The sequence below is a fragment of the Chryseobacterium indologenes genome, assembly GCF_001295265.1.
In the GTDB taxonomy this organism is placed as follows: domain Bacteria; phylum Bacteroidota; class Bacteroidia; order Flavobacteriales; family Weeksellaceae; genus Chryseobacterium; species Chryseobacterium indologenes_A.
Genome location: NZ_LJOD01000001.1, coordinates 1 through 57,671 on the forward strand (window position 1 = coordinate 1; position 57,671 = coordinate 57,671).

Below are 57,671 nucleotides of genomic sequence, written 5' to 3' on the forward strand. Positions count from 1 at the left end.
GGGAACCGGACTCGAACCGATGACCTTCGGGTTATGAGCCCGACGAGCTACCTACTGCTCCATCCCGCGGTGTATTTTTTAGAGTGTTTACCGAAAACACTGTCTTAGTAGCGGGAACCGGACTCGAACCGATGACCTTCGGGTTATGAGCCCGACGAGCTACCTACTGCTCCATCCCGCGATATTGGATTGCAAATGTACGACTTTTTCTTTAAAATCCTAATTTTTCTTTTAAATAAAGGACTTTTATAAAAACTATTTTATTATTTGTATCTTTGTTCTATGGCAAAAATATTGAAAATCTATCCAGACAATCCACAGGAAAATCTTGTGAATGAGGTTATTAAAACACTTAATAATGGAGGGCTGATCATCTATCCATCCGATACGGTGTATGCTTTGGGCTGTAATATTTTTGACATTAAAGCCATGGAAAAACTGGCCCAGATGAAAAAAATCAAGCTGGAAAAAGCAAAATTCTCTATTATCTGTAATGATCTCAGCCATCTTTCAGATTTTACAAGACCTGTAGAAACATCGGTTTTCAGATTTCTTAAAAGTCATCTTCCGGGACCTTTTACGTTCATTCTTGAAGCCAATAAAAGTCTCCCTCTGGCTTATAAAAACCATAAAACAATAGGTATCCGTGTACCCGACCACCCCATTCCACAGCTTATCGTGGAAAAACTGGGGCATCCTATTGCTTCCACTTCCATTAAAGATGATGACGAAATTATTGAATATTCTACCGATCCTGAACTTATTGCAGAAAAATACGGGCATCTTGTAGATATTGTTATTGATTCCGGATATGGGGATAATGTTGCTTCTACAATTGTGGATCTTACTTCCGGAGAACCGGAAATTATCCGTCAGGGAAAAGGGATTATTTAGTTCAGAACGTAAGGTTCAAAGTTTAAGATTTAAAGTTCGGAGTTAACAGCTATGGGGCTTAATGGAAAATATTCCGTAGGAATTCTGCTTACTTTTGTGCTTCTGGCTGCAGTGATGCTTTATATTTTCCCTGCTATCAGCATGGTAACAGGTGCAAAAAGTGTTACCGCAACTGTTTTTGTCATCAGCAGGATCGCGATATGGATCACCTTAGGAGTTGTATTTCTTTACGGTCTTTTTATAGAGAAAGGGCCTTTTCTTCTTTGGAAAGAAAAAAAATATTCCGTTTCATTTTATGCCAAAGCCATCATCAGTTTATACTTTATCTGTGCTTTCGGCGGTGCTTTTCTGAATGCAATAGTCCGGCTTTTAATGAATGAGGAAATCAGCGGTAAGCTTCGCCAGCTTTCTGTGGTTTTTAAAGATGATTATTGGTTAATTGTTTTTACATGCTTTACGGCCGGAGCGGTTGAGGAATTTCTTATGCGCGGATATTTACAGCCCAGAATTGAGAAAATTTATAACAGTCCTGTTTCAGGAGTTATTGTTTCTTCTGTCTTATTCGGAATCCTTCACAGCACTTACGGAACAATAAGCCAGGTGGTTGTACCTTTCTTTATTGGAGTCGTTTTTGCTTTGTTTTATAAAAAATATTCAAATATTAAAATTCTGATCATCTGCCATTTTATGATTGATTTTATTTCCCTGATGCTCATGAATTTTATTGATTTTAAACACTTATCTGTATTTTAACATTATGAAAATTATAACTTCGCCGGCGAAACTGATGAACGTTGAAAATTCAACGAATCTTTTGAGATATACTACCCCTAAATTCATTGAAGATGCGGCATTTATACAATCCTATTTAAAAGAAAAATCACCGAAATATCTTTCCGAGCTGATGGAAATATCGCCCAAGCTGGCAGATGAAAACTGGGAAAGAAATCAAAGATGGAAAGCTAAACCAACAGCTAAAGAATCTGCTCCCGCCATGTTTGCATTCACCGGGGAGGTGTACAGAGGGCTTGATGCCAAAACGCTGGATCAGAAAGCAGTGGACTATCTTCAGAAAAATTACAGAATGCTTTCAGGCCTGTACGGACTACTGAAGCCATCAGACAAAGTAATGCTTTACAGGCTGGAAATGGGCCGTCCTTTTCAGTTTGATCAGTATAAAAACCTGTACGAATTCTGGAGAGAGAAGATCACAGAGCAGCTGAATTCTGAAATGAAGAAAGGAGAAATCCTCCTTCAGCTGGCCAGCAATGAATACGGTAAGGTAATCGACAGAAAAAAATTAAATCATAAAATCATTGATTTTGATTTCTACGAGCTGAAAGATGGAAAACTAAAAACAATTGTTGTTTATACCAAACATGCCAGAGGACTTGTGGTAAGATTCTGTGCAGAAACCAATGCCCAGACCCTTGATGATGTAAAAGCATTCAATTATGAAGGCTACCTGATTGATGAAGAAAAGTCTACGGATACTAAACTGGTTTTTACAAGGTAAATGACAATATCAGCATTTAAAAAATATTTCAGCAATGAGCTTTCCGAATGGTATACTGATTCGGAAAGTACTTTTCTGGCCGCCATTTTTATTCAGAAAACCGTTGGTTTTGATTCGTTTCATCAAAGAAGATTTTCTGATCAGGAGCTTCTTAAGGCTGATGAGGAACGGCTTATAAACGTTATACAGGAGCTAAAAACCGGAAAGCCTTATCAGCAGATCCTTGGCGAAACGGAATTTTACGGAATGACTTTTTTTGTGGATGAAAATGTACTGATCCCGCGTCCTGAAACGGAAGAGCTGCTTGAAATAGCCATCCGTAACATCCAACATTTAAAGCTTCAGAAGGTAAAAATCCTGGATATAGGAACCGGAAGCGGTATTATTCCTCTGGTTTTAAAAAAGCATTTTCCGGAGGCAGAGATCTCTTCAGTTGATTTCTCGGAAAAAGCCCTGCAGACCGCCAGGAGAAATGCTGAACATCATCTGCTGAAAATTAATTTTATTCATGCTGACTATCTCAATTTTGAGCTTGAAGAAAGCTACGATATTATTATTTCCAACCCTCCGTATATCGGAATGGAAGAAGAAATTGAAATTGCCGCTTCTGTTAAGGAATTTGAGCCCAAAATGGCCCTCTTCTCCCCTGTTCCGGATGCTTTGATTTTTTACAGGAAAATTGCGGAGGATTCTAAAAAATATTTAAAAGACCGCGGACTTTTATTTTTGGAAATCAATCAGAAATTAGGTCCTGAAACTTTAGAACTGTATCAATATTTCTCTGAAGCTCAACTCATCAAAGACCTGTCAGACAATGACCGTTTTATTTTCGGAATAAAATAAAAATACTGCATCATGAAAATCATTGACCATTCAATCCGTTCTGTAAAAATTGCAGAAATAATTGCAGATGAAATGATCATCAGCTCGGCTGAAGACGGTCTGGATCTTCTCGGAGACCTCTATTATCAGGGTTTTGACAAGGTTATTATCTATGAAAAGAATATCGCTCCTGACTTTTTTGATCTTAAAACCGGAATTGCGGGCGAAATCCTTCAAAAGTTCTCCAACTATCGCATGGGACTTGCCATTGTAGGAGATTTCAGCCCATATGAAAGTAAAAGTATCAGGGATTTCATTTTTGAAAGCAACAAAACCAAGCATATTAACTTTGCGGAAACCCTTGAAGATGCCCTGAAAAAACTATCAGAATAACAGAAAATCCTGATCCGGAAAATAATTTGTTCAGCCTTCCGTTATAGGGAAAACTAAACCATCTGTAATGCTGAAAAAAATAAGTTTATTATCCGGAATCCTTCTCTGTTCCTTTTTCTCCGCACAGGAATTTACCCAATATAAAAACGGTCTGATCTACAGTGAAGAGGCGATGGCCAAGCTTGAAAAAGTTGTCGATTCGCTCAATTTAAAGTATAAAACCTGTGATCTGAGTAAGGTTTTTTATTCCCAGATGCAAACTGTTGGTTATTCTGTAAAAATGAAGACAGGAAATGTATCGGAAGCAAAAAAAGATATGGATCGAAATACCCCTATTGAAGATTTCATCAGAAAATATCCGGAGGCGATCATTAAAACAGATCTCCTGATCATAAAATCAAAAGAAAAAGATCATGACCGGAAAGATATTATTGAGATTAGGGAAATTCCTGTTAATGATGATGATGCAATGAGTATAAGGCTCGATTATACAAAAGAACTATATAGCAAACCATCAAAAAATAAATGGGCATATAACTACAGAGATAAAAAATCATATTCAGGTGAAGAGATTTATGGCTTTTTCTTTCCAGAAAACTTCAAAAGTATTCCTCTGGGCCCTAAATACTCCCGGCAGATCATCTATTCCGAATGTCTGATTGACACTTCTATTTCCAAATTCAAAGAGGATGCAAAAAGCGAAAGATTCGGATTGGCTCTGCCTGAAGGAGATTGGAGGAAGCTTTCAAAACAGGAAAAGGAAAAACTGCTGGATGAGCTGAGATCAGTAGAAATAATTGGCGGATGCAGCCAGGATAACTCACCCAGGATACAGGAAATATACATGGCTCTTTTATCAGCAGAAACCGCTAATTGGGAAATGTTTCTTAGGTCTCATCTTGATATTGTGAATGACCGTTTTGAAAGGGTCGCTGATTCCGGATATGCCAGAGCAAGAAGGGGAACTTATATAAAAGAGCTGGAAACCCTTAATATCAACGTTCCTGATCTTCTGTTCGGAACAGCATTCAGGATAGAAAATCCTGTAAACAATCATTATTTTGGAAATGTTTCAAGATTAGGGAAAGCCGTTGCAGAATCAAAAGATGTGGAACTGTTTCTCTCACAGCTGCTGTCTATGATTGGTGATAAAAATCTCGATGATTACAATAGAGTTGCTTCCTATTTTTTCTATTTAAACTGTAATTATCACATCAAAAGTAAAAGAGAAAGAAAGATCAATTCGATGAAACTGCTAGAAGCTATAAAAAGGCTTCCAAAATATATAACAGATCAGATTAAAATTGAAAATATACAGTTTTAATAGAAAAGCTTAAACAGGAGCGTGCTTAAATTTCATTCAAAAACTTTTTCATATCTGATTATCAATAATTTAAAACTGTTAACAAAACTCAATAAAAGATATTGTATTTAGTGACTGATGAAACTAAAGCTTTATCGAGGCAACTCCATTGATTCCGGACTGAGGTTATTATTGTTTTTAAATTAGTCTGTATTAAAGTTTTATCAGAGCAGCATATTAATCAAAATTATTATCAGGCCGCTCCTACGGAGCTCACCTTAGATCATGCATTACATTCTATGAACAGAGTACTCTTAAGGGGCACTAAAAAAAACTCCACTAGCATCCTATATTTTTTACAACAATTTATAAATTGATCATCAATTATTAAGACTTAATAAAAAACTAAATTAGAAATTTAAACGGGCTCTAAATGATCTGATAATAAATTTCTGTTCAATCATTTATTTTTCTTTTCAAAGAAACATACCGCATCCTCTACTGCCTGATCTACAGTCTGATAACGAACCCCCAATTCTTCAGCAGATTTTCTGTTGGAGTAGAAATTATTAATCCTCAATGCTTTCATATTGGGCGAGCTGAGACTGGTTTTAATCTTCAGTTTTCGGAGGCCATCTCCCAGATACCCCAGAAATGCGAGGCCTATGTCCGGAATAGGAATCATTACCGGGCTGCGGTTGGTAACCTGATTGACTTTTTTGAAAAAGTCTCTATAGCTTAAATTTTCGCCGGCGAGCAGGTATTTTTCGCCGTTTCTTCCATTTTCAAGGGCTTTAATAATCCCGTTGGCAGCATCTTCAGCGTGTACAAAATTTTTACCTCCTTTCGGATAGAAAACCATTTTCTTATTCAGAGCCCAGAATATAATTCTTCCGGAACTGGGTTTATGATCATAAGCTCCGATCATAAAAGTAGGATTCACAATAATAACCTTCGTTTCCCTGTTTTGCTGAAGAAGATAATTTTCTGTCTCCAGCTTACTTTTAGCATAGAATGAATGGGTAAAGGGATAGCGCTGCGGTGCTTCTTCATTGCCCAACCCTTCTGTGCTGCCATAGCCTAAGGTATTGGCGGTGCTTACAAACAAAAACTTCGCTACACCGGCAGCATCCGCCTGAGAAAACAGATGAGCCGATGCTTCATAATTCACTTTTCTGTACTCTTCATAATACAGCAGATCCTGAGCGGTTTCCGCGGCTATATGAATTACAGCATCAACGTCCTGCAAATCACTCGAAATATCTGAAAACAGATCCCCCTCTATAAGCCTGAGGTTTTTATTTTCTTCACCCAGCCAGCTGCTTTTCTTGCGCACCAGAGCAATAACAAAATAACCATATTCTAATAATTTTATAACGGTATGGGTCCCCAGAAGCCCTGTGGCTCCGGTTACAAAAACTTTTTTCATGCTTCAATTTCTTTTTTGATGGCACTGGTCATCAGGGGAAGTTTGATCCAGATCGGAAGGATCTTCATCATCAGCCAGCTGACAGGATTAACCATAATGACGGAATCTTTTTTAAATAACTGTCGGATACAATAAGCAGCCACCTTATCAGGATCCAGCAAGGTAAGTCTGCCTAAAAACCCTTGTTTTTCAATTCTCCGGCATACGTCGGTATTGGTTTTCATTGCTCCTGGATTCACAACACTTACACAGACATTGGTATCTTTAAGTTCTTCATGCAGCCCTCTGGAAAAGGAATGGATGAAGGTTTTTGAGGCCGGATATACGGTTTTAAAGCCAATCGGAGAGAAAGCCGCCATACTGGATACATTTAAAATGTAAGCTTTGGGCTGTTTTAAAAGATTAGGAAGCAGCTGATGCGTAATCAGGGAAGTTGCAGCAACGTTAACCTGAAGAATGGTATTGATATAATCCGGTGTTGCCTCAACAAATTTCTTGGTTCCTCCCAGTCCCGCGTTATTGATCAGGATATGGATCTCGAAAGAGGCATTCAGCCAGTCTGTCAGCTTCATGACATTTTCATTCACAGAAAGATCTGTTTCATAATAATGAGTCTTTATCCGGTAAGTTTCTTCCAGTTCTTCGGATAGGTCTTTTAAATGCTGCCCGGGCAGACTTACCAGAATAATATTGATCTTATTCTTTGCCAGATTTTCAGCAAATGCTTTTCCCAGCCCCTGGCTTGCTCCAGTAACCACTGCATATGATTCTTTGGTATCCATAACACAAAATTTATGGTACAAAGCTATCCCGGAATCTATGCTGAAATGTTCAGGATTATCTGAATGAACCTATTTTAAAGCACAAAATACAACAAATTCAAACACATGAAAATCAATACATTAAACAAACAAGAACGTAAAACTTTATAAATCCGAACCATTTTTATATTCGGAAGGTGTCTGATGGGTCAGCTTTTTAAAGGTGGTATTAAAGGAAGTTTTGGAATTGAAACCTGATTCGTAAGCGATGCCTAAAATCGACAGTTTGCTGTCTGTTTCTTTCAGAAGTTTTTTAGCATACTCAATACGGTATTCGTTCACGTACTGAAAAAAGTTTTTTCCAAATCCGGTATTGATTACATAGGAAAGATGATGAGTGGATACGGAGAGGAGTTCGGAAAGCTTAATCAGGTTCAGTTCACTGTCCAGATAAGGTTTCTGCTTATTCATCAGCTCTTCAAGCAGTTCTTTAATCTTCATCAGTTCTTCATCGGGAATCAGTTTCCGTTTAACCTCCTCAGCATCAGAATCACTGCTTATCGATATAAATTCTTCACGCTGTTTTTCTTCCACGGGATAAATCTCTTTCTGCTTCAGGGAGTAATAGCCTACAAAATAAATAACCAACAAAAAGACTCCGTTAATAAAGAAATTCAGAGAATTGGAATTGTAAGACAGATTATACACCACATAAATAATATTGATCAGGAAAATGACCAGTATGATATATTCCAGCCAGTTCAGGTTAATGCCTTCTGTATTTGCAGAGAACTGCTGTATTCTTTTCTGGTGCTTTCTGATGGTAACATAGGACAGACCGGTATAAAATAATGCCTGAAAGAGGATCAGTCCAATAAAAACAAAACGGAAAAAAGAGCTGTTATCAACGCCTAATCTTGGCAAAAGAAGATTAATAAGAAAAATAACAGGCAGAATAAAATATTTAAGATCTGTTATTTTAAATTTAAAAGAAGGATTGGTAAAAAACAGGACGCTGAAGTAAAACATAATCGGTGTCAGAAACTGTATGATCTGAACCGCAAATATGGAGTGAATTTCCACCGGAGCGCCTTTCACTAAAGTCAGCACTTCATCAAGCCAGAAACTTGACCACAGAAAAAGAAATAATCCGAACCAGAAATTGGCTTTACGGTTTACTTTTAACGGGTTGGATAGCTTCAGCAGAGACAGCAAAACCAATGAGCCATAGATTAAGACAACGATAAAACTGTTTAATTCTGATGTGCTCATTGGTTTTGATATTTTAAATCAAAGATAGCTTTTTATCTTATTTTTTTCCTTACAAAAATCTGATAAGCCAGATAAATCAACGGAAGCGACATGGCTCCCAGATAAAGGATATTTTTCTCAGCCTGCTGCGGATGTATTGCCACGGCGTATACAAGTCCAAAAAATGCTCCTCCGAGGTGGGCGGCATGGCCCAGATTGTCCCATTGCTTAGGATTCAGCATCATGTAAACGGAATATCCGAAATACAGAGTCCCGAATATCCAACCCGGAAGGAAGTTTACCTCAATGACCTTCGGGGCCATTGCTATTGCGGCAAAAATAATTCCGGAAACAGCTCCGGACGCTCCGATAGCTGAATACCAAGGCTGATTTTTATAGATCAACAGGCTGAACAAATTTCCCAGGATCATAGAACCGAAATAAATGATCAGAAAGCCTATATCTCCAAAAAAAAGCGTTACGGCACCCTGAAAGAAATACAGGGAAAGCATATTGAAGAACAGGTGCATAAAATCTGCATGCAGAAATGCTGAACTGATCAGTCTTATATATTCTTTACGGCTTTCAATTGCAGCTACATTGAATTTATATTTTTCAAATAAAGCAACATCATTAAAGCCCCTGTAGCTGAACAGACAGGTTGCGGCAATAATGACCATAACTGGTATACTCATAATTTTTTAATTCTTAATTTTCAGATTCACCGTCGTGGAATAAGTCTCCAATAACGCCTCCGTCTTCATCCACAATCCCGTCTCCGGTTTCAGGCTCTTCGTACACTTCAGGTTCTTCTTCAGGAGGTTCAGGAATGGTAATATTAATGGCTTTTACTTTAAATTTCGTAAACTGGTTGCCTATGGCTTTTATTCCTTTTACTGCAATAAACTCATCAATATTAATGGTCTCGGGATCACGCTCTTTACCTTTGTCTTTGGCAAAAATAATCTCTGCTGAAGCTCCGTCTGCTACAATTACATTCTCAATAAACGATTTGGAGTGTTCAGACGGCATAAAGGTCTGCACATTGGTTGTATTTTCCAGCAGGAACCTCTTGATAAAATAAATATCCTTTTCACCATCATAATAGATGCAGGTTACCGGCTGCTGCGGTCTCCATTTTTCTAAAACCAGGTATTCATCATCAAAACGGTTTCCTAAATCAAAAGAGACCAGTTTTACTTCGCCGTTTGTATTGATGGTAAGAATTCTGTCATCCCCTTTGAAGCTTCCCAATAGGGTACCTCTTCCATCAGCATTCAGTCTTCTCACGGTATCATCAAACCAGATTCTACGCGGAGCCAGTGTAGAAACCCCTTCTTCTTTCATATCAACCTTCTTCACAGAGTATTTCGTCACCAGGTTTCCTTTAGAATCTCTTCCTTTGATAGCAAGATCAGAGAAATCAATTTCCATTTTATTTTTTCGGATTCTCGGGTTGGGCTTCAGCAATACAGTCACTGTTTCTGCTTCACCGTTAGGATTTGCTGAGAAATACAGCACTTCCGAACCTTTTTTATCAGAGGCCAGCGGATAATCCGTATTTCGTGTTACCGCAGTAACGAAGAAACGTTTCATATAATACGGGCCTTCTTTTCCTTCGCGGTAAATCATGTTGTACACTGTACGTTTATCATTTTTCTTCCATACGGCAACATGCAGAATATCTTTTCCGATAAAGGTTTTGGCTTCCACTTTTACCACCTTCATGCTTCCGTCCTTTCTGAAAGTAATGATATCATCAATATCTGAACAATCGAACAGGTATTGGTCTTTTCGAAGAGATGTGCCGATAAAGCCTTCTTCAAAGTTGGCATAGAATTTCTCATTGGCTACGGCTACTTTTGTCGCATCAATGGTATCAAAGATTCTGAGTTCGGTTTTTCTTTGCCTGTCTTTTCCGTATTTCTTCTGAATATTCAGATAATAGTCAATGGCATAGGCTGTCAGATTACCAAGATTGAATTTCACCTGTTCTATTTTACCTTCCAGAGCCGCTATATTCTCTTTGAATTTATCTAAATCGAATCTTGAAATCCTCTTGATCCTGATTTCAGTTAATTTTACAATATCTTCTTCTGTTACTGCCCTCAACAGGTGCCTGGTATGAGGTTTCAACCCTTCATCAATGGTTTTCAGTACTTCTTCCCAGCTTTTTACTTCTTCAATATCGTGGTAAATTCTGTTTTCTATGAAAATTCTTTCCAGGGAAGAGAAATGCCAGCTTTCCTGAAGCTCATGAAGTTCTATTTCCAGCTCTTTTTTAAGAAGTGAAACGGTGTGGTCCGTGTTCATTTTCAGGATCTCTGAAACATTCAGGAACATAGGCTTATCCCCAACAATCACGCAGGCATTCGGAGAAATCGTTACCTGGCAGTCTGTAAATGCATACAGTGCATCAATTGTTTTATCCGGTGAAACATCGTTATGAAGATGAATAAGAATCTCAACTGTATCTGAGGTATTGTCTTCGATCTTTTTGATCTTGATTTTTCCTTTTTCATTGGCTTTCAGGATAGAATCAATCAGGTCGCTTGTCGTTTTGGAAAACGGCAGCTCGGAAATAACGAGGGTATGCTTATCTGTCTGGGTAATTCTGGCTCTGGCTCTTACCTTTCCGCCTCTGTGACCATCATTATATTCTGAAACATCCAGGTATCCCGCTGTAAGAAAGTCAGGAAACAGTTCAAATTTCTTTCCTTTCAGGTACGCTACGGATGCTGTAATCAGCTCATTGAAATTATGCGGAAGAATCTTTGTGGAAAGCCCTACTCCAATTCCTTCTACTCCCTGTGCCAGAAGCAGCGGGAACTTTACAGGAAGATCGATTGGTTCGTTATTTCTTCCGTCATAAGATTTTGCCCATTCGGTTGTTTTAGGGTTAAAGACCACTTCCAGAGCGAAGGGGGTTAATCTTGCTTCAATATACCTGGCTGCTGCTGCAGAATCTCCGGTATAGATATTCCCCCAGTTTCCCTGGGTATCAATCAGGAGTTCTTTCTGCCCGATCTGCACCATGGCATCAGTAATGGAGGCATCACCGTGAGGGTGATATTTCATGGTATTTCCTACAATATTGGCCACTTTATTGTAGCGTCCGTCTTCCAGTTCCCGCATAGAGTGCATGATCCTTCTCTGTACGGGCTTCAGACCGTCATATACTGAAGGGATGGCTCTATCCAGGATTACATAGGAAGCATAATCCAGAAACCAGTCTTTATAAAGTCCCGAGACTTTCTTTAAGCTCTCGCCCTCATGGGAGAATTCTTCTGTCGTCATCTGTTATTTTAATCGTTTTTCTCTTTATTCGTTTTTACTACTTTATTCAGAGAGAGTTTTAAATCGTTTACTTCTTTTCTGGTTAAATATGAAATATCATACTTAAGCATGGTAGAACCGCTGTTTTTACTGGTGATCTTTACATATAACCTTCTAAGGAAGAAGATACTTACGATCTCATATTCTATCAGTTTATATTTTGGAAACTCATCATGAAGAGGCTTATCCAAAAAAGGAACGATATTTCTGTTTTTAAAGTTCAGTGCTTCGCCGTCGCTGTCATATTCAAAAATCTGCCTTCCGTTAAGATAAAATATTATCAGGATTACAATGGGAACGATCAGCAGAAGATAGCTTACCTTTCCTACAGCCTGAAATCTGTATTCATTCAATAAAAATGCAGTGATTCCAAATACGACCATCATCAGCAGCAATGTGTTTACAAAATTATAAACAGATGCTTTGTTGCGGTTGCTTAGTCTCATTTTATATATTTTGGTGTTTGGTGTCTTAGGTTGTCAGCGTTAGCTGATGGCTGCTTCGTCTAAAATTTCTTTTTTATCAATGTCAGGATCTTCTACAACCAGATTTTCAAGGATAAATACCTGTCTGTCCGGTGTATTTTTTCCCATATAGAATTCCAGCAGCTGCTCTATAGTCTGATCTTTACCAACCACTACAGGTTCCAGACGGATATCTTTTCCTATAAAATGTTTAAATTCATCCGGCGAGATTTCACCAAGCCCTTTGAATCGGGTAATTTCAGGGTTTCTGCCTAATTCGTTCAACGCTTTTATTCTTTCCGTTTCTGAGTAGCAGTATCTTGTTTCTTTTTTGTTTCTTACCCTGAAAAGCGGGGTCTGCAGAATATAAAGGTGCCCGTTTTTGATCAGATCCGGGAAGAACTGAAGGAAGAAGGTAATCATCAGAAGGCGGATGTGCATCCCGTCTACATCGGCATCGGTTGCAATAATCACCTGATTGTATCTTAGGTCTTCCAGGCTTTCTTCAATATTTAAAGCTGCCTGAAGCAGGTTAAACTCTTCATTTTCATAGACCACTTTTTTGGTCAGGCCATAGCAGTTCAGAGGCTTTCCTTTCAGGGAGAACACGGCCTGTGTTTCTACATCCCGGGATTTTGTGATGGATCCGGATGCAGAATCTCCCTCGGTAATAAAGATCTGGGTATCTCCTTTTCTTTCAGCCTTCTGATCGTTATAATGCTGTCTGCAGTCTCTCAGCTTTTTGTTATGAAGGGATACTTTTTTGGCTCTTTCTCTTGCCAGCTTCTGAATTCCGGAAAGTTCTTTTCTCTCTCTTTCGGAGATCAGGATCTTTCTCTGGATGGCTTCAGCTATTTCAGGGTTTTTATGAAGGAAGTTATCCAGTTTGCTCTTCAGGAAATCAATGATAAACGTTCTTACGGTAGGTCCGTTCGGTCCCATATCGTTAGATCCCAGCTTTGTTTTGGTCTGCGATTCAAATACGGGTTCCTCTACATTAATGGAGATCGCTGCAATAATGGATTTTCTGATATCTGAAGCATCAAAACTTTTATTGAAAAACTCACGGATTGTTTTTACATAGGCTTCACGGAAGGCATTAAGATGTGTACCTCCCTGTGTGGTATTCTGTCCGTTGACGAAGGAAAAATAGGTTTCTGTCTGGGATTTATCAGAATGGGTGATAGCCACTTCTATATCATTATCTTTCAGATGAATGATAGGATAGAGAATTTCGCTTTCCAGTTCTTCTTCAAGCAGGTCTTTAAGTCCGTTCTCTGAGTAATAGGTTTCTCCGTTGAAAAGAATTTTCAGCCCGGGGTTCAGATACGCATAATTGCGCAGCATTCTCTCGATATATTCTTTTCTGTATTTGAAATGAAGGAAAATATCTCCGTCGGGAATGAAAGAAATTTCGGTTCCGTTTCGGTCCGAAGTATCTTTTTCATCATAGTTTTCTTTGATGAGACCTCTGGAAAATTCAGCCATTTTCATTTTTCCGTCACGGAAAGATCGTACCCGGAAATAGTCCGAAAGTGCATTTACGGCTTTGGTACCTACCCCGTTCAGACCTACAGATTTTTTGAAGGCTTTACTGTCGTATTTCCCTCCCGTATTCATTTTAGAAACGGCATCTACTACCTTTCCCAACGGAATTCCACGGCCAAAGTCTCGGATGGTAACTTTTCCGTCATCCAGTTTTATTTCAATTCTTTTCCCTGCTTTCATTCTGAACTCATCAATAGAGTTGTCCAGAATTTCTTTCAGGAGGATATAAATACCGTCATCGGCGGAGGAGCCGTCGCCCAGTTTCCCGATATACATTCCGGGACGCAGACGGATATGTTCCTGCCAATCGAGGGTTCTGATATTATCTTCTGAGTAGGTTGGATTTATTTCTTGTGACATATATGATTTCAGCAAACATACAAAAGTACGAAATTGTCTAAAATTATCCGAATTTTTTCAAGTTGATTTTTTGAATATTCAACCCCAAATCTTGTGCTTATTAACTCATCAAATTATATATTTACATTATTATTCAACATCACGTGATAAAAAGATTTATTTTCTGCATTTTTTTTATTTTTCCGGCAGTCCTGATTTTACTTTCAGCACAGATTCCGGGGATGGTAAACTATACTGAACAGGATGGTTTAGAATGTTCGTATACCTATCATTTAAGGCAGGATAAAGATGGTTTTATCTGGATTGGGAGTGATAACGGATTATTCAGATTTGACGGCAAAGAGTTCAAACAATACGGAAAAAAAGAGGGATTAAAAAATCTTGACATCATTTCCTGTGAGCCCCTTCCCAACGGTGAGGTTTTCATCCTCCCTTTTCTGAATGACTTTGCTTATTTAAAAGACGGAAAGGTATTCGATCTGAATATCAATGATTACGTGAAAAATCAATTTTTAAACTCCATGCCGAAAATCACCCGTAACGGAAACGTACTTTACTTATATGAATATGGTGATCCTCAGAATATTTTTATTTATGAAAACGGAAAAGTAAAAAGAATGCCCGTTCCTTTAGACTATTCTCAAAGGACGTTAGGAACTGTAAAGTTTGATTTTCAAACCCGGAACCTCTATTTATATGATGCACTAAAAGCTGAAATTCAGGTGTACAATCTCAACAGCAGAAAAAAAAGGATTATAAAAACAGACGGCGGAAATCTGGTTTGTGAGAAAGATAATTTTCTGGTTTTTAATGATAAGGGAAAAATCAGTATTTACCAACAGCCCGATCCGTTTCATATCAGGAAAATATTTTCTTATGATACAAAAGAACAGATCTTCTATGGTGTTATTGATAAGAATAACAAGCTTTGGCTCAATCTACAAAACGGTGGGGTTCTTTACTTTAACCAATCTTTGCTTGAACATAAAAAAAACCTGCCCCCTCCTGTAAAAATCTTAGACAATTATGTTATCAATAATGTTCTGGTAGATAAGGATGATAATGTATGGTTCAATTCCAGAAACAACGGTGTTTTTTTTATCACAAAATCTCTTTTTACCAATCATGTCAATTTATCAGTAAAAAATAATTCCGAATATATTAAAGCTATCGCAAAAGATAACAATAGAATTATCCTGGGATATAACAGCTCTCACGGCGCTGTTATTGACAGGAACGGCAAAATACATGATATTATGCTGGACAGGAATAATAAGGATGAGAACAGATCAGTTTACATCAACCATAATACCGCCATTTTTGGAATTTCAAATAAAGTTATCATTCATAATCTTTCTAAAAAAACCAATAAACAGCTGATCTATACTGTAAAAAATATTGTTCCTTATACTCCGGATTCTGTATTTTTCTGTACGTCGTCTCACCTGATGGTCTATAATTTAAAGAATGAAACCCTTACCACCTATCTCAATGAGCGCACCTACACGGTTCTTCCTTACGATCAAGACAGCTTATTTGTGGGCAACTTCAGCGACCTGTATAAATTCAATATTAAAACGAAAAAAAAGACCTTATTTTTAAAAGGGTATTACTTTTCGGATCTCAAAAAATTAAAAAGGAATACTTACCTGGGGGCTACCAACCTCAACGGGATTATTATTTTCAATGATAAAGGGATTATCAGAAAAATTGAGAAAAGTAACGGGCTGATTAACGACCAGGTCAAGAGAATAGAGGTAGAAAATGAAAATACATTCTGGGCAAGCACCAATTCCGGGATCTCCAGAATTGAATTAACAAAGAACAATCTCCGGATTAATAACTTTACCCAAACTGACGGCCTTCCATCTAATGCTGTTGCCGGTTCTGTCACAAAAAACGATACCATCTTTATCGGAACGTCCAAAGGATTGGGAATATTCCCGATAAAAAAATTACTGGCCCAGGAGAAATTCATTCATAAAAAAGTCATTATCAATTCTGTAACCATTGAAAATAATGAATATCACAATTTACAGGAAACCCTGACTGCCCATACCAATAATACGGTTATTTTTAATCTCAGTTTTCTTGATTATGCTTCCCAGGGAAAGATAAGCTATAAATATAAGATTGAAGGACTCAATGACACCTGGCAGGTAAGTAATTCCCCAAAACTGATATTCAGCTCCATTCCTCCGGGAGAATATGTATTGCGGGTTTTCGGGTTAGGCTATAATGGAAAGCAGTCTTATACTTCTACAGATCTGCCCTTTAAAATCAAGCCCGAGTTCTGGCAGACCTGGTGGTTTAAATTATTACTGGCAGCCATCATCCTGATTCTCCTATCTGCTCTGATTAATTCCTACCTGCAGAAAAAGCGCAATAAAAAGCTGGAAAAATTTTATCATGAGAAGAAAATAGCTGAGCTTGAACTACAGGCTATTAAAGCACAGATCAATCCGCACTTTATTTACAACTGCCTGAATTCCATTAAGTATCTGCTGTTTAAAGAAGATTATGAAGAAACTGAAAACTATCTGGACATATTTTCTCAGCTGATCAGGAAAACCCTTCATTATTCTGAAAAAACCTTCATGCCTATATGGGAAGAGGTGGAATATCTTTCTTTATATATGGATATGGAAAAGCTACGTCAAAATAAGCTTTTTGATTATGAAATTCATATATCTGAAAGCGTAAACAAAAACTGGGCAATCCCTTCACTGCTGATTCAGCCATTTGCAGAAAATGCCATAAAACACGGAGTTTCCGGCTTAAGATCTCAAAAAGGCTTTATCAGAATATCTTTTGACCATACAGATTCTACCCTCTGCATAACGATTGAGGATAATGGCAGGGGAATTCAGTCTAAAAACGAATCTTCCGCCGGCGAAAACTCATTCGGATTAAAATTATCAAAAAAAAGGATCCAGACTTTTAAACAGCTTTTTGAAACTAATATCATCCTGGAGGTCATTAATCTTTCCGAAAAATACGGAAAACAAGGCACCCAGATAAAACTTTACATTACACCTTATGAAAACACAAGTTTGCATCATTGACGACGAACAGCATGGCAGAGATTATGTCTCCCTGCTGTTAAAAAAAGAATTCCCTGAAATCCAGATCAGCTTCGAGGCTTCCAGTGTGGAAGAGGCTTACATATACCTTACCAAAAATTCACCGGATATTTTATTTCTGGACATCCGGCTGAGTGACGGTACTGCTTTTGACCTGTTATCTAAATTTAAAGAAATTTCATCTCAGATTATTTTCATTACGGCTTTTGAAGACTTTGCCATTCAGGCTATTAAAAACGGAGCCACGGATTATCTTCTGAAACCTATTAAAAAAATTGATTTTATTATTGCTGTGAATAAAGCTCTGGACAATATCAGAAAAATGCAGCCTGTCCAAAATACGGTGCTTCAGGATCATAAAATCATTCTCTCTACCCTACAAGGCTTTAAAATAGTGTATATTGCCGATATTGTTCACTGTGAGGCTGATTCAAGCTACACAACTTTTCACCTCGTCAATAAAATTAAAATCATGGTATCTAAGACCCTGCATGAATTTGAGGCGGTACTTCTGAATCATAATTTTTTCAGAATTCATCACAAACATCTTATTAATATCGACCATCTGCAGGAATATATTAAAGGCCGGGGCGGACAGGTTGTAATGAGCGACTGTTCCGTACTGGATGTTTCATTCCGGAGAAAAAATGATTTCCTTTACAAAATAGGAAAAACGGACTAATCTTATTTTCCGACGCACTTACTTGCTCATCCGTCGCACTTATTAGTTGTACATATTTTTCCATCGGAGTCTTTTCTATTTTAGTCATACTAATCAACAAAAATGTAATTATGAAAAAAATGACAGAAAAGACTCTGAAAAAAAGCCTGATGAATTCTATTACAAGCTATAGTCGCATTATTCCCCCCGGTAATTCTGGATATACTCCATCAGTTACTCCGGTTGTAACACCGGCATATCCTATCAACAGTACATATTACACTCCACCTAACAATGGTCTTCCCAATAATGGATGGGAGATTCCGAAGTAAAAAACAGATCTCATTCCCCGGTTTGAGGTCTGTTTTTTTAACACAACATACTGTATTAACTACTTAAAAATTAAAATATGAAAACAAAACTTATTCTTTTTAATAAGAGTATTGCCCTGGTTCTATTCATCTTTTTGGGTAATACTCTATCGGCTCAGGAAGCTCTGCTTAATCCTACCGCAACAGTTTATGACGGATTAAGTGATCATATAAGCACTTTTGAATGTCCTCCTTTCAGTATAGCGGAAGCTTATGAGGAATATAATCAGCAGGAATCGGGAGCTGAACTTTTTGCCAAAAGATTTGATACTGATATCACAACATTGAATTCAGGGAAGTGGGAAAAACTAAATGACCTGCATGTATGGCGGTACAGAATCACCTCAAAAGATGCCTATTCTATGATGCTTATATTTAAAAATATGCGTCTTCCGGAGGAGAGCAGTCTTTTCCTTTATAATGAGGATATGAGCTATGTTGTAGGTCCTGTAACTCATACGTATAACACAGAAAGTGGTATATATCCCACTGAACTAATCCCTGGCAGCAGTATTATTGTAGAATTGGTCATTAAAGGAAGCAGCTATCAGGAAAACAATTCTTATTTTACCATTGGTAATGTATCCCATGATTTCTTAGATGTATTTGAGCTGGCAAGCGGAACCGCAACCCCCGGAAAAATTCTGAAATGTCATAATGATATTAATTGCAGCGCTGGCAATGAATGGCAAACGCATAAAAGAGCTGTTGCTTTGGTTACTATAGGAGGGCAAGGGCTTTGTTCAGGTTCTCTGATTAATAATACAGCCTTTAACGGACGATCTCTTTTCCTTTCTGCTACGCATTGCTACGGATTATTTAACAGCCCGGAGAATAGTGTCTTTTATTTCAATCATGAAAAAGAAGAATGTAATGGCAGTAACCGGGATTACAGAAAGAATGATGATGTCATCAAAATATCAGGAGCCAGTCTGTTAAGCTCCAATAATTACGCCGATATGCTTCTTCTGCAGCTAAATGACAGAATGCCCTCTTCTTACAGACCTTACTTCCCTGGATGGGACAGATCTGGAGATAACCCCCAAAAAGGTGCTGTTATTCATCACCCTAAAGGAAATCCTAAAAAAATAACACTAGACAATGATATTATAGCACCTAACACTAATCCCGTAACTATTAATCTATCCCAAAACATTTTTAGAACATTTGAAGTTGGCACAATGTGGGAATCATGGCCTGATAGTGGTACTATAGAAGGAGGTTCATCAGGGTCTCCATTGTTTAATCAGAATGGAAGAATCGTAGGCCATACAACAGCAACCAAAATTAACGGATATACCAATGGTATTTTTTCCGAACCGAAACCCATATATGTCTGCCCTCCCCATAACATTTCTCATTTCGGCCGTTTATCTGTATCCTGGGACTATGGAGGGGCTTCTCAAAGACTTAGAGATCATTTAGACCCCAGCAATACCAATCAAATGTCTATACAAGGACTTATTCCTGCCGGCTGGAGACATCATAAATTCCCGACCAATCTAAACAGCAGAAAAATGCAAAGCGGCGACTACGATGGTGTACACGTAGGATTAGGCAACCAGATATTCTACAGAGCTCTTAGCGGTCAGGTTCAGATGTATTACTGGACTTCTAACGGCTGGCAGCATGGTACTATTCAGCCTAATAATTCATATTCAAACCTGGTAGGCGGTGATATTGCCGTAGGTTTGGGGAACCAGGTCTTTTACCGCGGTATGAATGGTAATGTACAAACAATGTACTGGGCGAATAATTCGTGGCAGCATGGTGTAGTAGGAGGTTCTGTTCATTCTGCTCCGCACAGTCTGGCTCTGGACGAAAACAATAGCGTATATTACCGGGGAACTGATGATAAATTGTATATTTTATATTGGAGTAATAATGCATGGCATTCTGGTGACATTTCAGGATCTGTCAATAACAATACTAAAATTGCAGGAGATGTGGTTGTGGGCAACGGTGCCCAGATATTTTACAGAGGCGGGGACGGAAAGCTGCAAATGTATTACTGGGGTAATAACGCATGGGTACATACCTATGTAGACCCAGCCGGAAGCAATGCTTCACCTCTTTATAATATACAAAATGCAGCAGGAGCAATAAGTATTGATAAAGACAATAATAATACAATTTATTACCGTGGAACAGATAATAATATGCACAGATATTACTGGAACAATACATCCTGGCAGCACCAATGGTTAGGGAGTAACAATGATGCTAAAGTATATGGGGACATTACTGCCGGAGAAGGAAACCAGATTTTCTACCGTGGTATTGATGCAAAAATGCACCTGTATTATCTGGGCAGTAATAATACATGGGTACATGACTGGATTGAAACGAGCCTGCAGACTCCCAATGCCCATAATGTAGCAGGTTCAATAGGCAAAGGTCCTGGAAACATTTTATTCTACAGAGGAAATAACGGATTCATGCAACATTATTTCTGGAATGGTGCACAGATGTTGAAGAACAGTAAAGAAAATGACTATTTCGGTATGGATAAAACCCCTCCAAGTCCTACCATACCTAAAGAGATTCCTGCCGGTATTTTTTCAACAATGACGCCTAATCCCGCAAAAGATTATATTGCATTAACAGCTGACTGCAAATCTCAAACCACAATTGCCATTACCATTACAGATATGCTTGGAAAAACAGCCATGAATTCCTCCCATAAAGCAGACGCAGGAAAAAACACTATTACTCTGGATATTAATAAACTGAATACAGGTGTTTATTTTGTGAAAATACAAGACATGCAGGGTGAATCCGCTGTTCACAAACTGATTAAAGAATAATGAATGAAATGTAGGAATTTAAATAATTCCGGTGCCTTCAAATAAACGATACGGAACTTAAACCCTGTAAAAAAGCACAAGACATCATAAAGTTCCAATATGAAGCAGTAGAGATCTCAGGATTTCTACTGTTTTTTTATTGGGCAGCATATCAAGGTTCAGAGTTCTGGGATCAGAATATTTTTCAACTTCACGCAAGGTCCGAATACCATATTTTAATTTGAAATCAGCTTCATTGATTTTTCTGAACCTAGTATACATCAATATTCACTGTACATTCCCTTAACTTTTGAAATGGATTTGATATTATTTCAGATCAAATATTGCAATATTATCACGTAAAGTCTATATTTATAAAATTATTCGAAACAATGTGAAATATAAATTATATTCTTCTCTATTTTTGTTAATAATTATTATGCCTCTTTCTTTTGAGGCTCAAATTCCCGGGCTTATTCATTATTGCCCTAGCATCAAAAGAATATCTTCCGGTTGTCTTTAATTTTCAGCTGGCCAATACCAGCATAAATACTATTGAAAACTATAATTTTGCGGTCTCACAATCTCTGACAGATAATCCTGATAAACAATATGGAAGTGTATGTCACTTTTTAGTTTCTATCAATGAAAACGTTAAAAATGGAGAGATTTTCTGTGATGAAGGCTGCAATGAAGAAAATAAAGAAACAGGTAATACTTCTGTATTTGAGGAGAATATTAAGTTTTCGCCCAATCCTGTATCTGATATGGCAAATGTAGATTTCACGTTAAAAGCAGAAGCGAAAATAACAGCTAAAGTCGTTGATTACTATGGCAGACCAATAAAAACTCTTATGACGAATTCCAAATTGGTAAAAGGAGCTAATAAACTTAGATTCTCAACATCCAATCTCATCAATGGAATTTATATCCTAACGATAAATGCGGGTTCAGAAAGCAGATCATTGCAATTTATTGTAAAGCATTAAATAAATTAAACTGCTCTATTTTTTCGTAAAACAAGATCTTATATCAGACTACCCATTTACGGGTAGTCTTTTTTATGTACTTATGATTATTCTTTGCAAAAAATAATTAAATTCGGGAACATAAAAACAACAACGTCAATGATACAACTTCCCATATCAAAGCTTTCCAATGTAGGAACTACTATTTTCAGCCAGATGACTCAATTGGCCAATGAAAATGAAGCCATTAATCTTTCCCAGGGATTTCCGGATTTTATGCCGGATTCTGAACTGCTGGATCATGTTGATTATTTTGTTAAAAAGGGCTTTAATCAGTATGCTCCTCTGGGAGGAATGCCGGTATTGAAGGAAGAAATTGCAAGGAAAATTGAGAACAGCCATCGTGCAGTTTATCATCCGGATTCCGAGATAACCGTTACCGCAGGCGGTACGCAGGCTATTTTTACAGCGATTGCTGCTTTTGTAAAAAAAGAAGATGAGGTGATCATTTTTGAACCCGCTTACGATTGTTATGAACCAACAGTAGAGCTTTTTGGAGGTATTGTCAGACGCTTTGAAATGAAAGCTCCTGATTATGAAATCGACTGGACAATGGTAAAAGGACTGGTGAGCGAAAAGACTAAAATGATTATCCTGAATAACCCGAATAATCCTTCGGGAAAGATTTTAAAGGAAAAAGATCTGCAGGAACTTATTGAACTGGTAAAGGGAACATCCATTCTGATTTTAAGTGATGAAGTATATGAAAATATTGTTTTTGACGGACAACAGCATTTAAGCATCTGCCAATATCCTGAGCTTAAAGAAAGGAGTCTTTTGGTAGCTTCATTCGGAAAGCTTTTCCATGTTACAGGATGGAAGACCGGCTATTGTGCAGCTCCCAAAAACCTGACGGATGAATTCAGAAAAGTTCATCAGTTCAATGTTTTCTGTGTCAATACTCCTATTCAGCTGGCTCTGGCAGAATACATGAAAAATGATGAACATTATCTTCATCTGAATGCATTTTTCCAGGAGAAAAGAGATTTCCTGCGAAAAGGGTTAGCCGGGACTTCTTTTAAGCTTCTGGATTGTGAAGGCACGTATTTTCAGGCTGTAAAATATGATGCCATTTCAGATCAGAATGATTTTGATTTTGCCAGCGAGCTCACCATCCGTCATAAAGTGGCCAGCGTTCCTTTTTCATCATTCTACCGGAATAAGAGAAATGATCATGTCATCAGGCTATGTTTTGCCAAAAAGCAGGAAACTCTGGAAAAAGCGATTGAACATCTTTCAAAAGTACAACCCTTTATATAAGCGGGGAAAGCAGTCTTGCCATATGTTCAAAAAAGACTTTATATTTAGGTCTTTTCCGCCATGCATCAAGAAAAATTTCTTCACAGTCATTCATATCTTCGAGAAAAATGCTGTGAAGCTTTTCATTGATTTTATGATCAAACACCAGTGCATTGACTTCAAAATTCAATTCCTGGCTTCGGGCATCCATATTAGCCGTTCCGATGCTTGAAAAATTGTCATCTATCAGCATGGTTTTGGCGTGAATAAAGCCTTTTTTATAAAGGAAAATACGGACATTATTCTCTAAAAGCTCCTCATAATAGGAATAAGCCGCTGCATTCACAATTACTGAATCTCCCGATTTCGGAACCATCAGCCTTACATCCAGACCGGAAAGACCAGCCTGCTTAATGGCATTCAGCACTGTTTCTACAGGAATGAAATAAGGAGTAACCATATAAATTCTTTTTTTGGCTGCGAGAATGGCTGAATGGGTGCTCAGCATAATGGAAGGCCTGGTGTCCGGACCGCTAGCAGCCGTCTGTACCAATGAACTGCCTCCGCCAATATTTTTGTAATCAAAATAATCCTGCGAAATTTCCGGAAGCTTTTCCGCGGCAAAGGTCCAGCTGCTTAAAAACAGAAACTGAAAGTAAAAAGCAGCCTCTCCTTTGATGTAAAGGTGTATATCCCGCCAGTACTGTCCGGGATTAGGATTGATGTATTTATCTGAAACGTTGATTCCCCCCGTAAAAACTTCAGATCCGTCCACAATAATAATTTTTCTGTGATCCCTGTAGTTTACTCTGTTGGCTAGAAGCCTGAAGGTAATTTTATTGACAGGGGATACTTCCACTCCACCTTCTTTCAGTCTTTTTAAAAGTTTCTTCCCTATCTTTCCGCTTCCCATATCGTCATAAAGGAAACGTACTTTTATACCTTCTTCTGCTTTTTTTATCAGGAGATCAGCAAGTCTGTTTCCTATTTCATCATTATCATAAATGTAATATTCAAGATGGATATGATGCCGGGCCCTTTCAAGCACCTCAAACACTTTCGTAAATTTTCCTTCCCCGTTTACCAGAATTTCAGTATGATTTCCCTGTGATAAGGGAGAGCGGGCAGCGTGATACAGAAAATTAACCGTTGTGATGAAGTTCCATACTTCTTCTTTATGTTCTCCCAACGCTTTTTCATGAGTTTTACGAATATATTGGGCCACGGTACGGTATACCTGTTCATTCCGTTCTATTTTAAAGGTGTAAAATTTATTTTTCCTGTAATTGACCCCGAAGACAAAGTATATAATAATTCCTGCTACAGGAAGAAATATAATGAGCATAAGATATGCAAGCGTTTTGCTGGTCGTTCGTGTATCCATAATGATCTTACCGGCAAGAAAAACCGTTCCCAGGAGATATAAGACTTCCAGCCCAAGCAGGATATAAGGAAACTGATCAAAGAATTCTTTAAACATCTGGGTGCTGTTAAGATTATGATATTAAAGATAGGGAAAAAAGAAAAGGTAAATTAGCGTATACTTATAAAAAAAGAACCAATTGGATGGAATTGGTTCTTTTGCTTTTATTTTTCTGCCTTGTCTGAAATATTCTATAAAAACATTCCCCCGGAAGCTTCAATTCTCTGCCCGTTGATCCAGCCGGCGTCTTCTGTACACAGAAAAGCCACTATTCCACCAATGTCATCCGGGAGGCCTGCCCTGCCTAATGCCGTTATACTGGAAATCATTGAATTGACATTATGATCATCCCTGGTTCTTCCGCCGCCAAAATCAGTTTCTATAGCGCCTGGTGCGAGAACATTGGCTTTAATTCTTCTTGGCCCCAATTCCTTAGCCATATATTTCGTCAGCATTTCTACGCCTGCTTTCATAGAGCCATAAACGGATGATCCGGGTAAGGCAAATCTTGCCAGTCCTGAAGAAATATTGATGATTCCCCCACCGTCATTCATAAACGGAAGCATTTTCTGAGTCAGGAAAAACACGCCTTTAAAATGGATATCAACAACATCGTCCAGCTGCTCTTCGGTTACTTCCATGATCGGGGCATATAGAGCTGTTCCTGCATTGTTAACGAGGAAGTCTATTTTCGGGGTTCCTGTTTCCTGTTCAAGATGTTCTGTTACTTCTTTTACGAATGTCCCGAAACCTTTCACATCTCTGGTATCCAGCTGAAAAGCCGCAGCTTTCTGCCCCAGGGCTTTTATTTCATCAACAACTGCTTCTGCTTCTTCTTTGCTGTTTTTATAGGTAATGATTACGTCTAATCCTTTTTGGGCGATTTTAAGGGCTGCATTTTTACCAAGCCCGCGGCTTCCTCCTGTTATTAAAGCTATTTTTGTTTTTGCTGTCATTTTTGTTTGATTTTAATGATACAAAGTTGGGATATTTCCGTGAAGAAGTGTTTGCCTGAATCAATCTGAAATTTGCAAAATTCAAATCATGAACGAAACTGAAGCGGCGTAAATGATGTTTTTCTTTTGAAAAAGTTTGAGAAGTGGGCAATTTCCTCAAAGCCGAGCGCATAGGAAATTTCAGACACACTCCATTGAGTCTGCCGAAGCATGATCTTAGCTTCCTGAATAAGGCGGTCTGCAATAAATTCTGTGGTAGTTTTTCCGGTATTCTCTTTTAGTTTTTTATTCAGATAATTTACATGGATAGCCAGCCTGTCAGCATAATCTTTTGCTGTTTTCAGCTGCAGCCGCTGCTCTGAAGACTCTATGGGGAACTGCCTTTCCAGAAGTTCTATAAATAGGGAAACCACCCGTAGGGAGGCATCATTAGCTGTTGAGAGTTTGGCCGCCGGCTGTAATTTCTGTCCGTAATGAATCAATTCCAGTACGTAATTTCTGATGAGGTCATACTTAAAGATATAATCAGAATCAATTTCTTTTTTAATTTTCGTGAATAAAATTTCAATTTCATCTGCCAGCTCATCCTCTATTTCAAACAATGGAACATTGCCGGGTTGAAATATGGGCAGATCTTCCAAAGAAAACCGGGATTGGGATTTGACAAAAAAATCTTCTGTAAATACACAGAAGCTTCCGGACTGATCAGGATCCTGGGGAATCCAATGATAGGGCACTTTGGGAGTAGCAAATAATAAAGCATTCTTTTCTATAGGTATAATCTTATCTGCATATTCTGCCCTGTTTTTACCTCTGATTAAGCTGATTTTATAATATCTTCTCCTGTTATAGGGCATTTCTGAGGTTGTTCTTGCTCTTTCTATCGTCTGCCTGATGTCAAAAACATTAAAATGTCCTATATCTTTATGAAGGCCTTTCGGGAAAATACTTTCGAGGTCTTTTCCTAGTTTGGCGGCCATCTCTTTATAGAAATCTTCAAGTGAAGTGTGGTGCATTTTTTCCATTTCAGACAATTTGTATAATTCAAATATACAAAACTGTACCGGAATGAAAATTTATAAAAAAATACATTTTATCTACACTAAGTGATATATTTCATTTATTTTTTCTACATTCGTTATAACTAATACACTAAAAATCAAAACAATGAAAAAACAAACTCTATTCAACGCAAAAAAGCTTAGCAAAAAACAATTGAGAACAATCGCAGGAGGGCTTCTTAACTGTATGGAACCGGTATTATGCACCAATCCACCGTGTGAGCCGTCTTCTGACCCTAACGGATGTACGATGTATTCTCCCAAGTGTGCACAGAGAGAGTGCAGAGTACCTATTGAGATCATTCCATAATTTTGATATCATTGACTATGAAAGATTTCAAAAACGGCAGAAAACTGCATAAAAAAGAATTAAGAACAATCTCCGGAGGATTAATGAGATGCCTTAATCTGGATACGCGAAGATGCACAACTACCGGAATTTCATGTGCAGAGCCCGAGTGCAGATATGTTCCGGACCCGTTATACCCATAAAAGCTATTAAAATAACAGTATAAAATGATCATTTATACAAACGTATCCGGATTTCCGGATACGTTTTTTATTGAAGCTACTTTTAGTTATAGGTACTGAAAATCCCTGCAAAATCAAAACACCTGAAGATAAAACAGATTGAAACTTATGATTCACGACCTTCACTACTTCCCTTCTTCAGGCTTCAGTCCTGTATCAATCAGATCACTATGCCTCCTACCCACTGTATCTCCCATTTCCCATTTTTATATTCAGCAGAATAATCATTGGAGGAACTGCTGCCGGATTCATAAATGTAGAATATTCCGGGATTTTCTGCATTTTTCTGTATTCTCGAAATGCTCCCATCCGTAATCTCCGTTACCCTTGTATAAGCTGTCTGCTTTCTTTTATCTTCCGGTATAAACAGCACCCTGAATTCCGGACTGACCTGATGAAAATAATCACAGCCGCTTTCATATACCATAAAAGAATAGTTCCTTTTTCTCTGGTCTGCTTCTCCGTAACCATTGTTCAGAAGCAGTAATTCATACAGCCGGGTAAATTTATTTTTCCCTGATTTATACATTGGATTCATATCATCAAAATCATTAATGCCGTCTCCGTCTGTATCTTTATCATCAGGATTCAGGCCCATGCTTTTTTCAAAAATATTATTGTACCCGTCTTTATCCGTATCCTTCATCAGGTCCTTTATTTTTATTTTAAATAATTTTCCGTCTTCCATCGCGGAATAATCATCATAACCAGGAAGTCCTCCTACTTTAATAATTTTCACAAGACTTCCTTCTATCTGAAGATATTCTCCCTGAATAATAGGCTGCTGCTGAATTTTATTGAAGTAATAATGACTGAAACTCAGCCCCAGAAAATACGCCGAAGGCTTGTTATTTTCAATCTTTAATAACCAGTATCCTAAATTGTTATTGCCCAGGGCATACAACACATTCCCCACCTGCTGCCGGGCGATATACCAGAACTGTTTAGAAAATTTTTCATCAAACAGTTTAAAATCAGTTTCTTTTTTCTTAAAGTTCTCATCATATTCCTGATCGTAAGTATGGGCTGCTGTACTGTCTTTTTTAAAATCCCGGTATTTCTTAAGGTTTATAATTTCAAGGTAAGCAGGTTTTTCATTAAGGATCTGCTGTACCGTATAAGGTTTCTGTTCTTCGTATTTACCATAGATCTCATCTCTGCTGTTAACAAAACAGTTGTCTTCAGCAGATTCAGAACACGAAAAAATCGTGGCAAGAGCTGCAAAGTATAAAATTTTCATAGTTAAAGTTTACTATATGAATGCAAAAAACGCTCCCAAATTCATGGAAACGTTTTTTAATTATAACTAACTTTAATATTTTCTTATACGTTGAATCTGAAGTGCATAATATCACCATCTTTCACAATATACTCCTTCCCTTCTACGGAAAGTTTTCCGGCTTCTTTTATTTTTACTTCTGAACCGTAGGTGATGTAATCTTCATATTTTATTACTTCTGCACGGATGAATCCTTTTTCGAAATCTGAGTGAATTACCCCTGCTGCCTGAGGAGCTGTCCAACCCTGTCCTATCGTCCAGGCTCTTACTTCTTTTACTCCGGCTGTAAAGTATGTCTGAAGTTTCAAGAGGTCATATGCTTTTCTGATCAGACGGTTTACTCCCGGTTCCTGAAGACCAAGTTCATCAAGGAAGATCTCTCTTTCTTCAAAAGTTTCCAGCTCATTGATGTCTGCTTCAATCTGAGCAGCTAAAACCACTACTTCTGCGCCTTCATTTTTAGCCATCTCTTCAATTTTACCCACCCATTCGTTTCCGTTTTTGATTGAGTTTTCGTCTACATTACAAACGTAAAGAACCGGCTTATTCGTCAAAAGCTGAACTTCACCGATAATAGATTTTGTAAGATCATCTACAGCAAACTCTCTTGCATTTTTACCATCTTCCAGGAATTTCTGCAGATTTTGAAGGGTTTCATAGGTAAGGATATCTTCTTTTTTTCCCGACTTAATGAATTTTTTAGCTTTCTCAACGGCTTTACCAACGGTTTCAAGATCTTTAAGCTGCAGCTCAATATCGATAATTTCTTTATCTCTTAACGGGTCTACAGATCCTTCAACGTGAACGATATTTCCGTTATCAAAGCATCTTAAAACGTGGATGATGGCTTCACACTCACGGATATTGGCAAGAAACTGGTTCCCCAGCCCTTCTCCTTTGCTGGCTCCTTTTACAAGACCTGCAATATCAACAATTTCCACAACAGCCGGCAATACTCTCTCCGGCTTTACTATTTTTTCCAGTTCAAACAATCTCTGATCCGGCACTGATACTGTCCCCAGATTCGGTTCAATAGTACAGAAAGGATAATTCGCTGATTGAGCTTTTGCGTTGCTTAAACAGTTAAAAAGTGTTGATTTACCTACATTCGGAAGGCCTACAATTCCACATTTCATATTGTAAAATTCAAAGTTTTAAGGTTTAGGTTTAAAGTTCAATGCAATAGGTTTAAAGTTTTTTATGACTTTTCGCTGAATTACTGAACCTTGAACTTTAAGCGTGCAAAGATAGTGATTTTAGAGTGAGTTTCATAATAAAAAAATCTGCCGGATTCCGACAGATTTAAGTAATGTTAATTGCAAATAAGAATTCCTGATTTAGATAGGCTTAAAACCGCGAGGTGGAAGAAAGGAGCAGCAGGGATCATAAACTCCCTTCTTTTTAAAGTTATTTAATTGTAGGTAACCGTTAATAATTATAAGCAAAATTAACTTCCTGTCACCCTTTTCCAGCTTCCTGCACATATCTTAAATTCCCCGAAATCAGGCTAAATCATCAGGCTTACGGATTATCGCCTGTGGCATCCTGAGCCAGCGGAACATCATTAGGGGCTTCCTGCATGGCCATATCCAGTGTAAACAGCGATTCATCGGTAGCACGGTCGCCACCTGCAATTTTTAATTTATCAATGAGGTTTTGAGCCAGTGTTTCTTCTTCAATCTGTTCCTGAACAAACCATTGCATAAAATTCCATGTTGCCCAGTCTTTTTCTTCCAGTGCCAGATCTACAATTTTATAGATGGCTGTGGTATTGTCTACCTCATGTTTGAAAACACCATCAAAGCAGGCTGACAGAGATTCAGGATCAGCGGGCGGCGCGGGAATAGCATCTACTTTAGGTTTTCCGCCTCTGTTCAGAATGTATTCCATGAATTTAATAGAATGGTTTCTTTCTTCCTGTGCATGCCGGTAAAGGAAATTGGCAATTCCCTGATATCCTTTATCATCAGCCCAGATTCCATAAGACAAAAAAACGTGTGATGCATGAATTTCTTTGTTCATCTGATCACTAAGTGCTTTTTCCACATTCGCGGAAAGTCGGTTAGTATTCATAATGTTATATTTTGGTGATTATGGAATTAATCATGCAAAAATGGTTCCGATAAAGCATTTATGGTCAATAAAATCCAGCCATAAACCTGTATATTTTATTGAATTTCATTATTTTAAGTTAATAATTTATAGTTATTCTAAAATAATTTTGTCGGCTTGTTTATTTCCTGTAGTATTGTTTCATGAAAATATTGTACTCTTTGATTGCTTTAAACTCGTTCATAAAAAATCTGCCAGATTTGTAGAAAAATTCTCACAAATCTGGCAGATTTATCATTAGGGCAAAGTACTTTCTTATATTGAATTGTTTGTTTTGCTATTTTTAAGAGACTATTTCACCTTTCTTGCAGTATAATCACTTTCATTTCCTAGCCTATCTACCGCTTTTATGGCCACAGCATTCAGTTTCTGACCGTTCTTATGCTTCGGAATATCTTTAGAAAGGTTGTCAAGTGTGAGGATTTCGGTTTCCCAGACTCCGTTGTATTGGGTGAAAAGAATCCATTGGAATACATCTCCTATATTTTTAGTGCTCCATCCGGCCTGAACAGCATTTCCGTTATCTGTAATAAACAGGGTCGGGGTCTGTAACGGAGCTGCTTTTATCCATGGCGATTTCGGAACCAGAGCTTTTTCTTTATAAGGCCCGTTTTTCAGGGTAGGAAGCATATTAGGGTTTTTGGTTAGTCCTGCAATACTCCAATGAATTTCCCCGGCATCATTCTTCAGGATCTGCCTGGAAATCTCAATCTGGTTTTTAATTTCAGCAGGACGGTCTGCTACTTTTATTTCAACAGTATTCAGCCCCGGCCATACGTGGCGGTTCATTGTATTTTCTGTTTTCCACCAGTTCAGCAGGGCTTCAAACCCCTGACCTTTTGCATCTATCGGCCAGTACAGCTGCGGTGAGAAATAGTCTACCCAGCCTTTATTCAGCCATAATTTAGCATCAGCGTATAATTCGTCATACTGAGAAGATCCCACAATTCCGGCAGGATACCCCGGTTTCCAGATTCCGAAAGGGCTGATCCCGAATTTCACATAATTTTTTTCAGCATGAACTTCTTTATAGATTCTTTCTACAAATTTATTGACATTATCTCTCCTCCAGTCTGCCCTGGATAAGGTTCCCCCGTTTCTGAGGTATTCATTCCATGATGCATTATCCGGGAAGTCTGCCCCTCTGTTGTAAGTGGCATAAGGATAGAAATAGTCATCAAAGTGAACAGCATCAATATCATATCTTTTTACAATATCTTTTACAACATTGGAAACATGCCCCTGGGTTCTCGGATTTGCCGGATCAAACCAATACATTCCGTTTTTCAGCTTCACCACAATATCAGACAGTTTGCTGGCCATTGAATGTCCGTTTACAGTGCCTCCGTTTGAATGATGGGCACGGTAAGGGTTGAGCCATACGTGGAGCTCTAATCCCCTTTTATGGGATTCTTCAATCCAGAATTGCAGCGGATCGTAATTGGGGTAAGGAGCGGTTCCGGTCTGTCCGGTCAGGAAATATGACCACGGTTCGATGCTGCTGGTATATAGAGCATCTGCGGAAGGTCTTATCTGAAAAATGACAGCATTGAAATTATTATCTTTCAGCATATCCAGCATACTGATGGCTTCTGCTTTCTGCTGATCAACGGTAAGGTTGTTTCTTGAAGGCCAGTTGATGTTGGCAACACTTGCAATCCATGCACCACGGAATTCCCTTTTCACTTCCGGAAGGGTGGTTCTGAAGTTTTCTTCATTCTGCGGACTTACAGGTGGTTTAACGGCTACCGGCTCTTTCGGTTGAGTTACTGAGGTATTGGGTTTTGTTGTATTTTTCGGAGGTGCTGTTTTAACGGTATTGCTTTGCACGGAACAGCTGCTGTAAGATGCAAAAACCCCTGTTAAAATGATAAGCTTTATGATGTTCATTCTCATAGTCTGGAAAAACTATTTTAAATTTATTTTTATTCTTAGAGATTATTATGCCAAAATAAATATTTTCGGGACTTTTTCTTAGAAAAAAAGCCCCGAAAAATCGAGGCTTTGATTTTATAGTAAGAAATTTCTTAAGCTTTTGCAGATCTTTCCACTCTTTTTCTTTCTTCTTCGGAAAGGATTTTCTTTCTCATTCTGATGAAATTCGGAGTTACCTCAATGGCTTCATCCCCCTGAATATATTCCATACATTCTTCAAGTGAGAATAAGATTTTCGGAGCTACTCCCGTATCTTTATCTTTTCCGGCAGCACGCATATTGTTCAGCTGTTTTGCTTCAACAATGTTTACCACAAGATCTCCCGGCTTGTTCTGTTCTCCAACAATCATTCCTGTATAGATTTCCTCACCCGGATCAACAAAGAATTTACCTCTGTCCTGTAGCTTATTAATTGAATATTCTGTAGCCGGGCCTGTTGTTTTACTGATCAGCACTCCATTATTTCTTCCAGGAATAACTCCTTTGAAAGGCTTATATTCTGTGAAACGGTGTGCCATAATAGCTTCTCCGGCAGTAGCAGTTAACATCTGGGAACGTAACCCGATTAATCCTCTTGAAGGAATTTCGAATTCCATATGCTGCATTTCTCCCTTGGTTTCCATAATATGAAGGTCACCTTTTCTCTGGGTAGCTAAATCAATTACCCTTGAAGCAAACTCTTCAGGAACATCCACTACTAAAGATTCGTAAGGTTCACAGCTTACCCCGTCAATTTCTTTCAGGATAACCTGCGGCTGGCCGATGGTCATTTCATATCCTTCTCTTCTCATGGTTTCAATTAAAACGGATAAGTGAAGAATACCTCTACCGAATACAAGGAAAGTATTGGCATCATCGGTCTGCTGAACTCTTAATGCTAAGTTTTTCTCTAATTCTTTCGTTAATCTTTCTTTCAGGTGATTAGACGTAACATATTTACCGTCTTTACCGAAGAAAGGTGAATTGTTGATAGAGAACGTCATGTTCAGTGTAGGCTCATCAATTGCTGTTCTTTCCAATGGTTCAGGATTTTCAAGATCAACGAAAGAGTCACCGATCTGGAAGGAATCAAATCCTACTACGGCACAAATATCTCCTGCCTGTACTTCGGTTACCTTTTTCTTTCCTAATCCTTCAAAAACGTAAAGTTCTTTTACTTTCCCTTTTACAATTTTACCTTCTGCCTGAGCTAGGCCAATCCACTGGGATTCTTTGATCTCCCCTCTTGTTACTTTTCCAATTGCAATTCTTCCCAGGAATGAAGAGTAATCAAGAGAAGTAATCTGCATCTGAAGGTTTCCTTCTTCTACTTTTGGAGCAGGAACGTATTGTAAAATCCCATCCAATAACGGTAAAATGTCTTCGGTCTGCTCTAATGAAGTGTTGAACCAGCCTTGTTTTGAAGAACCGTAGAAAGTAGGGAAATCAAGCTGTTCTTCAGTAGCTTCAAGGTTGAAGAATAAATCAAATACCTGATCGTGAACTTCGTCCGGACGGCAGTTTGGCTTATCTACTTTATTGATCACCACTAATGGTCTCAAGCCTAATTCCAAAGCTTTCTGAAGTACGAACCTGGTCTGTGGCATTGGTCCTTCGAAGGCATCCACCAATAGGATAACTCCATCAGCCATTTTTAATACTCTTTCTACTTCTCCACCAAAATCGGCGTGACCAGGAGTATCAATTACGTTAATTTTTGTGTCTTTATAGGTAACAGAAATATTCTTGGATAAGATGGTGATCCCTCTTTCTCTTTCAAGATCATTGTTATCCATAATTAATTCCCCGCTTTCCTGATTTTCCCGGAAAATGTTGGTAGCGTGAATGATTTTGTCAACCAAAGTCGTTTTCCCGTGGTCAACGTGTGCGATAATCGCAATATTTCTAATGTTTTGCATATAGGATTTTTACGGGTGCAAAAATAGTGATTTTAAATGAATTAATTAAAAAGTTTCTGTAATATTTAACAATTTCATAATGAGAAAATTAGATAAAATCTGTTTAAAATCTCCGGAAAAGATACAGGACATTGAGTTCTGCTATTTCTTTGTTTTACATTTTATCCGCACCTGTTTCTACAAAAATAATATCAATCTATTCAGAAAATATTATTTAGAAATTATACTGAATGTACATTTTTTATCTCTATAGATATAAAATATATAACACGTCAAGTTCTGTCGCTGTCCCCTATTACTTTTGTTTCAGAAGTTTTCCTGCAGGAAACGGAATTAATAACATCAAAAAACAAATTTTATGATTTTAACGAATGAATTTTTCTCACCAACAAGTACCATTCCCGATCAGGATATAATAGAACTGATTGATGAATTTACTTTTGAACCTTATGTTTACCAAAGAGTTCTTAGCGTTCCAATTGAAGACGGTACTATTTTCAGAAATCGCAATGGAGTTTTTTATGCTAACCAAACGGTAATTAACAATGGCGAACCTATCGACATTGGCATCTTCGGAGCTAAAGGTGATGGTACTACTGATGATACTGACAGTATTAACAATGCTGTTTTGTACCTCTCTATTGTAGGAAGAGGTTCCTTAAAGTTTAACGGCAGTAAGACTTATCTTATCAACCAAACCATTTACATCACTTCTAATTTAATTTTTTATTGTAATGGCGCTACTTTCAAAGGAAATGCTGCAGGTGATAATACTATTATAGAAACAGCCTATTTAAAAACGGATGCGAACACCCAGGCTAAAAGTTTACAATCTAACCTTCTGACAACATACGGAACCCATGTAGTTATTTCATCCCAAATTAAAGATGCTAATTTTGTTCACTGTGGGACAGGTTTACATTTTGTCAATTTTTGTCATGGATGTTCTCTGGAAAACATTAATTTTTCGGACTGCATATCTGCTATAAAATTCGATAACTGCTTTTACACTGTTTTGAAAAATATTATAGCAACTCATGTGTCAAGAGAAGTACCTGTTCCTGACGAGTATTGCTATCAATTTCTTGGGCAGAATAATGCATTGCTTTTAGAAAGAATGACGGCAACCCGAAATTTAGGATTCCTCTTTACCAATGGCACTACAGCAACTACTATCATTTCAGCAACAACAGAAGGCGGAAATACAGGAATGAAGTTTGAACAAGATTGCCTGGGAGTAACCATTAACGGATTATATGCGGAATATATCAAAGATGTCATTGATTTATCAGATGTTCGTAATGGAAATTTTGAAATATCTAATGGTTATTTTAACAGTACAGACCGTCCGTTGATAGGTCCTAATTTTTCAGGACCTCCCAATAATAGTAAAGAAGATAGAGAAGTAACCGGCAGCTGGAGAAACAACAGTATTGTTGGTATTAATAAAATACATCAAGGCTACACTTACAGAGGTCTTATGAATGTTTCTCAGGAAAGGAATTATATGAAATATGAACTTCCTATTTACGAGGGCAATGGCAGCCTTCCTGATAACTGGATTGTAGGAGATTTTACCAATATAGTCTCATTTGGCCACATAAAAGACAATGATGCTAAAGCCATTGGTAATGTAAAAAGACAATTTGGTGTAATCCCAGTAACAAGAAGTGGTGATGTGGGTGATGGAAAAGCTGGCAGCATTCCTGACTGCACTCATGAACTCATCGGAAGTAATCCTTCTAATTTTGGCATCAAGATCAAAACCAAAATTAAGTTCCAGGAATATATGATGTTTGCCAAATACAACATTTATGTAGCCACCTATTCTTTCGGCAGGTGGTTCTACGGAGATATTTTCGGGAAAAACCTATCTCCTAAAGATGTTGGCAACTCACAAATCACAACCATTGAAAATGAAAATGGCTTTCTGGTCATTAAAATAACAGGATTTAACGAACCTAATTTAAGCTATATCATTCAGGGAAATGTACAGCTTATTGTTTAATAAAAGACACCTCTTTTTTGAGGTGTTTTTTTGTCATATTAATGTCTTATCAACCGATACAACAGCACCACATCAATTAAAACCACCAGAAAAAACCGGACAAGAAATGATTTTTTTGAGGTTTTATGGTTAAAAATAATCATTCCTGACGCCGCACCTATAATCCCTCCCAGAAGAGAAAGTCCTAAAAGGGCATTTTCAGAGATTCGTCTTTTATGGCGTTTAGAAAGGTATTTATCATAACCATAAATAATGAATACGGTTATATTAATAATAAAGAGATACAATAACATTCCGCAAAAATACTTGTTCTGGAAAAACAAATAGTGTATTTTTAATCATTATTAAAAAACTTTTCAAAAAGTAAATAACCCAGATGTCAAAAAAACTAATACTATTCTTTACTTTCAATGCTTTCGCGGGTCTTTCAGCTCAGGATAAAGCAGAATTGGCGCTTCAGACGCTTGAAGAAAAATTTCCTCAGGAAAAAATTCATTTGCTGCTGAATAAAAACAGTTATTTAGCCGGAGAAAATATATGGTTTAAATCTTTTGTATTTGAAGGATACACCCCTTCTGATATTTCGACCAATCTCTTCGTAGAATTATATGACAGAAATAAGGTACTTATTGATAAAAAATTAGTTCCTTTATTCGACGGCCAGGGCAACGGGAGCTTTACTCTTCCGGAATCTATGAAAGAAGACGTTTATTACATGAGGGCGTACACCACCTGGATGACCAACTTCAGCGAAAGTTTTCAGCTGGTAAAAGAAATTCCTGTTTACAACCCGGCTTCTCCTGAAAAGTTAGAGCTCAACATCAATTCTCCATGGACGGCCTCTGTTTATCCTGAAAGCGGCACATTTATAAACGGTATCAATACAAAACTTGCGGTGAGGATACAATCTAAAGGCGCCATGCCTTCCGGCTGGAATGGTTATGTTATTGATACGGCAAAGCCTGATGAGAAGATTGTAAGTTTTAAAGGTTTTGATGAGAATGTAGGCTCGTTTCGTATGACTCCTCAAAGCGGTAAAACGTACCAACTCTTTTTAGAGGATGCAAAAGGGAACCAGAAAACGATTGACCTTCCTCCTGTTTCATCTTCCGGAATTAATCTTCAGGTTGAAAGCAGAACGGATGGCATCAGGTATTCATTAAAATCAAAAAACATAGCTAATCCCAGTACTTTTTATAAAGTTATGGGTACCATTAACAACCAGCTGGTTTTCAAGTCTGTCATCCATACTTTATCTGACGAAAAAGTATATACAATACCCGCAGGACAACTTGTTAACGGCATCCTCCAGATCATTGTTATTGATGATAAAGATGCTGTTGTTGCCCAGAGACTTTGCTTTATAAAACCAGACCTGCTAAAAGTGAAACAGCCCACTCTGCAGTCTCCTTCATTTAATGAAACGCCGCGTGCTTTAAATTCCTTTAAAATAAATACAGACAGCAGAGTGTCTAATTATACTATAGCTGTGTCGGATGGCCGTTTTCAAAGCACTGAAGAAGATAACAGCCTTTTAAGCACCTTATGGCTTACCGGGGATATAACTTCTAAGCTGTCTTCTCCTTATCAATATTTTACGAAGGGGCATAATTCTGATGCCCTGGATGCTGTTTTAATTTCTGAAAAATGGAAAAGATTTGACTGGAGATCTGTTATAGCAGGCGATTTCCCGGTCATCAAAAATAATCCGGAACAATATATTTCTTACAAAGGAAAGGTATCTGTGCTAGGAAAGCCGGCCCCCAATGCCACTTTAAACTTAATATTCAACACAGAAAAACAAAGCATGGGGCTTTATCCTGTAAAAACAGATGCGAATGGATTCTTCACATTGGGCGGACTGATTTTTCACGATATGTTTAAATTTCATTATCAGTTAAATGGAGAGAATAAAGAAACCAAGGTTCCTAAAGAGCAGGTTCAGGTTATTTTTCAGCCTAATTATAGTTTTGTCCCGTACAGAAGCAGCCTGCCTGAAAGCAGATACATTCTCACGAAGCGCTTACCCAATGATCCTCTTCCTGAAGAGATTACCCGCTCTATAACGACAAAAAGCAACCAGAAACTGATTAATGAAAAAATAATCAATATTCAGGAGGTAAAATTAAGAGCACAGAAAAAAGACCTGACCAAGAAACTCAATGACGAATTAAGCAGTCCTTTATTCAGGAGCAGTAATGAAACCGTATTTGATTTTGTTAATGATGAAGGTAAAGCTCAGGGACACACGAATGTTATGCAATGGCTGCAAGGCAGGGTTGCGGGTCTTCAGATACAGCACAGAGAAGGCGCTTTTGTTCCTTTGATCAGAGGAGCCCAGCCTATGATTTACCTGGATGAGATGATTATAAACCCTGAGCAGATTTCATTTCTCTCCATGTCTGATGTTGCTATGGTAAAGATTATCAAAGATTATTTTATGGGAGGGTTCGCAGGCGGATCCGGCGGCGCTATTCTCATCTATACGAAAAGAGGCGGAAGCCAGGGGAAAATCCCCACTTCTGAGATGTTTTCCCAGCTCAAGCAGATTTCACTCAGAGGATATGACAGACCTGAGATATTTAATAACCTGGATTATTCAGGCGGAGCATTCAACCGTATTCAAAAAGACAGCCGAAGCATCCTTTACTGGAATCCAGCTTTTGACATGGAATCCAGCGAAGATCCTTCCATTAAGTTTTATAACAATGACGATGCTCAAAATTACCGCATCATTATCATGGGATTTGATAAGGACAGCAATCTCCCTTTATATTATAATGAAATTGTTAAATAATCTGACAAAAAAACGCTTCAGTTTTCTGAAGCGTTTTTTTTTATCTATAATCTGATAAGTTTATTTTTTAGCTTTTACATCAACTGCAATCTCGATGTCTTTGCTGATCATCCATTCTGCAGGATCTGCTTCTGATGTACCGAATTTGATTCCCCAGTCTGCTCTGTTTACCGTGAATTTAGCCTGGATAGCCGCAGTACCTTCAGCTACATCTACCTTAGCAGGGAAAGTTACATTCATTGTTTTTCCTAATAAGGTAAGGTTTCCGCTTACTGTTTTGTTAGCTCCTGCTACGGCATCTTTAGGCGCCTCTTTAAGATCTGCTACGCTTGTAATTTTAAAATCTGAAACAGGATTTTTTTCAACGTTAAAAAAGTCTTCGTTTTTCAGGTGTGCTACCAGATCTTCAGGTTTTTTATCTTTTTCAGTTACTGAAGCCGGATCAACTTTCAGAGAGTTCATGTCAATAACAAAGTTTCCTGCGGTAACCTGTCCTCCTTCAACACTTAGATCTCCTGATTTTACGTTAAGTGTACCCCAACGCGGAGCAAAACCTCCTTTATGGAAAGCCTTCCAGTTTACGATAGAAGCAACAGTGTCCACTGCCAATACTTCTCCTTTGCTTTCTGCAACCGCCTGCTCCTGAGCCGCTGCCGGAGTTTCTGCTGATTTTTCTTTATTACATGATGCTGCAAGCAATCCTACTCCTACTAATGCAATTACGCTAAGTTTTTTCATACTATTTAGTTTGTTTAAAAATTTTCTTTACTTAAAGTTTAAAAGTTCAAAATCATCAATTTTGAGATTCCAAAAATAGAAAACCTCATCCTATTATCACCTTAACATACATCAAGAAATATATTCATATCCCTGTTTTTCCCGTAAAGCAAGTAAAACGACGAAAAAGATAATGATCTCTGCCTTTCCGAATGCTCTTTATTTGTGGATAATTTCTGCTGTATTCTCTATTTATATTCCACTTTATGATTAAGTTCTATAGGGTTATTTTGTGCGCGGATGTGTTTTTTCATCATTTCTCTCATCTCTCTCAAATCAGTTTTTACAATATTTCCTGCCTCATCATAGTTGATAATAGCAGATGGTTTTATGGCAGAAATCGGGTCACTGTAAAAGTCACTCTGAAGCTTTTCATAATCGCTCCAGGCAATCATTTTTTCAATTTTTGCAGGATACAGTTCTTTCCAGTTGAAATTCTTTACCTGAACCAGATTAAACTGAAAATCAGATTTTTCATCATTTATTTTTACGATTAACCCGGGGAGGCCTTTAAAAATATAAGGTCCGTCAGAAATAGCTATATCTGTAGTAAACCATGCCTGCCAGCTTCTTCCGCCATAGTTTACTTCAGCTTTCTGACAGTTATAGCTGCCGATCATTTGTTTCTCATCTGAAATTTTCCAGTCAAGCTGATCTGTAATATCAATAGCATATGTCTTGTATACTATGGGAACAAACACATATCTCTTGGTTTCATTAGATGTGAAATTCTTTTTGACGTACAGCTGTCTGTTATTAAATTGGGTATCATATCCTTCAGGAGTACCTCTCTTTACCCTCAATGAATCTGACCTCCTGAATTTATTGGAACGAAACAGGGACTCCTTTTCCCTTACATCCAGATAATAGGTAACTTTTTCAGTTTTGGTGCTGTCTGAATTCGGTTTGTATTTCAAATCATAGATAAAGCTTGAATTCTGACCGAAAAGGAACGAAGAAAATAAAATGAGAATAATTAAATGTACTTTCATGGGTTATTATTTAATAGTTTTTATGGTTACTGTTTAAAAATATTTTCTTTGCAGCAAAAATAAAGCCATGAAAAGACATTATTCATGTCTTTATCTGTCAGCCAACTTATATCCTGCAGTTCATTCTGACTCTAACGAATCGGTAGTCATTACTGACTTTATAAAAGAAATTCTTTAAAAATTATTATCTTGGTGATTAGTCACAGCAGTCGTTACCGGATCTTTCACCAGCAGTTTTAAAAAATCAATCGATTCGTCCGTAAAGTCAAGCGCAGCACTTGGAAAAGCACTATAACCGCCAGCATGTAAACGCTCTTCTAACGGCGTCAACACTACAGCATCTGTATTTCCAATGCAAATAACTCTAAATTTCCGATTGCTTTCATATCGCAAAATTTTGTACATGTCGAACCAATTTACATCAAAATGATGTTAAATTTTCATACTGTAAAGCTAAATCCTTTATACAACAGAACTTGACGCATTAAAAAGTTATCTACAAAAAATCCCCGGACTTCCCCGAGGATAAAAACTGATAACCATGAATTTCCTAATGGAAATTTAATAAACTCTTTTAATCAATGAAGTTGTTATTACTTCTGATCCTGCTTTTTATTGATTCAATATTAGCAGGTTTTAAAGCAATTCCAGTTCTAGCTGAGACCGTGCCAGCAGGATCGTCTAAATAATTCTGCCTTGCTTTGCAAAATGCTTGATAAGTTGTACTTATTGCTTCTTTAATCGGTATGATAGGTTTTTCAGCTTTTTTTATGCTGATCATAGAAAAGATTGTATAACCTTTAGTATCAAATATTTCTAATATTAACCCAGGCAAGCCTTTAAAAACATAAGGACCATCAGAAATCGGTATTTCGTTTGTATACCATGCGATATAATGTCTCCCTTTATAGGTTCCTTCAGCCTTTTTGCAGGTATAAGAGCCTATTTTTCTTGTTTCATTGTGTAGTTTCGAATCAATTATATCACCCAAAGGATATGCAAATTGATTTTTCAATAATTCTTTATATACGGTCTGTTTTCCATTATCAAAATAAACTTCAGAAGGAAATCTAACAGAAGGAACTTTTCTTAGGTCAATGACAACTTTACCATTAACCGGATTTTCAAACTGCTCTTTGCCTATTGCCATCAGTGCCGAATCAGAAACCGCCTTTTGAGTACTTTTAAACAAAGACTTTTGACCATTAACGAGGAGAGAGAGATCTTCTTCTATAACATTTTCCTTTGCTAGCGTATCACGTAACATCTTCACTCTATAAATTACCTCATATTGAGATTTAATGATATTAGACTGAGAGTACATTAGGCCGTACGTGACGACTGATAATAAAACAAGTAACCGCATATTAATAATTATTTAAATGTTATTCACCACAATAAAACTCGTTAAGCAAACGAGCGTTATGCAGCTCTTCTTTTCGCGCGTCCTCATATGTTGCGTTATGAGAACCCGACCCCCAGCATATTATATCATCTAATACTTCGTCTGTACATCCTATCAGGATGCCGACTGTTTGACATTGCATTTTTGCCTTTTGTGTTTCCTTTTGCTCTTTCGTTTGTAAATTTTCTTTGATCTCTTTTTTGTCTTCTTTTGCGCTCATTAGGCCAGCTACACCAAATGCAGTTAATAAAATTGTTTTTTTTATTTTTTTGGAATTTTGTGGTTAAAATATTTTTGTAAATAAAAGATTGATCAGGACTTTTATTTCACTTTACATAGATATAAAAAATTATTTAAAAAGATTTACGGCTATCCGTAAAAGAATAAATAAAATTATGCATCAGTAGGAATAATACTGCGTAGTTTTCAGCTTTTACAATGGACAATTGCTGAGCTCGTTCGCTTTCTGAGCTTGTAGTTGTGAATTGCTTTCAAAAATTATTATCTTCGTGATTAGTCACAGCCTGCTCCAACAGGCTTACCTCCAAGGTCTCGTTGTGAATTGCTTTCAAAAATTATTATCTTCGTGATTAGTCACAGCATTGAAAGATAAAGGTGTCAGGTTTTAAATGTTGTGAATTGCTTTCAAAAATTATTATCTTCGTGATTAGTCACAGCCTGCTCAATATGAAGCTGTAAGGGAAAACGGTTGTGAATTGCTTTCAAAAATTATTATCTTCGTGATTAGTCACAGCAACATCTTTCTATTCCAAAGAAGGAAGAGCGTTGTGAATTGCTTTCAAAAATTATTATCTTCGTGATTAGTCACAGCAGAGGAAAGTACCTTTGTTATTGAGACTTTGTTGTGAATTGCTTTCAAAAATTATTATCTTCGTGATTAGTCACAGCTACTTCCAATACCATCCCTTTATTAACATAGTTGTGAATTGCTTTCAAAAATTATTATCTTCGTGATTAGTCACAGCGGGGCCATGAATCTGGAACATGTTCAGGACGTTGTGAATTGCTTTCAAAAATTATTATCTTCGTGATTAGTCACAGCGAATATCTTGAAAGGCAAGCCCGGTCCGGAGTTGTGAATTGCTTTCAAAAATTATTATCTTCGTGATTAGTCACAGCAATCATTAATAACGGCCTGATCTGCACGGAGTTGTGAATTGCTTTCAAAAATTATTATCTTCGTGATTAGTCACAGCAGCAATAAGAAAGGCTTTTATCGAATCTAAGTTGTGAATTGCTTTCAAAAATTATTATCTTCGTGATTAGTCACAGCCAGGCTGTTATGTTTTCAAGGTGCGTTACGTTGTGAATTGCTTTCAAAAATTATTATCTTCGTGATTAGTCACAGCTTTTAATCCGAATAGGTATGTTTTGAGTGTGTTGTGAATTGCTTTCAAAAATTATTATCTTCGTGATTAGTCACAGCTTCTGCTGTGGCAAGTTTGGTATCAAGAGAGTTGTGAATTGCTTTCAAAAATTATTATCTTCGTGATTAGTCACAGCTTGCCGGACTTTCTGTTCCTATTGAATTTAGTTGTGAATTGCTTTCAAAAATTATTATCTTCGTGATTAGTCACAGCTGTCAGGCAGTTGGAATATTGTCACTTGATGTTGTGAATTGCTTTCAAAAATTATTATCTTCGTGATTAGTCACAGCAGCTGATGCTAACGACAGTTATCAGGGTATGTTGTGAATTGCTTTCAAAAATTATTATCTTCGTGATTAGTCACAGCAAATTACCGAAATCACTGCCCCAGATAACAGTTGTGAATTGCTTTCAAAAATTATTATCTTCGTGATTAGTCACAGCATATGAAGATTTTATATTAATGCAACTACCGTTGTGAATTGCTTTCAAAAATTATTATCTTCGTGATTAGTCACAGCTACATAATTTTCTTTTAAAGTGCCACCCTAGTTGTGAATTGCTTTCAAAAATTATTATCTTCGTGATTAGTCACAGCACCCCTGTTAATGCAGGGGCTTTATTTTGGGTTGTGAATTGCTTTCAAAAATTATTATCTTCGTGATTAGTCACAGCTTTCGATAAAGAAGGAAATATGAGGCTTGAGTTGTGAATTGCTTTCAAAAATTATTATCTTCGTGATTAGTCACAGCTGGTACTCTCATCGACTTCGAGTTCTTCATGTTGTGAATTGCTTTCAAAAATTATTATCTTCGTGATTAGTCACAGCTCCAAGAATTTCGTGATACTCCTAGATATAGTTGTGAATTGCTTTCAAAAATTATTATCTTCGTGATTAGTCACAGCAACATTGAGGAATCTCCGGAGCATCCTCACGTTGTGAATTGCTTTCAAAAATTATTATCTTCGTGATTAGTCACAGCTTTTATAGCCGTTGAGCAAGTGGTGTCAACGTTGTGAATTGCTTTCAAAAATTATTATCTTCGTGATTAGTCACAGCGTGTAACCGGAGTACCTTTTTGAGCCTCAGGTTGTGAATTGCTTTCAAAAATTATTATCTTCGTGATTAGTCACAGCGATTCGCTTCCGCGAATGCGCCGCTGACGTGTTGTGAATTGCTTTCAAAAATTATTATCTTCGTGATTAGTCACAGCAGCTCAACAGAAAGAACAGACAGTGGCAGGGTTGTGAATTGCTTTCAAAAATTATTATCTTCGTGATTAGTCACAGCCAGAAGTAGACAATATGAAGAAGGCGCAGGGTTGTGAATTGCTTTCAAAAATTATTATCTTCGTGATTAGTCACAGCATCTCTACATTTTGAGTGAAGAATCCAAGAGTTGTGAATTGCTTTCAAAAATTATTATCTTCGTGATTAGTCACAGCAAACCAAAGACACGGAGGAGAAGGCAGTAAGTTGTGAATTGCTTTCAAAAATTATTATCTTCGTGATTAGTCACAGCTAGCGATAGCTTAGCGCAAAAGATCGGCGTGTTGTGAATTGCTTTCAAAAATTATTATCTTCGTGATTAGTCACAGCTATACGCGTTTTCGCCCTTTAGCATATTTTGTTGTGAATTGCTTTCAAAAATTATTATCTTCGTGATTAGTCACAGCAAGCCTTCTGAGAAGCTATCAGTGAGATACGTTGTGAATTGCTTTCAAAAATTATTATCTTCGTGATTAGTCACAGCACCAGTAATAGATGTAACCACCGGAAGAAAGTTGTGAATTGCTTTCAAAAATTATTATCTTCGTGATTAGTCACAGCGTTTCAAGAGACTTTTTCATCCTTCAGGCAGTTGTGAATTGCTTTCAAAAATTATTATCTTCGTGATTAGTCACAGCAAATTGAGGCTTGGTCTATACGCTGGAAAGGTTGTGAATTGCTTTCAAAAATTATTATCTTCGTGATTAGTCACAGCCTAACAATTGATTATCAGTACTTCTGTACTGTTGTGAATTGCTTTCAAAAATTATTATCTTCGTGATTAGTCACAGCTGAATCAAAACGAGTTGTAGTTGTAGCACGTTGTGAATTGCTTTCAAAAATTATTATCTTCGTGATTAGTCACAGCTGAACCATATTTAGTGATCTTCTTAGTAACGTTGTGAATTGCTTTCAAAAATTATTATCTTCGTGATTAGTCACAGCGTATAATCCTTTAAGGAACAAAGTCTCTTTGTTGTGAATTGCTTTCAAAAATTATTATCTTCGTGATTAGTCACAGCCGCTTCCCAGAAGGCTTTAAACGATCAGCAGTTGTGAATTGCTTTCAAAAATTATTATCTTCGTGATTAGTCACAGCCAGTATCGAACTTAACTAAGGCAGAAAATAGTTGTGAATTGCTTTCAAAAATTATTATCTTCGTGATTAGTCACAGCGCTTGAAGAGCATCATATTGCTCTTGGTAAGTTGTGAATTGCTTTCAAAAATTATTATCTTCGTGATTAGTCACAGCGTACCATGAATATACCAAATTCGTCAGCTTGTTGTGAATTGCTTTCAAAAATTATTATCTTCGTGATTAGTCACAGCCTTATAATACCTAGGAAGAGGACGAGACTTGTTGTGAATTGCTTTCAAAAATTATTATCTTCGTGATTAGTCACAGCAAAATGGCATCATGGTAGAATTCATGTCGGGTTGTGAATTGCTTTCAAAAATTATTATCTTCGTGATTAGTCACAGCGTGAATCAAAACGAGTTGTAGTTGTTGACGGTTGTGAATTGCTTTCAAAAATTATTATCTTCGTGATTAGTCACAGCTGTCCTAACTCAGTCTAATTCCACCTCTGGGTTGTGAATTGCTTTCAAAAATTATTATCTTCGTGATTAGTCACAGCTTTCTGTAATAAAGTCCCCAAAACGTTCGTGTTGTGAATTGCTTTCAAAAATTATTATCTTCGTGATTAGTCACAGCTAGTTCTCCTGGTTGCCGAAGGAGAAAGTAGTTGTGAATTGCTTTCAAAAATTATTATCTTCGTGATTAGTCACAGCCAACAATTTTTCTTGCAATTACTGTCTGTTGTTGTGAATTGCTTTCAAAAATTATTATCTTCGTGATTAGTCACAGCTATCTGCTTGTAAAAGTTTATTAAAAGAATGTTGTGAATTGCTTTCAAAAATTATTATCTTCGTGATTAGTCACAGCATATCGGGAATCTTGGAGTAGGCGCACAAAGTTGTGAATTGCTTTCAAAAATTATTATCTTCGTGATTAGTCACAGCGTATAAACAGCTAGAACGTTCTAATGCTATGTTGTGAATTGCTTTCAAAAATTATTATCTTCGTGATTAGTCACAGCAGAAGCAAATTAACGGAGCCGAGGCAGGTAGTTGTGAATTGCTTTCAAAAATTATTATCTTCGTGATTAGTCACAGCAGACGGAGGTGAATTACTGATGACTGATAGGTTGTGAATTGCTTTCAAAAATTATTATCTTCGTGATTAGTCACAGCAGATTGCTCAAGATTACCCGCAAATGCTTAGTTGTGAATTGCTTTCAAAAATTATTATCTTCGTGATTAGTCACAGCTAAATGTTTGGAGTGTGCGTGTTCGGTTCTGTTGTGAATTGCTTTCAAAAATTATTATCTTCGTGATTAGTCACAGCGATCATTTAAAGCCTTCTGAGAAGCAATTAGTTGTGAATTGCTTTCAAAAATTATTATCTTCGTGATTAGTCACAGCCTAGGATAGTCAGAACTGTCTGCGAAAGGGTTGTGAATTGCTTTCAAAAATTATTATCTTCGTGATTAGTCACAGCACTAGGATAATCAGAACTATCTGCGAATGGGTTGTGAATTGCTTTCAAAAATTATTATCTTCGTGATTAGTCACAGCCGGAGGTTCCGTTATTTCTTTGTTTGTTAAGTTGTGAATTGCTTTCAAAAATTATTATCTTCGTGATTAGTCACAGCTAGAAAATGTAGATGGATGGAAGGCCTCCGTTGTGAATTGCTTTCAAAAATTATTATCTTCGTGATTAGTCACAGCGTCTTGAATTATGTTTGTTTTTTCTTCGCTGTTGTGAATTGCTTTCAAAAATTATTATCTTCGTGATTAGTCACAGCTACTTATTATGGAGGTTCGAATGCTATGATGTTGTGAATTGCTTTCAAAAATTATTATCTTCGTGATTAGTCACAGCCCCATCCATGGTAATGCGTAGCCTTTTGAGGTTGTGAATTGCTTTCAAAAATTATTATCTTCGTGATTAGTCACAGCAACGAGGTCATGAATCTTACATTCTTCCCTGTTGTGAATTGCTTTCAAAAATTATTATCTTCGTGATTAGTCACAGCCTCAAAAAACAATCTACTGATTTTCAGTAGATTGTTTTTGTTTTTAGGATTTAAAAATTAGAATAATTCAAGCTGTTGAAAGGTTGGAGGGGGTTCTTCTTTATTTCTGGCAAAGAATATTTCAATATCTCCAAACTGTTTGTCGGTAATGCACATAATTGCAACTTTTCCGGCTTTTGGAAGCATAAACTTCACTCTTTTAATATGAACCTCAGCATTTTCCCGACTTGGGCAATGCCTTACATACATCGAAAACTGAAATAAGGTAAAACCATCATCAAGCAATGATTTACGAAAGCGGTTGGCATCTTTCATATTGGCTTTAGTCTCTGTCGGCAAATCATATAATACTAAAACCCACATAATTCGATAAGCATTAAACCTTTCGGCATTCATATCAGTTCAGGATAAGAGATCAGGCGTTTTTCTCCTGTATAACATTTATACAGTGATGTAGCTGTTATTTTCACAGCCACCAGTAACGGCCTGGTTTTATCATCTATTTTTACATCCTTGGTCGCAATCTGTAAGATGAAAGCTTTAAACTCTTTAGTTAATTCTTCGGTTTCTGAATTAACTGCAAGCCATTGCATTACCAATAAATCGATAAAAGGACGGTAAGGTTCCATAAGGTCATCAGCCAGACAGTAAGGATTGTATTTATTTTTATGAAAAATCCCGAGAACAGGAAGCAATCCGGTCTCTACAATCGCTCTTGCGACAATACTTCTGAGAACAGAATACCCAAAATTGAAAAACTGATTGGGTGAATCTCCAAAACGCTGTCTCAAAAAATCCAGACTAATGAGGTATTTCCAGTAATGCTGTGCTGCAATGCCTTCCATATTGGTAATATCACCGCTCTTTACATTTTTCTGGTATTCCAGCATAGGTTCATAATAGTTTCCTAACCGTTTTAAAACCTCTTTCTGGTTTTCAATCTTACATTCTACAGTTTGTTTCCAAAGTTGTTTTTTGAGCGGCTCACTGGCTTCTAATTGATCTTTAATCCGGTCGGAATGTTCAGTGTGCCCATAAAGCGGAAGCATAATTCCGTGGGGTAAATGATGCCCATCGCAACTCACCACTACCACATTATTCCCCATCATTTTCTGAATCAATTGATGCGAGATAGTAATCTGGAAATGATCCAACATCAATAACCCTAAATCTTCTACCGGAACTTTACCCCTCATCTCATTTGTGGAAGGTTCTAAAATATACATCTGTTCATCTTTAAGTTTAAGATAAGCAGGGTTGCCAATATAGATAGAACGGGTGATCATTTTATGTTAATTTACTATTCTCCAACTTTTATAATCTCTCCAAGATGATTTACTCTAATTTTTGTTAATCTTTCTAAATCAGAATTCTTAGAAATTGATATCCAAGTTATATTTTTCAATATCATATCATTTCGTATAACAGAAGTTTCTAAATGGTGTCTAAAATCTGATACAAATTGACCATTACTTTTCTTACTCATTTTCTGAACTCTAAATAATTTATCAGAAATCTGTTTTCTGTTTTCAACATCAAAAAAATTAATTTCATTTTCTTCTTGTGGGTTTTCAGAATGTTTCAAGTCAAAGACGAATAAATCATTAATTTGCATTGAGAAATAAAACTCTCCTAACTCATCATTATGATTTCGATTGATAATCGGATAAGGATTACCATATTCTGTCACATTTCGTAAGCCAATGGCAACCGCTTCCCAAAAAGAAACAACCTTATCATTATATTTTCCATTTTCATCTTTATACACTAAAGCGTGATGATTTTTACCTGTAATTGCAAAACCGTTTCTTATTTTTTCTACTTTACTCTCATCTGTAACTGTTACATTTTTTAAAATCATCCCATTTTTTAACTGGATTGGGTTTTCAGTTAAGTTTTTGAACACTTCTTTAATTTTCCCACCATTTAATCTTTCTTTTACAGCTCGTTTGCTCGCTTGATCAATAATTTTTTCTATTTGAGAATCAGTAATATTTTCATTGAGAGCAACACGTTTTGTATTAACCCATTCATAAATTGAAACTTCCTTCAATTCATTTTCTCTATAAAAAATAGGTTCTTTTTTTAATGCTTTTGTAGCAAAAGCAACTTTTGGATTATCACCAAATTTTGCAAGACGATAAAGAAGTATTTCTTTAATTTCAGGATTTACAATCATTTTTATTTGTTCAAAAGACACTTTATCATTAAGCTTCATTTTCTTTTCAGGAATGCGCTTCACACGTCCCATAATTGTGTCCTCATGTAATCTGGCACGTGGCACCCAAGTTATTTGTTCTTTACAATTTTTAGGTTGATTCCTATTCATTGTTAACACTTTACTATTTTCCTTTTTGAAAGAAATTAAAATATTCTCGAGATGTTTTTGTGCGTCTTTACGAATATTTGGAATGGAACATTCTATGATATTTCCTTGTTGCGCAGAGAATTCTTTTATTGAAAACTTACCTTCTAAGAATTCTTCAATTTCTTCAATTTCTTTTTGGCTTAATGCATTTCTTTCATATTGATAAATCTTATTGAGATTATTGAGTTTAAAAATTATTTTCTGGTCAGTTAAAGCACAAATCAAAGCATCTATTGCATGATGTCTATGATCGTCTCTTTTACTCCAATCTGCAATAACTTTAAAGGTTTTAGTTTGTCCGTTATTGGTTTTTATTATTTTTTCTTTTACCTGACCAATTGCTTTATATTTTTCAAAAGTTAGTTCCTGTAACAGGTTTTTCAGTTTCCATTCCTCTCTAAGGAAATCAGTAACCTGTCCTGTTGTAGTATAAACATTCGGACACACTGTTTTCAACATTTTTACAGCCTCTTTAGCAATGTATTGAGAATCTTTTTTCATTCTTTCCACAAAATCAGATGGAATATCTTCACCTTTACAAAGCAGGTTTTCAAATTTTGTTTTTGAAATGCTTCCTTTTCCGTCTTTATATAGATCATTAACTTTTTCTATATATTGCTGTAAAATTACTTCACCTTTGGAGCTCATAAAATCATAAGCTGTTTTTTGCCCTTTATCCGAATTACATTTTCTATGAGTGATGATATAATTGTTCATTGCATTATTAAACGAACGGGATTTAGGCAGAATATGTTCGATATCTGCGTTTCCTGTAAGCATATCAGATCCATTTATCGTTTTGTTACAATACAAACATTCCTTAGAGTTCTCTTCCCAAAGAATATAGCGTGTCACATCTCTGCCATTTACAAATTTAAAACCATACTCTTCTTGAAGTTTTTTTCTTATAATATCATTATTTTTTTTGTTCTTTGAATTTAAAAGAGAAATATTCTTCCGGGTTTTTGCATTGTTTCTTAGCTCGCGAGCCAATTCTACTCTTATCTCATCTATTTTACCATATTTTTCAATTATCAAATTAACAGCATTCACAACCTGATTCAGAATTTGTTCCACAACAGGATTTCTCAGTTCATTTCTTTTAAGCTGTTTTAATTTTGGTTGAAGATCAATTTTGGTTTTGTAACCACTATGATCATAACCAATATTATCACAAGCATCGGTGTACCCTAACCCTTTTTCTAAATGTACAAGTAATTTACGAATAGCACGAGTGGACAAGCTTCCATAATCTGAAGAATACCCTACTCTTCTGGCAATAATCTCAGCTTGTTTCTTATCAAAACCAAAACGATTTTTCAGCGCATTAATGACTTCCTTTTCTATTGGAAGAGAATAAGTAATATGCCATAACTCAAATAACCCTCCTTTTTCATCATTAGTTTCCATATTAAAAAAGAGATATTGTTCCGGCTTTTCTATTCCGGCTTCTATCAAAGCATTTCTTAGAATACTATAAGTTCTGCTACCATCTAATTCGGTAAAATTCAGGTAAATTTTTTCTCTTGAGGTATAACCGAGAATTTCTTTAATTTTTGATACAGTAAGTTTGTGTTTAGGATTTAAATTGTCACCATTCCATAAAGCGTTTTTCAATTTTTGTTTCTGCTCATCAGTTGGTTTAAATAATTCTCCATTAGGAGTTTTCCAAGATAAATCATTTATTTTTTGCCAAATTCTAAATAGTTCGAAATAAGGTGAACTTTTCGCTACTGCTTTATGATGTTTTTCAAACAGACATTCTGAAATCAATCCTTTCTGGCTTTTCAATGGACGTTGATAATAAATAATTCTATTTCTAATCAAATCATATAATGTTCCTTTATTATCGTCTTCATTTGAACTACCTGTTAAAATTAGATAATACTTTTTTTGTTCATCCCAAATTCTGTCAAATTCCTCTGTGTATGAACTTCTCTGGTATGTTCGTTCTCGAAGTAAAACTTCAAATACATTATTATTTTCTTGTAATTCCGAATATAATTTTTGTCCAATTGTTTTATTTCCTAATGCTTTTTCAAGCCCTGCAATCCGCTCTTTATATTCTGTTGAATTTTCTTCCGAAACCGATTTCCTATTACTTAAAAAACCTCTCCTTTGATTTAGAAGAATTAAAATCCTACCTAATTCCTGCAAAGAGACTTGTTCCGAAACAGCTTTGGCTCTCAATCCGTAAAGTTCAACTGCTGAAAGATCAAATAAATTACTAGTTGGAAACATATTATTCTCTTTCAAAGATTGGTAAAGTTTATCTCGCCTTGCCTTAAATCGTTGATTATTTTTTCTATTCCCTCTTTTTGCAGTTCTTTCAAGGTTTTTACTAGCAGTATTTCCCGAATAAAACTTCCCATGAAAGTCAGGATCTTCCGGAACAATTCTTACAGCTAAATTTTCTATTGTTTTTTTTTGATTTTCCTCTGATATAACAGCTATTCCTACAGATGAAACTCCAATATCCAGTCCAAGTATATATTTCATAATAATTATCTAGTTTTCATAATTCCATAAAAATAGAAATAAAAAAAACATCCGAATTACGGATTTCCATAATTATACTAAAGATTTTTTCTTCTATATTTGTAATAATAATTTTGAAAAGCAATTCACAATAAGGATTATTCCGTTGTGAAAACATTCAAGGCGGGGCAACTCGCCTTTTTTCGTTTTAAAACCCTATTTTAGCCATCCGAAAACAGAACAATGACGACCGTAGAATTTATACAGCAGCAGCTCAATATTTCTGAAAAGAGCATCAACAATACTTTACAATTATTGGCAGAAGACTGCACCATTCCTTTCATTTCGCGTTACAGGAAAGACAAAACCGGGAATCTGGATGAAATTCAGATTGAGCAGATTGCAAAGATCAACAAGCAATTTGAAGAGATTGTTAAGAGAAAAGAATCTATTGTAAAATCAATTGAGGAACAGAATGCTTTAACGCCTGAGCTTCGTCAGAGGATTGAAGAAAGCTTTGATATGCAAGAGCTGGAGGATTTATATCTGCCTTTCAAAAAACGTAAAAAAACCAAAGCAGATGCGGCTAAAGAAAAGGGACTGGAGCCTTTAGCCAAAATCATCATGAGCCAGAAAAACAATGATATTCTGTTTCTGGCGTCAAAATATCTTAATAATGATGTTCCGTCTGAGGAAGAGGCCCTTCAGGGTGCCAGAGACATTATGGCGGAATGGATTAATGAAAATATGTACGTCCGTAAAAATCTACGTCGGATCTTTCAGCGTAAGGCTGTAGTAACCTCCAAAGTGGTAAAAGCCAAAAAGGATGAGGAAGAAGCACAAAAATTCTCTCAGTATTTTGAATGGGAAGAAAGCCTTGGCAAAACTCCTTCTCACAGGCTTCTGGCTATGTTAAGAGCTGAAGCAGAAGGCTTTGTAAAAATAAATGTAGGCATTGACAAAGAAGAAGCCATCGATTTCATTGAAAAAGCAATTATTAAATCCAATAACGAAAGTTCTGAACAGATTACTCTGGCTATAAAAGACAGTTACAAAAGGCTTTTAGAGCCGGCTATTTCCAATGAAGCCTTACAGGAAGCTAAGGAGAAGGCAGACCAGAAAGCCATTCAGATCTTCTCTGAAAACTTAAGCCAGCTGCTTTTAGCCTCGCCTTTGGGAGAGAAAAGAATCCTGGCGATAGACCCCGGTTACAGAAGCGGATGTAAAGTCGTTTGTCTTGATGAAAAAGGAGACCTGCTTCACAATGAAACCCTCTACCCTCACGCTCCGCAGAATGAAAGCGGAATGGCCATGAAAAAAATCCGCTCGATGGTGAATGCCTATAATATTGAAGCCATTTCTATCGGAAACGGAACAGCGAGCCGCGAAACAGAATTCTTTATTAAAAAAATCGCCTTTGACAGGCCTCTGCAGGTTTTTGTGGTTTCGGAAGCCGGAGCATCTGTTTATTCGGCCAGTAAGATTGCAAGGGATGAATTTCCAACCTACGATGTAACGGTGCGGGGCGCGGTTTCTATCGGGAGAAGACTTTCCGATCCTCTGGCAGAACTGGTAAAAATTGATGCAAAATCTATTGGTGTTGGCCAGTATCAGCATGATGTAGACCAAACCCAACTGAAGAACGAACTCGATTCCACGGTCATGAAATGTGTAAATTCTGTGGGAATCAATTTAAATACAGCCAGTAAATCACTTTTAAGCTATGTTTCGGGAATCGGGGAAAAAATGGCTGAAAATATCGTGGCTTACCGTGCTGAAAACGGAGCTTTTGAAGACCGGAAACAGCTGAAAAAAGTACCGAGGCTTGGAGAAAAAGCTTTCCAGCAGGCGGCTGCATTTGTCAGAATATCCAATGCTAAAAACCCTCTGGACAATTCCGCCGTACATCCTGAAGCATACGGTATTGTAGAAAAAATGGCCAAAGATCTGGGGATTAAAACCAATGAACTGATTGCGAATAAAGAAAAAATTGCTCTGGTAAAACCTGAAAACTACATTACCGGGGAAATCGGAATTTTAAGCATCAAAGATATTCTGAAAGAGCTTGAAAAACCGGGACTGGATCCGCGAAAAGCCGCTAAGGTTTTCGAGTTTGACCCGAACGTAAAAAGTATTAAAGATTTAAAAGCAGGTATGATTCTTCCTGGAATCGTTAACAATATTACAGCATTCGGATGTTTTGTAGATCTTGGAATTAAAGAAAGCGGCCTCGTTCATATTTCGCAGCTGAAAGACGGCTTTGTCTCAGATGTGAATGAAGTGGTGAAACTTCACCAGCATGTAAGGGTAAAAGTCACGGAAGTGGATGAAGCAAGAAAAAGGGTTCAGCTGAGCATGATTTTATAGTTTTGTCGTATAAACAACGAACAGTAATTAAAAATATAAACATCGTATTGTGAAGTATAAAAATTTAATTTTTGATTTAGACGGAACCTTATGGGATTCCAGAGCCTCTATCATCGATATATGGAACGAAGTTTTAACCCGGCACCACCTTATTGAAAAAAAACTTACACCTGAAGACATGAACCAGTATATGGGCCTTCTTACGGACGATATTGTCAGAAAGATTGCACCAGGAATTACGGATCAGGAAGTTAAAACAATCCTTGCTGAAATTGCAGGACAGGAAAACATCATTTTGCGTACCCGGGGCGGAATCCTGTATCAAGGTGTTGAAGAAACCTTAAAAAGCCTTTCAGAAACATACAACCTTTTCATTGTGAGCAACTGCCAGGACGGATACATTGAAGCCTTTCTGGATTTTTACCGGTTTAACGGCCTGTTTGCAGATTTTGAATCTCATGGCCGAACCAGAAAACCAAAATCAGAAAATATAAAACTGATTATGGAAAGGAATAATATGAAGCATAATGATACCATTTATATCGGAGATACCCAGACGGACTATAGCTCTTCAAAATCAAATGGACTTCCTTTTATCTTCTGTGAATACGGCTTTGGAAAGCTGGACATTCAAGATCAAGGGTATTCTGTTTCAAAATTTTCAGAGTTAAAAAATTATATTTAACAACTTGAAAAATTATTCAGTGAGCTCCATGAAAATATCAGAAACCAAAGAAAAAAAGATCATTCACAGACCCACCCGTTATTTTGACGAACAGGGTAACAGAATCTATAATTCTTTTGAATATGATCTTTCTTACAACCCTTCTTATAAAGGCAGCGAACGGAAAAGGTTTTTTGCCAAGCTCATTGATATACTTCCCTTCTTTCTCATCTTCCTTATCATAGGTAAAGAAATTGCTATAGTAAGTTTCATATATTCTGTTCCCTGTGTAATTATCTTTGGAGCCATATCTGAAACCTGTTGGGGGACTACCTTAGGAAAAAAGGTATTTAAAATGAAAGTGATTGATGACTTTGGGAATCATCCCGGATTTTTAAAGTCATTGAGCAGGAATTTTTTATGCCTTATCAATTTCTTTCCCGTCTTTACAGATTATATTCCACCAGCTCATCATACTTGGGAAGCAGAAGGTACCAGCATGCACCTCAATAATACAATCTACAAAACCTATATCGTTCAAGAGAATAGAATCAAGGAAATAAAAGCAATGCTTCAACAGAAAAATATCAAAACTACGCATTGAACAGCACTCTATTATTCAATTAAAAAAACAAAAAAGACTGTCTCTCCAATAGAAACAGTCTTTTCCGGCTATCATTTAATTTTCAGATACTTTTAACGGAAAAACAAAGAATGAGTTTCATTGATCAGAAAACTCAAAAGCTCCGGCTTACTATCCCAATTATTTATACTCTTTGGAATCTCTCCTCGGCTCTTTTGCTTCCGGCCATTTCATTGTTTCTCCTTTGTCATCCTGCGGCATTACTCTTTTCTCTCTGTTTGCAAACTCCGGATCTTCAGAAGCCATATAAGCTAATGCAGCCGTAAGAACCACATTGTTTTTCACCTCATCAAAAACAATTTTATCATAAGTATCTTTTGTGGTGTGCCACGTATATCCGAAATATCCCCAGTTCAGAGAGCCTAAAGAAATCCCCGGCACTCCCGCTGCTACAAATGAAGCATGATCGGAACCTCCGCCACCAGGCATTCCCGGGAAGTCAGTTTTGATATGCCCTCTTACAGATTTTGGCACTCCGTCAAGCCATCTTCCGATATAATCGTAAGCTTTTACAAACCCCTGGCCGCTGATATTGATCACACGCCCCGTTCCGTTATCCTGGTTGAAAGCAGCCTGCACTCCTTTTATAATCTGAGGATTATCCGCTACAAAACCTCTGGAGCCGTTCAGCCCCTGTTCTTCGCTTCCCCAAAGTCCGATAACGATTGTTCTTTTGTTATTCGGGTAATATTTTTTCAGAAGCCTCATCGCTTCAAGCATCGTAATAGTTCCCGTTCCGTTGTCTGTTGCTCCCTGTGCTCCATCCCATGAATCAAGATGGGCAGAAAGGATTACATATTCATCCGGCTTTTCTTTCCCTTTAATCATCCCGATGGTATTGAAATTTTTAGCCTCAGGAAGTATTTTAGACTGAGCATCAATTTTAATTTTAGGTTTTGCTCCTTTTTCAGCCATTCTGTACAGCATTCCATAATCTTCCAGATCAATATCAATCATCGGAATTTTTGTAGTCTTG

At 37.1% G+C, this 57,671-nt stretch carries 44 protein-coding genes, 1 tRNA gene and 1 CRISPR repeat array (1 of these 46 running past the window's edge); of the genes, 19 read left to right on the top strand and 26 right to left on the bottom strand.

The genetic code is table 11. The features are described from left to right. Positions 1-108: 108 nt before the first annotated feature. A tRNA-Met gene (locus AOB46_RS00010) sits at positions 109-181 on the bottom strand. Between the two features lie 101 nt (positions 182-282). On the opposite strand from AOB46_RS00010, the gene AOB46_RS00015 reads away from it, so the two are divergent. From AOB46_RS00015 to AOB46_RS00040, 6 genes are all read left to right on the top strand, one after another. Continuing rightward, positions 283-894 (top strand): L-threonylcarbamoyladenylate synthase, encoded by a 612-nt coding sequence (locus AOB46_RS00015; protein WP_062696007.1) that lies wholly within the window; start codon positions 283-285, stop codon positions 892-894. Positions 895-945: 51 nt separating this feature from the next. Beyond that, on the top strand, positions 946-1,647 hold the full coding sequence (locus AOB46_RS00020) for a CPBP family intramembrane glutamic endopeptidase (protein WP_062696008.1): 702 nt from the start codon (positions 946-948) through the stop codon (positions 1,645-1,647). A gap of 4 nt (positions 1,648-1,651) precedes the next feature. After that, positions 1,652-2,410, top strand: a complete 759-nt coding sequence (gene yaaA, locus AOB46_RS00025; protein WP_062696009.1) for a peroxide stress protein YaaA — start codon at positions 1,652-1,654, stop codon at positions 2,408-2,410. Further along, positions 2,411-3,253 carry a peptide chain release factor N(5)-glutamine methyltransferase gene (gene prmC, locus AOB46_RS00030; protein ID WP_062696010.1) on the top strand — a complete coding sequence of 281 codons (843 nt, stop codon included), beginning with the start codon at positions 2,411-2,413 and terminating at the stop codon, positions 3,251-3,253. It abuts the gene before it with no gap. A 12-nt stretch (positions 3,254-3,265) separates the two neighbouring features. Next, positions 3,266-3,625, top strand: coding sequence for a DUF4180 domain-containing protein (locus tag AOB46_RS00035; RefSeq protein WP_062696011.1), 360 nt, complete (start codon positions 3,266-3,268; stop codon positions 3,623-3,625). 67 nt (positions 3,626-3,692) lie between these two features. After that, positions 3,693-4,949 carry a hypothetical protein gene (locus tag AOB46_RS00040; RefSeq protein ID WP_062696012.1) on the top strand — a complete coding sequence of 419 codons (1,257 nt, stop codon included), beginning with the start codon at positions 3,693-3,695 and terminating at the stop codon, positions 4,947-4,949. A 439-nt stretch (positions 4,950-5,388) separates the two neighbouring features. Here AOB46_RS00040 and AOB46_RS00045 read toward each other — a convergent pair whose 3' ends face one another. The 7 genes from AOB46_RS00045 to AOB46_RS00075 all read right to left on the bottom strand — a co-directional run bounded on the left by AOB46_RS00045 (position 5,389) and on the right by AOB46_RS00075 (position 14,077). After that, complete coding sequence (locus AOB46_RS00045; RefSeq protein WP_062696013.1) at positions 5,389-6,357, bottom strand: NAD-dependent epimerase/dehydratase family protein; 969 nt, start codon at positions 6,355-6,357, stop codon at positions 5,389-5,391. Further along, a complete protein-coding gene (locus tag AOB46_RS00050) occupies positions 6,354-7,139 on the bottom strand; it encodes an SDR family NAD(P)-dependent oxidoreductase (RefSeq protein ID WP_062696014.1) in 786 nt (261 codons plus the stop codon). Before AOB46_RS00050 ends, AOB46_RS00045 begins: the two co-directional genes overlap by 4 nt. A 144-nt stretch (positions 7,140-7,283) precedes the next feature. After that, on the bottom strand, positions 7,284-8,390 hold the full coding sequence (locus AOB46_RS00055) for a helix-turn-helix domain-containing protein (protein WP_062696015.1): 1,107 nt from the start codon (positions 8,388-8,390) through the stop codon (positions 7,284-7,286). A 32-nt stretch (positions 8,391-8,422) separates the two neighbouring features. Then, positions 8,423-9,064: a rhomboid family intramembrane serine protease gene (locus AOB46_RS00060; protein ID WP_062696016.1), complete on the bottom strand. Its 642-nt coding sequence runs from the start codon at positions 9,062-9,064 to the stop codon at positions 8,423-8,425. 13 nt (positions 9,065-9,077) lie between these two features. Further along, positions 9,078-11,666 carry a DNA gyrase/topoisomerase IV subunit A gene (locus AOB46_RS00065; RefSeq protein ID WP_062696017.1) on the bottom strand — a complete coding sequence of 863 codons (2,589 nt, stop codon included), beginning with the start codon at positions 11,664-11,666 and terminating at the stop codon, positions 9,078-9,080. Between the two features lie 8 nt (positions 11,667-11,674). Further along, entirely contained in the window at positions 11,675-12,151 is a 477-nt protein-coding gene (locus AOB46_RS00070; RefSeq protein WP_062696018.1) for a hypothetical protein, read from the bottom strand. Between the two features lie 39 nt (positions 12,152-12,190). Continuing rightward, on the bottom strand, positions 12,191-14,077 hold the full coding sequence (locus AOB46_RS00075; protein WP_062696019.1) for a DNA topoisomerase IV subunit B: 1,887 nt from the start codon (positions 14,075-14,077) through the stop codon (positions 12,191-12,193). A gap of 221 nt (positions 14,078-14,298) precedes the next feature. On the opposite strand from AOB46_RS00075, the gene AOB46_RS00080 reads away from it, so the two are divergent. The 6 genes from AOB46_RS00080 (at position 14,299) to AOB46_RS00105 (ending at position 23,266) form a co-directional block, all read left to right on the top strand. Further along, the gene (locus tag AOB46_RS00080) at positions 14,299-17,142 is read left to right on the top strand and encodes a histidine kinase (RefSeq protein ID WP_131724284.1); all 2,844 of its coding nucleotides are present in this window, start codon (positions 14,299-14,301) and stop codon (positions 17,140-17,142) included. Next, the gene (locus AOB46_RS00085) at positions 17,117-17,842 is read left to right on the top strand and encodes a LytR/AlgR family response regulator transcription factor (RefSeq protein WP_062696021.1); all 726 of its coding nucleotides are present in this window, start codon (positions 17,117-17,119) and stop codon (positions 17,840-17,842) included. Before AOB46_RS00080 ends, AOB46_RS00085 begins: the two co-directional genes overlap by 26 nt. 110 nt (positions 17,843-17,952) lie before the next feature. Then, positions 17,953-18,153: a hypothetical protein gene (locus AOB46_RS00090; RefSeq protein WP_062696022.1), complete on the top strand. Its 201-nt coding sequence runs from the start codon at positions 17,953-17,955 to the stop codon at positions 18,151-18,153. Between the two features lie 77 nt (positions 18,154-18,230). After that, the gene (locus tag AOB46_RS00095; RefSeq protein WP_062696023.1) at positions 18,231-20,999 is read left to right on the top strand and encodes a T9SS type A sorting domain-containing protein; all 2,769 of its coding nucleotides are present in this window, start codon (positions 18,231-18,233) and stop codon (positions 20,997-20,999) included. 431 nt (positions 21,000-21,430) lie between these two features. Then, positions 21,431-21,967, top strand: coding sequence for a T9SS type A sorting domain-containing protein (locus AOB46_RS00100; protein ID WP_062696024.1), 537 nt, complete (start codon positions 21,431-21,433; stop codon positions 21,965-21,967). Positions 21,968-22,105: 138 nt separating this feature from the next. Further along, the gene (locus tag AOB46_RS00105; protein ID WP_062696755.1) at positions 22,106-23,266 is read left to right on the top strand and encodes a methionine aminotransferase; all 1,161 of its coding nucleotides are present in this window, start codon (positions 22,106-22,108) and stop codon (positions 23,264-23,266) included. Here the strand turns inward: AOB46_RS00105 and cls are convergent. The 3 genes from cls to AOB46_RS00120 form a co-directional block, all read right to left on the bottom strand. Next, a complete protein-coding gene (gene cls / locus AOB46_RS00110) occupies positions 23,259-24,725 on the bottom strand; it encodes a cardiolipin synthase (protein ID WP_062696025.1) in 1,467 nt (488 codons plus the stop codon). The two genes, AOB46_RS00105 and cls, sit on opposite strands and share 8 nt — an antisense overlap. 134 nt (positions 24,726-24,859) lie before the next feature. Next, positions 24,860-25,624 (bottom strand): SDR family NAD(P)-dependent oxidoreductase, encoded by a 765-nt coding sequence (locus tag AOB46_RS00115; protein ID WP_062696026.1) that lies wholly within the window; start codon positions 25,622-25,624, stop codon positions 24,860-24,862. An 86-nt stretch (positions 25,625-25,710) separates the two neighbouring features. After that, positions 25,711-26,649, bottom strand: a complete 939-nt coding sequence (locus AOB46_RS00120; protein WP_062696027.1) for a helix-turn-helix domain-containing protein — start codon at positions 26,647-26,649, stop codon at positions 25,711-25,713. Between the two features lie 142 nt (positions 26,650-26,791). Between AOB46_RS00120 and AOB46_RS23175 the strand changes: the two genes are divergently transcribed. After that, on the top strand, positions 26,792-26,995 hold the full coding sequence (locus AOB46_RS23175; RefSeq protein ID WP_131724285.1) for a hypothetical protein: 204 nt from the start codon (positions 26,792-26,794) through the stop codon (positions 26,993-26,995). Positions 26,996-27,012: 17 nt separating this feature from the next. Then, entirely contained in the window at positions 27,013-27,177 is a 165-nt protein-coding gene (locus AOB46_RS23595; RefSeq protein ID WP_185113836.1) for a hypothetical protein, read from the top strand. Between the two features lie 199 nt (positions 27,178-27,376). Here the strand turns inward: AOB46_RS23595 and AOB46_RS00130 are convergent, their stop codons facing one another. From AOB46_RS00130 to typA, 5 genes are all read right to left on the bottom strand, one after another. Further along, the gene (locus AOB46_RS00130) at positions 27,377-28,456 is read right to left on the bottom strand and encodes a hypothetical protein (RefSeq protein ID WP_062696029.1); all 1,080 of its coding nucleotides are present in this window, start codon (positions 28,454-28,456) and stop codon (positions 27,377-27,379) included. A gap of 83 nt (positions 28,457-28,539) precedes the next feature. Then, positions 28,540-29,631: a redox-regulated ATPase YchF gene (gene ychF / locus AOB46_RS00135; RefSeq protein ID WP_062696030.1), complete on the bottom strand. Its 1,092-nt coding sequence runs from the start codon at positions 29,629-29,631 to the stop codon at positions 28,540-28,542. Between the two features lie 385 nt (positions 29,632-30,016). Further along, positions 30,017-30,568 carry a ferritin gene (locus tag AOB46_RS00140; RefSeq protein ID WP_062696031.1) on the bottom strand — a complete coding sequence of 184 codons (552 nt, stop codon included), beginning with the start codon at positions 30,566-30,568 and terminating at the stop codon, positions 30,017-30,019. 330 nt (positions 30,569-30,898) lie between these two features. Further along, the gene (locus AOB46_RS00150; protein WP_062696033.1) at positions 30,899-32,503 is read right to left on the bottom strand and encodes a glycoside hydrolase family 10 protein; all 1,605 of its coding nucleotides are present in this window, start codon (positions 32,501-32,503) and stop codon (positions 30,899-30,901) included. Positions 32,504-32,634: 131 nt separating this feature from the next. Next, entirely contained in the window at positions 32,635-34,440 is a 1,806-nt protein-coding gene (gene typA / locus AOB46_RS00155; RefSeq protein WP_062696034.1) for a translational GTPase TypA, read from the bottom strand. A 358-nt stretch (positions 34,441-34,798) separates the two neighbouring features. On the opposite strand from typA, the gene AOB46_RS00160 reads away from it, so the two are divergent. After that, positions 34,799-36,448, top strand: a complete 1,650-nt coding sequence (locus tag AOB46_RS00160) for a glycosyl hydrolase family 28-related protein (RefSeq protein ID WP_062696035.1) — start codon at positions 34,799-34,801, stop codon at positions 36,446-36,448. 38 nt (positions 36,449-36,486) lie between these two features. On the opposite strand, the gene AOB46_RS00165 is transcribed toward AOB46_RS00160, so the two are convergent. Continuing rightward, positions 36,487-36,741: a DUF1294 domain-containing protein gene (locus tag AOB46_RS00165; protein ID WP_062696036.1), complete on the bottom strand. Its 255-nt coding sequence runs from the start codon at positions 36,739-36,741 to the stop codon at positions 36,487-36,489. An 83-nt stretch (positions 36,742-36,824) separates the two neighbouring features. Between AOB46_RS00165 and AOB46_RS00170 the strand changes: the two genes are divergently transcribed. Further along, entirely contained in the window at positions 36,825-39,245 is a 2,421-nt protein-coding gene (locus tag AOB46_RS00170) for a hypothetical protein (protein ID WP_062696037.1), read from the top strand. A 60-nt stretch (positions 39,246-39,305) separates the two neighbouring features. On the opposite strand, the gene AOB46_RS00175 is transcribed toward AOB46_RS00170, so the two are convergent. The 8 genes from AOB46_RS00175 to cas9 all read right to left on the bottom strand — a co-directional run bounded on the left by AOB46_RS00175 (position 39,306) and on the right by cas9 (position 53,042). Continuing rightward, entirely contained in the window at positions 39,306-39,983 is a 678-nt protein-coding gene (locus AOB46_RS00175) for a YceI family protein (protein ID WP_062696038.1), read from the bottom strand. 227 nt (positions 39,984-40,210) lie between these two features. Next, a complete protein-coding gene (locus AOB46_RS00180) occupies positions 40,211-41,014 on the bottom strand; it encodes a GLPGLI family protein (RefSeq protein WP_062696039.1) in 804 nt (267 codons plus the stop codon). Positions 41,015-41,188: 174 nt separating this feature from the next. Continuing rightward, positions 41,189-41,419 (bottom strand): hypothetical protein, encoded by a 231-nt coding sequence (locus AOB46_RS00185; protein WP_062696040.1) that lies wholly within the window; start codon positions 41,417-41,419, stop codon positions 41,189-41,191. A 169-nt stretch (positions 41,420-41,588) separates the two neighbouring features. Further along, positions 41,589-42,380, bottom strand: coding sequence for a GLPGLI family protein (locus tag AOB46_RS00190; protein WP_082376981.1), 792 nt, complete (start codon positions 42,378-42,380; stop codon positions 41,589-41,591). Between the two features lie 19 nt (positions 42,381-42,399). Then, positions 42,400-42,639 (bottom strand): hypothetical protein, encoded by a 240-nt coding sequence (locus AOB46_RS00195; RefSeq protein WP_062696042.1) that lies wholly within the window; start codon positions 42,637-42,639, stop codon positions 42,400-42,402. A 257-nt stretch (positions 42,640-42,896) separates the two neighbouring features. Further along, positions 42,897-48,175: a CRISPR direct-repeat array (repeat unit 47 nt; unit sequence GTTGTGAATTGCTTTCAAAAATTATTATCTTCGTGATTAGTCACAGC). A gap of 57 nt (positions 48,176-48,232) precedes the next feature. Further along, positions 48,233-48,571 (bottom strand): CRISPR-associated endonuclease Cas2, encoded by a 339-nt coding sequence (gene cas2 / locus AOB46_RS00200; protein WP_034678328.1) that lies wholly within the window; start codon positions 48,569-48,571, stop codon positions 48,233-48,235. Beyond that, entirely contained in the window at positions 48,568-49,461 is an 894-nt protein-coding gene (gene cas1, locus AOB46_RS00205; RefSeq protein ID WP_062696043.1) for a type II CRISPR-associated endonuclease Cas1, read from the bottom strand. The genes cas2 and cas1 overlap by 4 nt, the downstream gene beginning before the upstream one ends. A gap of 14 nt (positions 49,462-49,475) precedes the next feature. Next, positions 49,476-53,042 (bottom strand): type II CRISPR RNA-guided endonuclease Cas9, encoded by a 3,567-nt coding sequence (gene cas9 / locus AOB46_RS00210; protein ID WP_062696044.1) that lies wholly within the window; start codon positions 53,040-53,042, stop codon positions 49,476-49,478. Between the two features lie 222 nt (positions 53,043-53,264). On the opposite strand from cas9, the gene AOB46_RS00215 reads away from it, so the two are divergent. The 3 genes from AOB46_RS00215 to AOB46_RS00225 are packed head-to-tail and all read left to right on the top strand — an operon-like array spanning position 53,265 to position 56,656. Continuing rightward, complete coding sequence (locus AOB46_RS00215) at positions 53,265-55,388, top strand: Tex family protein (protein WP_062696045.1); 2,124 nt, start codon at positions 53,265-53,267, stop codon at positions 55,386-55,388. A 49-nt stretch (positions 55,389-55,437) separates the two neighbouring features. Then, entirely contained in the window at positions 55,438-56,073 is a 636-nt protein-coding gene (locus AOB46_RS00220) for an HAD family hydrolase (RefSeq protein ID WP_062696046.1), read from the top strand. A gap of 28 nt (positions 56,074-56,101) precedes the next feature. Further along, positions 56,102-56,656 carry an RDD family protein gene (locus tag AOB46_RS00225; protein WP_131724286.1) on the top strand — a complete coding sequence of 185 codons (555 nt, stop codon included), beginning with the start codon at positions 56,102-56,104 and terminating at the stop codon, positions 56,654-56,656. Positions 56,657-56,815: 159 nt separating this feature from the next. On the opposite strand, the gene AOB46_RS00230 is transcribed toward AOB46_RS00225, so the two are convergent. Continuing rightward, a protein-coding gene (locus tag AOB46_RS00230) for a M20/M25/M40 family metallo-hydrolase (protein WP_062696048.1) crosses the window boundary here: on the bottom strand, positions 56,816-57,671 show its 3' portion. 716 nt of this gene lie beyond the right edge of the window; the window shows 856 of its 1,572 coding nt (coding positions 717-1,572); its start codon lies beyond the right edge, outside the window; the stop codon is at positions 56,816-56,818.

Excerpts from the sequence above, each read along its gene's own strand:
- AOB46_RS00065 (WP_062696017.1), bottom strand. The coding sequence starts at position 11,666 with ATGACGACAGAAGAATTCTCCCATGAGGGCGAGAGCTTAAAGAAAGTC.
- AOB46_RS00040 (WP_062696012.1), top strand. The coding sequence starts at position 3,693 with ATGCTGAAAAAAATAAGTTTATTATCCGGAATCCTTCTCTGTTCCTTT.
- AOB46_RS00165 (WP_062696036.1), bottom strand. The coding sequence starts at position 36,741 with ATGTTATTGTATCTCTTTATTATTAATATAACCGTATTCATTATTTAT.
- cas1 (WP_062696043.1), bottom strand. The coding sequence starts at position 49,461 with ATGATCACCCGTTCTATCTATATTGGCAACCCTGCTTATCTTAAACTT.
- AOB46_RS00080 (WP_131724284.1), top strand. The coding sequence starts at position 14,299 with ATGGTAAACTATACTGAACAGGATGGTTTAGAATGTTCGTATACCTAT.
- AOB46_RS00180 (WP_062696039.1), bottom strand. The coding sequence starts at position 41,014 with ATGAAAGTACATTTAATTATTCTCATTTTATTTTCTTCGTTCCTTTTC.
- AOB46_RS00150 (WP_062696033.1), bottom strand. The coding sequence starts at position 32,503 with ATGAGAATGAACATCATAAAGCTTATCATTTTAACAGGGGTTTTTGCA.
- AOB46_RS00120 (WP_062696027.1), bottom strand. The coding sequence starts at position 26,649 with ATGGAAAAAATGCACCACACTTCACTTGAAGATTTCTATAAAGAGATG.
- AOB46_RS00060 (WP_062696016.1), bottom strand. The coding sequence starts at position 9,064 with ATGAGTATACCAGTTATGGTCATTATTGCCGCAACCTGTCTGTTCAGC.
- AOB46_RS00050 (WP_062696014.1), bottom strand. The coding sequence starts at position 7,139 with ATGGATACCAAAGAATCATATGCAGTGGTTACTGGAGCAAGCCAGGGG.
- AOB46_RS00045 (WP_062696013.1), bottom strand. The coding sequence starts at position 6,357 with ATGAAAAAAGTTTTTGTAACCGGAGCCACAGGGCTTCTGGGGACCCAT.
- AOB46_RS00020 (WP_062696008.1), top strand. The coding sequence starts at position 946 with ATGGGGCTTAATGGAAAATATTCCGTAGGAATTCTGCTTACTTTTGTG.
- AOB46_RS00185 (WP_062696040.1), bottom strand. The coding sequence starts at position 41,419 with ATGTACAAAATTTTGCGATATGAAAGCAATCGGAAATTTAGAGTTATT.
- typA (WP_062696034.1), bottom strand. The coding sequence starts at position 34,440 with ATGCAAAACATTAGAAATATTGCGATTATCGCACACGTTGACCACGGG.
- cas2 (WP_034678328.1), bottom strand. The coding sequence starts at position 48,571 with ATGAATGCCGAAAGGTTTAATGCTTATCGAATTATGTGGGTTTTAGTA.
- AOB46_RS00055 (WP_062696015.1), bottom strand. The coding sequence starts at position 8,390 with ATGAGCACATCAGAATTAAACAGTTTTATCGTTGTCTTAATCTATGGC.
- AOB46_RS00175 (WP_062696038.1), bottom strand. The coding sequence starts at position 39,983 with ATGAAAAAACTTAGCGTAATTGCATTAGTAGGAGTAGGATTGCTTGCA.
- AOB46_RS00105 (WP_062696755.1), top strand. The coding sequence starts at position 22,106 with ATGATACAACTTCCCATATCAAAGCTTTCCAATGTAGGAACTACTATT.
- AOB46_RS00215 (WP_062696045.1), top strand. The coding sequence starts at position 53,265 with ATGACGACCGTAGAATTTATACAGCAGCAGCTCAATATTTCTGAAAAG.
- cls (WP_062696025.1), bottom strand. The coding sequence starts at position 24,725 with ATGTTTAAAGAATTCTTTGATCAGTTTCCTTATATCCTGCTTGGGCTG.
- prmC (WP_062696010.1), top strand. The coding sequence starts at position 2,411 with ATGACAATATCAGCATTTAAAAAATATTTCAGCAATGAGCTTTCCGAA.
- AOB46_RS23595 (WP_185113836.1), top strand. The coding sequence starts at position 27,013 with ATGAAAGATTTCAAAAACGGCAGAAAACTGCATAAAAAAGAATTAAGA.
- AOB46_RS00130 (WP_062696029.1), bottom strand. The coding sequence starts at position 28,456 with ATGAAAATTTTATACTTTGCAGCTCTTGCCACGATTTTTTCGTGTTCT.
- AOB46_RS00070 (WP_062696018.1), bottom strand. The coding sequence starts at position 12,151 with ATGAGACTAAGCAACCGCAACAAAGCATCTGTTTATAATTTTGTAAAC.
- AOB46_RS00160 (WP_062696035.1), top strand. The coding sequence starts at position 34,799 with ATGATTTTAACGAATGAATTTTTCTCACCAACAAGTACCATTCCCGAT.
- AOB46_RS00140 (WP_062696031.1), bottom strand. The coding sequence starts at position 30,568 with ATGAATACTAACCGACTTTCCGCGAATGTGGAAAAAGCACTTAGTGAT.
- AOB46_RS00170 (WP_062696037.1), top strand. The coding sequence starts at position 36,825 with ATGTCAAAAAAACTAATACTATTCTTTACTTTCAATGCTTTCGCGGGT.
- AOB46_RS00225 (WP_131724286.1), top strand. The coding sequence starts at position 56,102 with ATGAAAATATCAGAAACCAAAGAAAAAAAGATCATTCACAGACCCACC.
- AOB46_RS00190 (WP_082376981.1), bottom strand. The coding sequence starts at position 42,380 with ATGCGGTTACTTGTTTTATTATCAGTCGTCACGTACGGCCTAATGTAC.
- AOB46_RS00195 (WP_062696042.1), bottom strand. The coding sequence starts at position 42,639 with ATGAGCGCAAAAGAAGACAAAAAAGAGATCAAAGAAAATTTACAAACG.
- AOB46_RS00085 (WP_062696021.1), top strand. The coding sequence starts at position 17,117 with ATGAAAACACAAGTTTGCATCATTGACGACGAACAGCATGGCAGAGAT.
- AOB46_RS00035 (WP_062696011.1), top strand. The coding sequence starts at position 3,266 with ATGAAAATCATTGACCATTCAATCCGTTCTGTAAAAATTGCAGAAATA.
- cas9 (WP_062696044.1), bottom strand. The coding sequence starts at position 53,042 with ATGAAATATATACTTGGACTGGATATTGGAGTTTCATCTGTAGGAATA.
- AOB46_RS00075 (WP_062696019.1), bottom strand. The coding sequence starts at position 14,077 with ATGTCACAAGAAATAAATCCAACCTACTCAGAAGATAATATCAGAACC.
- AOB46_RS00095 (WP_062696023.1), top strand. The coding sequence starts at position 18,231 with ATGAAAACAAAACTTATTCTTTTTAATAAGAGTATTGCCCTGGTTCTA.
- AOB46_RS23175 (WP_131724285.1), top strand. The coding sequence starts at position 26,792 with ATGAAAAAACAAACTCTATTCAACGCAAAAAAGCTTAGCAAAAAACAA.
- yaaA (WP_062696009.1), top strand. The coding sequence starts at position 1,652 with ATGAAAATTATAACTTCGCCGGCGAAACTGATGAACGTTGAAAATTCA.
- AOB46_RS00115 (WP_062696026.1), bottom strand. The coding sequence starts at position 25,624 with ATGACAGCAAAAACAAAAATAGCTTTAATAACAGGAGGAAGCCGCGGG.
- AOB46_RS00015 (WP_062696007.1), top strand. The coding sequence starts at position 283 with ATGGCAAAAATATTGAAAATCTATCCAGACAATCCACAGGAAAATCTT.
- ychF (WP_062696030.1), bottom strand. The coding sequence starts at position 29,631 with ATGAAATGTGGAATTGTAGGCCTTCCGAATGTAGGTAAATCAACACTT.
- AOB46_RS00090 (WP_062696022.1), top strand. The coding sequence starts at position 17,953 with ATGAAAAAAATGACAGAAAAGACTCTGAAAAAAAGCCTGATGAATTCT.